The organism is Streptomyces sp. NPDC102274 (assembly GCF_044766385.1).
Lineage (GTDB): Bacteria > Actinomycetota > Actinomycetes > Streptomycetales > Streptomycetaceae > Streptomyces.
In genome coordinates this window covers 1-40,647 of record NZ_JBIWLW010000051.1, presented here as the reverse complement: position 1 = coordinate 40,647, position 40,647 = coordinate 1, and the positions used below count along the sequence as shown (strand labels likewise).

At 68.9% G+C, this 40,647-nt stretch carries 35 protein-coding genes; 19 read left to right on the top strand and 16 right to left on the bottom strand.

All coding sequences use genetic code 11. The features are described from left to right. The 4 genes from ACIRQP_RS38290 to ACIRQP_RS38275 all read left to right on the top strand — a co-directional run. Window positions 1–588, top strand: a 588-nt coding sequence (locus ACIRQP_RS38290) for a flavodoxin-dependent (E)-4-hydroxy-3-methylbut-2-enyl-diphosphate synthase (RefSeq protein ID WP_403899303.1), incomplete at its 5' end; no start/stop codon positions are given. Window positions 589–795: 207 nt separating this feature from the next. Then, complete coding sequence (locus ACIRQP_RS38285) at window positions 796–1,638, top strand: GNAT family N-acetyltransferase (RefSeq protein WP_403899307.1); 843 nt, start codon at window positions 796–798, stop codon at window positions 1,636–1,638. A 16-nt stretch (window positions 1,639–1,654) separates the two neighbouring features. After that, window positions 1,655–2,236 (top strand): GNAT family N-acetyltransferase, encoded by a 582-nt coding sequence (locus ACIRQP_RS38280; RefSeq protein WP_403899300.1) that lies wholly within the window; start codon window positions 1,655–1,657, stop codon window positions 2,234–2,236. Window positions 2,237–2,303: 67 nt separating this feature from the next. Then, complete coding sequence (locus ACIRQP_RS38275) at window positions 2,304–3,995, top strand: proline--tRNA ligase (RefSeq protein ID WP_403899297.1); 1,692 nt, start codon at window positions 2,304–2,306, stop codon at window positions 3,993–3,995. 91 nt (window positions 3,996–4,086) lie between these two features. Here the strand turns inward: ACIRQP_RS38275 and ACIRQP_RS38270 are convergent, their stop codons facing one another. The 3 genes from ACIRQP_RS38270 to ACIRQP_RS38260 are packed head-to-tail and all read right to left on the bottom strand — an operon-like array spanning window position 4,087 to window position 6,082. Then, window positions 4,087–5,013 carry an aminoglycoside phosphotransferase family protein gene (locus ACIRQP_RS38270; RefSeq protein ID WP_403899294.1) on the bottom strand — a complete coding sequence of 309 codons (927 nt, stop codon included), beginning with the start codon at window positions 5,011–5,013 and terminating at the stop codon, window positions 4,087–4,089. Between the two features lie 32 nt (window positions 5,014–5,045). Then, window positions 5,046–5,504, bottom strand: a complete 459-nt coding sequence (locus ACIRQP_RS38265) for a DUF4439 domain-containing protein (protein ID WP_403899291.1) — start codon at window positions 5,502–5,504, stop codon at window positions 5,046–5,048. Continuing rightward, window positions 5,501–6,082 (bottom strand): hypothetical protein, encoded by a 582-nt coding sequence (locus ACIRQP_RS38260; RefSeq protein WP_403899289.1) that lies wholly within the window; start codon window positions 6,080–6,082, stop codon window positions 5,501–5,503. Before ACIRQP_RS38260 ends, ACIRQP_RS38265 begins: the two co-directional genes overlap by 4 nt. A gap of 121 nt (window positions 6,083–6,203) precedes the next feature. Between ACIRQP_RS38260 and rimP the strand changes: the two genes are divergently transcribed. The 8 genes from rimP to ACIRQP_RS38220 all read left to right on the top strand — a co-directional run bounded on the left by rimP (window position 6,204) and on the right by ACIRQP_RS38220 (window position 14,507). Beyond that, on the top strand, window positions 6,204–6,701 hold the full coding sequence (rimP, locus tag ACIRQP_RS38255; protein ID WP_403899286.1) for a ribosome maturation factor RimP: 498 nt from the start codon (window positions 6,204–6,206) through the stop codon (window positions 6,699–6,701). A gap of 2 nt (window positions 6,702–6,703) precedes the next feature. Next, window positions 6,704–7,759, top strand: a complete 1,056-nt coding sequence (nusA, locus tag ACIRQP_RS38250; RefSeq protein WP_403899284.1) for a transcription termination factor NusA — start codon at window positions 6,704–6,706, stop codon at window positions 7,757–7,759. A gap of 157 nt (window positions 7,760–7,916) precedes the next feature. Then, window positions 7,917–8,207 carry a YlxR family protein gene (locus ACIRQP_RS38245; RefSeq protein WP_403899305.1) on the top strand — a complete coding sequence of 97 codons (291 nt, stop codon included), beginning with the start codon at window positions 7,917–7,919 and terminating at the stop codon, window positions 8,205–8,207. Between the two features lie 149 nt (window positions 8,208–8,356). After that, the gene (gene infB, locus ACIRQP_RS38240) at window positions 8,357–11,488 is read left to right on the top strand and encodes a translation initiation factor IF-2 (RefSeq protein WP_403899281.1); all 3,132 of its coding nucleotides are present in this window, start codon (window positions 8,357–8,359) and stop codon (window positions 11,486–11,488) included. A gap of 139 nt (window positions 11,489–11,627) precedes the next feature. After that, entirely contained in the window at window positions 11,628–11,921 is a 294-nt protein-coding gene (locus ACIRQP_RS38235; protein WP_403899278.1) for a DUF503 domain-containing protein, read from the top strand. Window positions 11,922–11,961: 40 nt separating this feature from the next. Next, window positions 11,962–12,411 carry a 30S ribosome-binding factor RbfA gene (gene rbfA / locus ACIRQP_RS38230; RefSeq protein ID WP_351393910.1) on the top strand — a complete coding sequence of 150 codons (450 nt, stop codon included), beginning with the start codon at window positions 11,962–11,964 and terminating at the stop codon, window positions 12,409–12,411. Further along, complete coding sequence (truB, locus tag ACIRQP_RS38225) at window positions 12,408–13,307, top strand: tRNA pseudouridine(55) synthase TruB (RefSeq protein WP_403899274.1); 900 nt, start codon at window positions 12,408–12,410, stop codon at window positions 13,305–13,307. Before rbfA ends, truB begins: the two co-directional genes overlap by 4 nt. 249 nt (window positions 13,308–13,556) lie before the next feature. Further along, the gene (locus ACIRQP_RS38220) at window positions 13,557–14,507 is read left to right on the top strand and encodes a bifunctional riboflavin kinase/FAD synthetase (protein ID WP_403899272.1); all 951 of its coding nucleotides are present in this window, start codon (window positions 13,557–13,559) and stop codon (window positions 14,505–14,507) included. A gap of 101 nt (window positions 14,508–14,608) precedes the next feature. Here ACIRQP_RS38220 and sigJ read toward each other — a convergent pair whose 3' ends face one another. Next, on the bottom strand, window positions 14,609–15,547 hold the full coding sequence (gene sigJ, locus ACIRQP_RS38215) for an RNA polymerase sigma factor SigJ (protein WP_403899269.1): 939 nt from the start codon (window positions 15,545–15,547) through the stop codon (window positions 14,609–14,611). A 100-nt stretch (window positions 15,548–15,647) separates the two neighbouring features. On the opposite strand from sigJ, the gene ACIRQP_RS38210 reads away from it, so the two are divergent. Beyond that, entirely contained in the window at window positions 15,648–16,022 is a 375-nt protein-coding gene (locus tag ACIRQP_RS38210) for a hypothetical protein (protein ID WP_403899266.1), read from the top strand. A 303-nt stretch (window positions 16,023–16,325) separates the two neighbouring features. Here the strand turns inward: ACIRQP_RS38210 and ACIRQP_RS38205 are convergent, their stop codons facing one another. The 9 genes from ACIRQP_RS38205 to eccE all read right to left on the bottom strand — a co-directional run bounded on the left by ACIRQP_RS38205 (window position 16,326) and on the right by eccE (window position 28,703). Then, window positions 16,326–17,303: an oligopeptide/dipeptide ABC transporter ATP-binding protein gene (locus ACIRQP_RS38205; RefSeq protein WP_403899263.1), complete on the bottom strand. Its 978-nt coding sequence runs from the start codon at window positions 17,301–17,303 to the stop codon at window positions 16,326–16,328. Between the two features lie 32 nt (window positions 17,304–17,335). Next, window positions 17,336–18,328 (bottom strand): ABC transporter ATP-binding protein, encoded by a 993-nt coding sequence (locus tag ACIRQP_RS38200; RefSeq protein ID WP_403899260.1) that lies wholly within the window; start codon window positions 18,326–18,328, stop codon window positions 17,336–17,338. Further along, window positions 18,325–19,269 carry an ABC transporter permease gene (locus tag ACIRQP_RS38195; protein WP_403899258.1) on the bottom strand — a complete coding sequence of 315 codons (945 nt, stop codon included), beginning with the start codon at window positions 19,267–19,269 and terminating at the stop codon, window positions 18,325–18,327. Before ACIRQP_RS38195 ends, ACIRQP_RS38200 begins: the two co-directional genes overlap by 4 nt. Continuing rightward, on the bottom strand, window positions 19,266–20,339 hold the full coding sequence (locus ACIRQP_RS38190) for an ABC transporter permease (protein WP_403899255.1): 1,074 nt from the start codon (window positions 20,337–20,339) through the stop codon (window positions 19,266–19,268). Before ACIRQP_RS38190 ends, ACIRQP_RS38195 begins: the two co-directional genes overlap by 4 nt. Before the next feature lie 3 nt (window positions 20,340–20,342). Continuing rightward, window positions 20,343–22,247, bottom strand: a complete 1,905-nt coding sequence (locus ACIRQP_RS38185; RefSeq protein ID WP_403899252.1) for an ABC transporter substrate-binding protein — start codon at window positions 22,245–22,247, stop codon at window positions 20,343–20,345. A gap of 197 nt (window positions 22,248–22,444) precedes the next feature. Beyond that, window positions 22,445–25,600 (bottom strand): SCO5717 family growth-regulating ATPase, encoded by a 3,156-nt coding sequence (locus tag ACIRQP_RS38180; protein WP_403899250.1) that lies wholly within the window; start codon window positions 25,598–25,600, stop codon window positions 22,445–22,447. A gap of 560 nt (window positions 25,601–26,160) precedes the next feature. Beyond that, the gene (locus tag ACIRQP_RS38175; protein WP_030351665.1) at window positions 26,161–26,394 is read right to left on the bottom strand and encodes a DUF397 domain-containing protein; all 234 of its coding nucleotides are present in this window, start codon (window positions 26,392–26,394) and stop codon (window positions 26,161–26,163) included. Window positions 26,395–26,640: 246 nt separating this feature from the next. After that, window positions 26,641–27,360, bottom strand: coding sequence for a hypothetical protein (locus ACIRQP_RS38170; protein WP_403899247.1), 720 nt, complete (start codon window positions 27,358–27,360; stop codon window positions 26,641–26,643). Beyond that, complete coding sequence (gene eccE / locus ACIRQP_RS38165; RefSeq protein ID WP_403899244.1) at window positions 27,357–28,703, bottom strand: type VII secretion protein EccE; 1,347 nt, start codon at window positions 28,701–28,703, stop codon at window positions 27,357–27,359. Before eccE ends, ACIRQP_RS38170 begins: the two co-directional genes overlap by 4 nt. 183 nt (window positions 28,704–28,886) lie before the next feature. Between eccE and eccB the strand changes: the two genes are divergently transcribed. The 6 genes from eccB (at window position 28,887) to ACIRQP_RS38135 (ending at window position 36,266) form a co-directional block, all read left to right on the top strand. Continuing rightward, on the top strand, window positions 28,887–30,416 hold the full coding sequence (eccB, locus tag ACIRQP_RS38160) for a type VII secretion protein EccB (RefSeq protein ID WP_403899241.1): 1,530 nt from the start codon (window positions 28,887–28,889) through the stop codon (window positions 30,414–30,416). 8 nt (window positions 30,417–30,424) lie between these two features. After that, window positions 30,425–31,699 carry a type VII secretion-associated serine protease mycosin gene (gene mycP, locus ACIRQP_RS38155; RefSeq protein WP_403899239.1) on the top strand — a complete coding sequence of 425 codons (1,275 nt, stop codon included), beginning with the start codon at window positions 30,425–30,427 and terminating at the stop codon, window positions 31,697–31,699. A 219-nt stretch (window positions 31,700–31,918) separates the two neighbouring features. Next, on the top strand, window positions 31,919–32,407 hold the full coding sequence (locus ACIRQP_RS38150) for a hypothetical protein (RefSeq protein WP_403899237.1): 489 nt from the start codon (window positions 31,919–31,921) through the stop codon (window positions 32,405–32,407). A gap of 1,820 nt (window positions 32,408–34,227) precedes the next feature. Next, entirely contained in the window at window positions 34,228–35,433 is a 1,206-nt protein-coding gene (locus ACIRQP_RS38145) for a S8 family serine peptidase (protein ID WP_403899234.1), read from the top strand. Window positions 35,434–35,543: 110 nt separating this feature from the next. Then, entirely contained in the window at window positions 35,544–35,903 is a 360-nt protein-coding gene (locus tag ACIRQP_RS38140) for a WXG100 family type VII secretion target (protein ID WP_403899231.1), read from the top strand. 63 nt (window positions 35,904–35,966) lie between these two features. Continuing rightward, window positions 35,967–36,266, top strand: a complete 300-nt coding sequence (locus ACIRQP_RS38135) for a WXG100 family type VII secretion target (RefSeq protein ID WP_403899228.1) — start codon at window positions 35,967–35,969, stop codon at window positions 36,264–36,266. Window positions 36,267–36,339: 73 nt separating this feature from the next. On the opposite strand, the gene ACIRQP_RS38130 is transcribed toward ACIRQP_RS38135, so the two are convergent. The 3 genes from ACIRQP_RS38130 to ACIRQP_RS38120 are packed head-to-tail and all read right to left on the bottom strand — an operon-like array spanning window position 36,340 to window position 39,613. Next, a complete protein-coding gene (locus ACIRQP_RS38130) occupies window positions 36,340–36,966 on the bottom strand; it encodes a hypothetical protein (RefSeq protein WP_403899225.1) in 627 nt (208 codons plus the stop codon). A 20-nt stretch (window positions 36,967–36,986) separates the two neighbouring features. Continuing rightward, window positions 36,987–39,161 carry a hypothetical protein gene (locus ACIRQP_RS38125; protein WP_403899223.1) on the bottom strand — a complete coding sequence of 725 codons (2,175 nt, stop codon included), beginning with the start codon at window positions 39,159–39,161 and terminating at the stop codon, window positions 36,987–36,989. Continuing rightward, the gene (locus ACIRQP_RS38120; protein WP_403899220.1) at window positions 39,161–39,613 is read right to left on the bottom strand and encodes a hypothetical protein; all 453 of its coding nucleotides are present in this window, start codon (window positions 39,611–39,613) and stop codon (window positions 39,161–39,163) included. Before ACIRQP_RS38120 ends, ACIRQP_RS38125 begins: the two co-directional genes overlap by 1 nt. Between the last annotated feature and the right edge of the window lie 1,034 nt (window positions 39,614–40,647).

Sequence of the window (40,647 nt, the reverse complement as noted above, 5' to 3'; positions counted from 1 at the left end):
GTGAAGCACAACGACCCGGTGATCATGGTCAACGCGTACCGGCAGCTGGCGGCGCGGTGCGACTACCCGCTGCACCTCGGGGTCACCGAGGCGGGACCCGCGTTCCAGGGCACCATCAAGTCCGCGGTGGCCTTCGGCGCGCTGTTGTCGGAGGGGATCGGCGACACGATCCGGGTCTCGCTCTCCGCCCCGCCGGCGGAGGAGGTCAAGGTCGGCATCCAGATCCTGGAGTCGCTCAATCTGCGCCAGCGTCGGCTGGAGATCGTCTCGTGTCCGTCCTGCGGCCGGGCGCAGGTCGATGTCTACAAGCTCGCCGATGAGGTGACGGCCGGTCTGGAGGGCATGGAGGTCCCGCTGCGCGTGGCCGTCATGGGGTGTGTCGTGAACGGTCCCGGCGAGGCCCGTGAGGCCGATCTCGGTGTCGCGTCCGGCAATGGCAAGGGCCAGATCTTCGTCAAGGGCGAGGTCATCAAGACCGTCCCGGAATCGAAGATCGTGGAGACCCTCATCGACGAGGCCATGAAGATCGCGGAGCAGATGGAGAAGGACGGCATCGCCTCGGGCGAGCCCGAGGTCTCCGTCAGCTGACCGCGCCCCTCGTGTCCGGCCACCGTGTCCGGCCATGGACATATGTTCGCGACGGGGCCCGCAGCCACCGCCCACCCGGGCATCGGCTGCGGGCCCCTTCACGCTCTGACCTGCGGCGATACCGGATCTCGCTCCGATGAGCGGCATACCGGGAAGGGGCCGGGTACAGTGCGGAGATCAGCAGACGTATGGTGAGGCCCCCTCGTGTTGACGCAGACCACCACCCGGGTCCTCGAACCCCGCGAACTTGACGCCGCGCTCGCCATCCTGGAGAGCGAGCCCGTCGAAAACACCTTCGTGACGTCCCGCGTACGGGTCGCGGGGCTCGACCCCTGGCGCCTCGGTGGCGAGATGTGGGGCTGGTACGCGGACGGGCGGCTGCGTTCGCTCTGCTACTCCGGCGCCAATCTCGTACCCATCTGCGCCACCCCCGAGGCCGTGAGCGCCTTCGCCGACCGGGCCCGCAGGGCGGGCCGGCGCTGTTCCTCGATAGTCGGCCCCGCCGAGCCCACCGCCCAGCTGTGGCGGCTGCTCGAGCCGAGCTGGGGGCCGGCCCGCGAGATCCGCGCCCACCAGCCGCTGATGGTCACCGAGCAGGTTCCCGCCACGGTCGCGCCCGACCCCCTCGTCCGCCGTATCCACAAGGCCGAGCTGGAAGTGATCATGCCCGCCTGCGTGGCGATGTTCACCGAGGAGGTCGGTGTCTCGCCGCTCGCCGGTGACGGCGGACTGCTCTACCAGGCGCGTGTCGCCGAACTCGTCGGCGCGGGACGGTCGTTCGCCCGTATCGACGACGGCAGGGTCACCTTCAAGGCCGAGATCGGCGCCGCCACCCCCCGGGCCTGCCAGATCCAGGGCGTCTGGGTCGACCCCGAATTCCGCGGCCGCGGCCTGTCCGAGGCGGGCATGGCGGCGGTCGTAAGGTACGCGCTGGCCGATGTGGCGCCCGTCGTGAGCCTGTACGTGAACGACTACAACACCCCCGCCAGAGCCGCGTACCGCCGGGTGGGTTTCCGTGAAGTGGGTGCCTTCATGAGCGTGCTGTTCTGAAAGTAGGGTTCGGCCCATGCTGAGCATTTCCGGGGGCAGCCCCCGCACCCCCGACGTACGGGTAGGGCCGGTAGATCTCGCCGCACGCGTCGATGAGGCGCTCGCCGTACAGGCCCTCGCCTTCGGGCTCAGCGACGACGAGATCGAGGTACGCCGCCACATCGTGCTCCGGCATCTGCTGCTGCGCGGCTCCCGCGCCCTCGGCGCGACCACCGCGGCCGGCCGGCTCGTCGGCTTCGTCTACGGCCTGCCCAATGACCGCGCCCACTGGTGGTCCACCATCGTCGAGCCGTATCTGCGCGCCACCGGCTCCGAGGGGTGGCTCGTCGACTCCTTCGTGATCACCGAGCTGCATGTCCACCCGGAGTTCCAGGCCCGGGGCATCGGCCGCGCCCTGATCACCGCGATCACCGACAGCGCCGGTGAACCCAAGTCGATCCTGTCCGCGATCGACATCGAGAGCCCGGCACGCCGTCTCTACCGCGCGCTCGGCTACACGGACCTGGCCCGCCAGGTCCACTTCCCCAGCGCCCCCAAGCCGTACGCCGTGATGGGCGCCCCGCTCCCGCTGCGCAGGGCGGGCGGCGCGGACAACTGATTTCCGCCCGCGGGCGTGCCCCGGTTAACCTCCTGGCATCAGCCGAGAGAACGCAGGAGTGCTCCCCATGTCCCAGGTCCAGCGCATGTCCCGTTTGATGGTCAAGACATTGCGCGACGACCCGGCGGACGCCGAGACGCTCAGCCACAAGCTGCTCGTCCGCGCGGGCTATGTCCGCCGTACGTCCGCCGGCATCTGGAGCTGGCTGCCGCTGGGCAAGAAGGTCCTCGACAACATCTCGCGCGTCGTCCGCGAGGAGATGGACGCCATCGGCGCGCAGGAGGTGCTGCTGCCCGCGCTGCTGCCCAGGGAGCCGTACGAGGCCAGCGGCCGGTGGGCGGAGTACGGCGACCTGCTGTTCCGCCTCAAGGACCGCAAGGGCGGCGACTATCTGCTGGGCCCCACGCACGAGGAGATCTTCACCCAGGTCGTGAAGGACCAGTGCACGTCCTACAAGGACCTGCCGGTGATGCTCTACCAGATCCAGACGAAGTACCGGGACGAGGCCCGGCCGCGCTCCGGTGTGCTGCGCGGCCGTGAGTTCCACATGAAGGACTCGTACTCCTTCGACACCACGGACGAGGGCCTGGCCGAGTCGTACGCGCTGCACCGCGAGGCGTACCAGAAGATCTTCGCGCGCCTCGGCCTCGACTTCCGTATCGTCTCAGCGGTCTCCGGCGCGATGGGCGGCTCCGCCTCCGAGGAGTTCCTGGCTCCCGCCGCGGCCGGCGAGGACACCTTCGTGGACTGCCCCGCCTGTGACTACGCCGCCAATACGGAGGCGGTCACCTTCGTCGCGCCCGTGCCCGTGGAGACCGAGCCCGGCCCGGTCGAGGAGCTGGACACCCCCGACACCCCGACCATCGAGACGCTCGCCGCGTTCCTCGGGGTGCCGGCCTCGGCGACCCTGAAGAACCTGCTCGTGAAGGTCGACGGCGAGATCACGGCTGTCGGCGTCCCCGGTGACCGCGAGGTGGATCTCGGCAAGCTCGGCGAACACCTCGCGCCCGCGGTGGTGGAGCTGGTGACGGCCGAGGACTTCGAGGACCGGCCCGAGCTCGTACGGGGCTATGTCGGCCCGCAGGGCCTCAAGATCCGCTACATCGCGGACCCCCGGGTCGCGCTCGGCACCGCCTGGATCACCGGCGCCAACAAGCCCGGCACCCACGCGCGCGATGTGGTCTGCGGACGGGACTTCGAGGTCGACGACTATCTGGACGTGGTCGTCGTCGAAGAGGGCGACCCCTGCCCGGTCTGCGGTACGGGTCTCAAGCTCGACCGCGCGATCGAGATCGGCCATATCTTCCAGCTCGGCCGCAAGTACGCCGACACCTTCCAGCTCGATGTCCTCGGCCAGCAGGGCAAGCCGGTCCGCGTGACCATGGGCTCGTACGGCATCGGCGTCTCGCGTGCGGTGGCGGCCCTGGCCGAGCAGAGCGCCGACGAGCAGGGACTGTGCTGGCCCCGCGAGATCGCCCCGGCGGACGTGCATGTCGTCGCGGCGGGCAAGGCGCTCCAGACGGAACTGGCGCTGGACGTCTCCGAGCAACTGTCGGCGGCCGGTCTGCGGGTGCTGGTGGACGAGCGCCCCGGGGTCTCGCCGGGCGTGAAGTTCACCGACGCCGAACTGATCGGTGTCCCCAAGATCCTGGTGGCGGGCCGCCGCTCGGCCGAAGGCGTCCTGGAGCTGAAGGACCGCCGTACGGGCGAGCGCGAGGAACTGACCGTCGCGGAGGCGATCGCGCGCCTGACTGCCTGACCGGCGCTCATCGCGGGACGGGCTCGCATGCCGAGCCCGTCCCGCGAGGTACCCAGCCCGTCCGGTGCGGAAATCGTCCAGAGACGGGGGCCTACAGCCAGCCCGCGAACTCCAGCAGCAGCTCCGCACTCTGCCGACGGCCCGCCCGAAGCGTGCGCACCCCCGACTCCACCGCCCGGAACAGCGTCCACCCACGCACCCGTTCCCGGTCCAGGTCCAGCGAATCGGCCAGCCTGTTGACCCGGCGACGGGCCGAGGACGCTCCCGACGAGGCCGCCACCAGGTCCTCGACCCGGTCGCGCACCAGCCGGGCCAGATCGTAGGCGCGCTCACCGACCAGCGGTTCCGGACCGACCGCGAGCCAGGGCGCGCGGTCACCGGCGAGCACCTTGCCCTGGCCGAAGGCGCCGTGCAGAAGCCGTACCTCGGCGGCGGAGGCGCAGAGTTCGTCGCGCGCCGCCAGCGCCGCCGACACCAGCGGCGCGAGCGTGTCGTCGGCCGTCGTCCGCAGCGCCGCCGCTTCCCGCGCGGTCCGCTCGGCCACCGTCTCGAAGCCATGGTCGCCGGGCGGGTCGACCCATAGCCGGCGCACCGTACCCGCCGCTTCGAGCAGCGACTTCGCCTCCGGCAGGGAGCGCAGCGACACCTCGGGATGCAGCCGCTCCAGGAGCAGCGCGCCACCGGCGGAGTCCGGGGCGTCGGTGCCGTCGTCGTCCCCGGTGTCGAGCAGCTCGGCCGCTCCCCAGCCCTTCCAGTGCGCCAGCGCCGCCCGTTCCAGCGAGGGAGCCGCGAACGGCGGGACGATCTTGAGTGTCGCCGGGGAGCCGTCGGACCGCCGTACGAGCAGCACCAGACCGCTCCGGCCGCCCGGCGCGATCACCCGCTCGACCTCCAGCTGCCGCCGGGCGACCGCCTCACCGGCGATGCCGGGCAGCCGCTCCAGCCACGCGGTGGCGGTGGTCTCCCCGTACCTCTCGCCGAGCGTGCACACCAGACGCCGCGGCGGTTCGAAACCCATACGTGCGTTGTTCCCTTTCCGAGCTCACGGGCTCACGCGCGCTCGGCGAGCCCAGGAAAGGCTACGCCGGTCCCGCGCCAGCGCACCGCGCGCACGGCGGCCTCGCGCAGCGCGCCCGCCGCCTCCCGCCGCAGGGGGCCCTCCGCGGCCCGTACGAGATCGGAGTAGACGCCCGCGACCCGGTCCTCCAGATCGGCGGCCAGCCGTACGGCGGCGGCGGAGTCCGGTACGGGGAAGGGCAGGGCGTACGCGGGGGCCGCGGCGGCGGGCGTGCCGCCCAGGTCCCGTACGGTCCGCGCCAGCGCGTCGCGCCGGGCCCGGTGCGACGCGTGCGCGCTGCCGGCCTCGCTCCGGCGTGCGCCGCCGACGCGACCGCCGACGACCCCGTACCCGTACACCGCGGCGTGCTCCGCGGCGAGCGCGGCCTGCGCGGCGTCCAGCGCACCACCGCTCGCTCCGGTTGCCGTGCCTGCCGTCCGCGCCGTGCTCATGAGCGGGATCCTTCCGTCAGCAGATAGGCGTGGGCCGCGCTCGCCGCCGCGAGCGAGGCCAGCAGCCGGGCCAGCTCGGGGGGCGCTTCCATGAGCGTCGCGGTGTGCGCGTCGCTGGTACGGCGCTCGGTCGCGGCCAGCGCCCTGAGAGCCGCCGCGGGTTCCGCCGGGACGGCCGGCGAGCCGGGCGCCGGGGCCGCGGCCGTGACGGACACGGACGGAGCGGTGGACGGCGACGCGGCCGGGCTCGCGGACTCGGACGGTTCCGGGGCCAGCGCCGCCAACTGCCGTACGACCGCCGCCCGTAGCGGAGCCAGCCGCTCACGCTGCCCGGGGTGCCGCGTCAGCACGGCGTCGTACTGCCTCAGCAACTCCCGGCTGGTACCGGCCGCGCGCACCCGCAGCGCGCGCTCGGCCTCGGCCGCGCGCGCGATTCCCGCCGGGCTGTCCTCGGCCGGGGAATCCTGGGTACAGCCGGTCAGGAGACCGGCCGTCGTGGCGCCCGCGGCCATCAGCGCATGCCTCCGTGTCGTCCCCGTGCGCCCCACGCGTCTCTCCTCGGGCTTCGCGATGATCACCGCAGGCGAGCGTACCCGCGGGTCACCCCCAGGTGGACGGCAACACCCCTTGGGACCGGATACCCTTTGATCTGACACGCGACGATCCCACAACAGCACACGCGGCCGAGGAGTCACCCGGATGAGCACCACCCAGAGCGAAAGGCTGCGCGGACTGCTGGAACCGCTCGTCAGCGCGAAGGACCTGGATCTGGAAGAGATCGAGGTGTCCCGGGCAGGCAGGCGTCGTGTGCTGAGGATCGTGGTGGATTCCGACGAGGGCGTGGACCTCGACGAGTGCGCCGAGCTGAGCCGCTCCATCTCCGACAAGCTCGACGAGACGGACGCGATGGGCGAGGACGAGTACCAGCTCGAAGTGACCTCCCCCGGGGCGGAGCGCCCGCTGACCGAGCACCGCCACTATGCGCGCGCCGTGGGCCGGCTGGCCAGGTTCCAGCTCCGCGAGGACGGCGAGCTGGTGGCACGCATTCTCACCGTCGACGACGAGGGGCTCGACCTCGAAGTCCCGGGCGTGAAGGGGCGTAAGCCCACCGCCCGCCGGATCGAGTTCGCGGGGATCGACAAGGCGCGCGTGGAGATCGAGTTCAGCCGCAAGGACAAGAAGGAAGAGGAGGCGTAGCCGTGGACATCGATGTGAAGCTCCTGAGGGGCTTGGCACAAGAGAAGGAGATTCCCTTCGACCTGCTGGTCGAGGCGATCGAATCGGCCCTCCTCATCGCCTACCACCGCACCGAGGGCAGCCACCGGCGCGCCCGGGTCGTACTGAGCCGGGACACCGGCCATGTCACGGTCTGGGCCAAGGAGGACCCGGCCGATCTGGAGGAGGGGCAGGAGCCCAAGGAGTTCGACGACACCCCGTCGGACTTCGGCCGGATCGCCGCGACCACCGCCCGCCAGGTCATCCAGCAGCGGCTGCGGGACGCCGAGAACGATGTCACCTTCGGCGAGTACGCGCGCCGGGAGGGCGATATCGTCGCCGGTCTTGTCCAGCAGGGCAAGGACCCGAAGAACGTCCTGGTCAAGCTGGACGACAAGCTTGAGGCCATCCTTCCGGTGCAGGAACAGGTGCCCGGCGAGGAGTACACCCACGGCCTTCGGCTGCGTACGTACGTGGTCAGGGTGGCCAGGGGAGTGCGCGGGCCGTCGGTGACGTTGTCCCGTACCCACCCCAATCTGGTGAAGAAGCTCTTCGCGCTGGAGGTCCCGGAGATCGCGGACGGTTCCGTCGAGATCACGGCGATCGCCCGCGAGGCCGGCCACCGCACCAAGATCGCCGTACGGTCGACACGTTCCGGTCTCAATGCCAAGGGCGCCTGCATCGGCCCGATGGGCGCGCGTGTGCGCAATGTGATGGCCGAGCTGCTGGGCGAGAAGATCGACATCGTCGACTGGTCGGACGACCCCGCCGAGATGGTGGCGAACGCGCTGTCGCCGGCCCGGGTCAGCAAGGTCGAGGTGGTCGATATGGCCGCCCGCTCCGCGCGCGTGACCGTGCCCGACTACCAGCTGTCGCTGGCGATCGGCAAGGAAGGGCAGAACGCCCGGCTCGCCGCCCGGCTGACCGGCTGGCGCATCGACATCCGGCCGGACACGGAGCCGGCGGACGACGACCGCGACCGCGGCGACGACCGGGACCGTGGGCGTGACGACCGGAACCGCGGTCGCGACCGCGGCTGACCATGCGGCTCGAATGATCAAGGAACGACCGGCGGTGGCGGCCCGTCGCGGTACGCCGTGACCGGGCCCCGCCGGGCATCCACGCGATCTTTCGGGCTGTAGGCGTTCGAACCTTGCCCCAGAGGGGTGAGGTCGGCGCGGGGAGGTAGACTTGAAGGTGTCTGGCCGGACGATCGACCGTGCATGCCCTGAGCGAACCTGCGTGGGCTGCCGGGAGCGAGCGGCCAAGAACGATCTGTTGCGCATCGTGGTGAGCGGAGAACAATGTGTTCCCGATCAACGCGGTACGCTGCCCGGCCGGGGTGCGTATATGCACCCCGCCTTGATCTGTCTCGATCTGGCGGTCCGCCGCCGGGCGTTCCCCCGGGCCTTCCGGGTCCAGGGACCGCTCGACAGCGCGGAGCTGCGCCGGGTGGTCGAGGCGATCACAGTGCAGGCAGCACTGTAGGAAGAAGTACGGCACGGAGCCCCGTGCGGTTCAGGTACCTCGCGAGTTGGAAGTAGGTCGAGATTGCGATGAGCACTCGATGAGTACGCGATGAGTACGCCCATGAAGTAGCGACGGTCCGGCGGTAACCCGGACCTAAAAGGAGCGAAGTGGCTAAGGTCCGGGTATACGAACTCGCCAAGGAGTTCGGCGTGGAGAGCAAGGTCGTCATGGCCAAGCTCCAAGAACTCGGTGAATTCGTCCGTTCGGCGTCGTCGACGATCGAGGCGCCGGTTGTACGCAAATTGACTGACGCTTTGCAGGGGCCCGGCGGCAACGCCGGCAAGCCCGCTGCCAAGCCCGGGGCGCCCCGCAAGGCGACCCCTGCCAGGCCCGCCGCGCCCTCCCCGGCGCAGGCGGCTCGTCCCGCTGCCCCCAAGCCCGGTGTCCCGGCCCCCAAGCCGGCCGTCGCCGAGGCTCCCAGGAGCACCCCCTCCGTCGCGCCGACGCCCGGTCCGCGTCCGGCTCCGCGGCCCGCGGCTGCCGCGCCGAAGCCGGCGCCCGTCGCACCGGCCGTCCCGGAGTTCACCGCGCCCCCGGCGGCCCCGGCCGCCAGTCCGCGACCCGGTGCCACCCCCGGCCCGCGTCCGTCCAACCGCCCCACGGGCGGCCAGGGCGACCAGCGCCAGGGTGAGCGCCAGAGCGATCAGCGTCAGGGAGACCAGCGCCAGGGCGACCAGCGCCAGGGCGGCCGCTCCGGCGGTGCGCGTCCCGGCCAGGCCCCGCGTCCCGGTGCCCGCCCCGCGGGCCCGCGTCCGGGCAACAACCCCTTCACCTCGGGTGGCTCCACCGGAATGGCGCGCCCGCAGGCGCCCCGTCCCGGCGGCGCCCCGCGTCCCGGCGGCCCCGGTGCCCCCGGTGGTCCGCGCCCGCAGGGCTCCGGTCAGGGCGGTCCCCGTCCGCAGGCCGGTCCCGGTGGACAGAGCGGGCGTCCCACCCCCGGCGGTATGCCGCGTCCGCAGGCGCCCCGCGCCGCGGGTCCCGGCGGTGGCCCCGGTGGTAACCGTCCGAACCCGGGCATGATGCCGCAGCGTCCCGCTGCCGGTCCGCGTCCCGGTGGTGGCCCCGGCGGTGGCCGTGGTCCCGGTGGCGGCGGTCGTCCCGGCGGTGCCGGTGGCGGCGGCGGTCGTCCCGGTGGTGGCGGCTTCGCCGGCCGTCCCGGTGGTGGCGGCGGCGGTGGCGGTTTCGCCGGTCGCCCGGGTGGCGGCGGCGGTGGCGGCGCTCCGGGTCGTCCCGGTGGCGGCGGTGGCTTCGGTGGCGGCGGTGGCCGTCCCGGCTTCGGCGGACGTCCGGGTGGTCCCGGCGGCCGTGGTGGCACACAGGGCGCGTTCGGCCGTCCCGGCGGGCCCGCCCGTCGTGGCCGTAAGTCGAAGCGGCAGAGGCGCCAGGAGTACGAGGCCATGCAGGCCCCGTCGGTAGGCGGCGTGATGCTGCCGCGCGGCCAGGGCCAGACGGTCCGGCTGTCGCGCGGTGCGTCGCTCACCGACTTCGCGGAGAAGATCAACGCCAACCCGGCGTCGCTCGTCGCCGTGATGATGAACCTCGGCGAGATGGTCACCGCCACGCAGTCCGTCTCCGACGAGACCCTCCAGGTCCTCGCCGGCGAGATGAACTACGTCGTCGAGATCGTCAGCCCCGAGGAGGAGGACCGCGAGCTGCTCGAGTCCTTCGACATCGAGTTCGGCGAGGACGAGGGCGGCGAGGAAGCCCTCGTGTCCCGTCCGCCGGTCGTGACCGTCATGGGTCACGTCGACCACGGTAAGACCAGGCTGCTGGACGCGATCCGCAAGACGAACGTCGTCGCGGGTGAGGCCGGCGGTATCACCCAGCACATCGGTGCGTACCAGGTCGCCACGGACGTCAACGGTGAAGAGCGCAAGATCACCTTCATCGACACCCCGGGTCACGAGGCGTTCACCGCCATGCGTGCCCGTGGTGCCAAGTCCACCGACATCGCGATCCTGGTGGTCGCGGCCAACGACGGTGTGATGCCCCAGACGATCGAGGCGCTGAACCACGCCAAGGCGGCCGACGTGCCGATCGTGGTCGCGGTCAACAAGATCGACGTCGAGGGCGCCGACCCGACCAAGGTGCGCGGCCAGCTCACCGAGTTCGGTCTGGTGGCCGAGGAGTACGGCGGCGACACCATGTTCGTCGACATCTCCGCCAAGCAGGGTCTGCACATCGACAGCCTGCTGGAGGCCGTGGTCCTCACCGCGGACGCCTCGCTCGACCTCCGGGCCAACCCGGAACAGGACGCGCAGGGTATCGCCATCGAGGCACACCTCGACCGCGGTCGCGGCGCCGTCGCCACCGTGCTCGTCCAGCGCGGCACGCTGCGCGTCGGTGACACGATGGTCGCCGGTGACGCGTACGGCCGGGTCCGGGCGATGCTCGACGACAACGGCAACAACGTTGAGGAAGCGGCGCCGTCGACGCCGGTCCTGGTCCTGGGTCTCACCAACGTCCCCGGCGCCGGCGACAACTTCCTCGTGGTCGACGAGGACCGCACCGCCCGGCAGATCGCCGAGAAGCGTGCCGCTCGTGAGCGGAACGCGGCCTTCGCCCGCAGGGGCGTCCGGTTCTCCCTGGAGAACCTGGACGAGGCCCTCAAGGCCGGTCTGGTGCAGGAACTCAACCTCATCATCAAGGGCGACGCGTCCGGTTCGGTGGAGGCTCTGGAGTCCTCGCTGCTCCAGCTCGACGTCGGCGACGAGGTCGACATCCGGGTCCTGCACCGCGGTGTGGGTGCGGTCACCGAGTCGGACATCGACCTGGCCATGGGCTCCGACGCCATCGTGATCGGCTTCAACGTGCGCGCCGCGGGGCGTGCCGCGCAGATGGCCGAGCGCGAAGGCGTGGACGTCCGGTACTACTCGGTCATCTACCAGGCGATCGAGGAGATCGAGTCCGCCCTCAAGGGCATGCTCAAGCCGGAGTACGAAGAGGTCGAGCTCGGTACGGCGGAGATCCGCGAGGTCTTCCGCTCGTCCAAGCTGGGCAACATCGCGGGTGTTCTCATCCGCTCCGGCGAGGTCAAGCGGAACACCAAGGCCCGGCTCGTCCGCGATGGCAAGGTCATCGCGGAGGACCTCAACATCCAGGGTCTGCGCCGCTTCAAGGACGATGTCACCGAGATCCGCGAAGGCTTCGAGGGTGGTATCAACCTCGGAAACTTCAACGACATCAAGATCGACGACGTCATCGCGACGTACGAGATGCGCGAGAAGCCGCGCGGCTGACGCACGGCAACCGGTCCGGGGCCGGTCGACGGGACGCATATTCCGTCGATCGGCCCCGGCCGTTCCGTGTACGGTTCTTGTGCCCCTGCCAAGCGCTGGCAGGGCATCTGAACCCGTACCGGCGGGGATCCGGAAACGCATGTATGTGGGGACGCTGTCCTTCGATCTGCTCCTCGGCGACGTACGGTCGTTGAAGGAGAAACGCTCTGTCGTCCGGCCCATCGTCGCCGAGCTCCAGCGGAAATTCGCGGTGAGCGTGGCGGAGACCGGCGGCCAGGAGCTCCATCGCAGGGCCGAGATCGGTCTCGCGGTGGTGTCCGGTGACTGGGCGCACCTCACGGATGTGCTGGACCGGTGCGAGCGCATGGTCGCCGGCCACCCCGAGGTGGAGCTGCTGTCGGTACGACGGCGTCTGCACGGCGATGAAGACTGACCAGTACACAAGAAAACCCAGAAGGAAGAGTGACGGACCGGTGACCGACAACGCGCGGGCCCGCAAGCTGGCCGATCGCATCCAGGTCGTGGTCGCGGAGACCCTGGACCGCCGTATCAAGGACCCGCGACTGGGCTTCGTGACCATCACGGACGCCCGTGTCACCGGCGACCTGCGGGAGGCCACGGTCTTCTACACGGTCTACGGCGACGACGAGGAGCGCGCGGCCTCGGCGGCGGCCCTGGAGAGCGCCAAGGGCGTCCTCCGCTCCGAGGTGGGCCGTCAGACCGGCGTCCGCTTCACCCCGACGCTGGCGTTCGTGCCCGACGCCCTGCCGGACAACGCCCGCACCATCGAGGACCTCCTCGACAAGGCGCGCGCCAAGGACGCGGAGGTACGGGAGGTGTCGACCGGCAAGACCTACGCGGCCGGGGCCGACCCGTACCGCAAGGACGACGAGGACGACACGGACGGCGCCGCCGCGGAATGACTCAGCAGAACACCACGCCCGACGGGCTTGTCATCGTGGACAAGCCGTCGGGCTTCACTTCGCACGATGTCGTCGCCAAGATGCGCGGGATCGCCAGAACCCGCCGCGTCGGCCACGCCGGCACCCTCGACCCCATGGCGACGGGCGTCCTCGTCCTCGGCGTGGAGCGGGCCACGAAGCTCCTCGGACATCTCGCGCTGACCGAGAAGGAGTACCTCGGCACGATAAGGCTGGGGCAGAGCACCGTCACCGACGACGCGGAAGGGGAGATCACCTCCTCGACCGACGCCTCCGCGGTGAAGCGCGATGCCGTCGACGCCGGGATCGCGGCGCTGACCGGCGCCCTCATGCAAGTGCCTTCCAAGGTCAGCGCCATCAAGATCGACGGCAAGCGGTCGTACGCGCGCGTGCGCGGCGGCGAGGAGTTCGAGATCCCGGCCCGCCCGGTGACCGTCTCCTCGTTCCGGCTCTACGACGTCCGCGAGGCGGTCGCGGAGGACGGCACTCCGGTCCTCGACCTGGTCGTCTCCGTCGTCTGCTCCTCCGGTACGTACATCCGCGCCCTCGCCCGCGACCTCGGCGCCGGCCTCGGGGTCGGGGGCCATCTCACCGCGCTGCGCAGGACCCGGGTGGGCCCCTACGCGCTCGACGCGGCGAAGACGCTCGACCAGCTCCAGGAGGAGCTGACCGTCATGCCCGTCGCCGAGGCCGCCGCCGCGGCGTTCGCACGCTGGGACGTGGACGAGAGGCGGGCCAAGCTGCTGCTCAACGGCGTGCGGCTGGACATGCCCTCGTACGCGACGGGCCCGGTGGCCGTGTTCGACCCCGAGGGGCGCTTCGTGGCGCTGGTCGAGGAGCAGAACGGCAAGGCCAAGAGCCTCGCTGTCTTCGGCTGACCCCTCCACCGTGGGGCGGACAGGCACGCCTGCCCGCCCCACGGTCCCCCTCCCAGGAGGGTCTGTCCACCCCACACCCGCCACTCACCCCACAGGCCGGGCGCTCGGAGCGCACCCCCGGTGCACAGGGGCGTGTTCGGCCGTGCCGGGTTCTCCGGTGCCGGTGAGGGCCGTGGGCGCCGGGCATGGCAGTCTTAGAGCTGCGTAATCGGCAATGACGTACACAGTTTCGGGCGAGGAGCGGTCACAGTGCAGCGCTGGCGTGGGTTGGAGGACATCCCCCAGGACTGGGGGCGCGGCGTCGTCACCATCGGCTCCTACGACGGGGTGCACCGCGGTCACCAGCTGATCATCGGACGGGCCGTGGAACGCGCGCGCGAGCTGGGGGTGCAGTCGGTCGTCGTGACCTTCGACCCGCACCCCAGCGAGGTCGTACGCCCCGGCAGCCACCCGCCCCTGCTCGCGCCCCACCACCGGCGCGCCGAGCTGATGGCGGACCTGGGGGTGGACGCGCTGCTGATCCTGCCTTTCACCGTCGAGTTCTCCAAGCTGTCGCCCGCCGACTTCATCGTGAAGGTCCTGGTCGACAAGTTGCACGCCCGCGCGGTCATCGAGGGCCCGAACTTCCGCTTCGGCCACAAGGCCGCCGGAAATGTCGCCGTCCTCGCCGATCTGGGGGTCACCTACGACTACGAGGTCGAGGTCGTCGACCTTTATGTGACCGGCGACGCGGGCGGCGGCGAGCCCTTCTCGTCCACCCTCACCCGCGGACTGGTCGCCGAGGGCGACGTCGCGGGCGCGGCGGAGATCCTGGGCCGGCCGCACCGGGTGGAGGGCGTGGTCGTACGCGGGGCGCAGCGCGGACGTGAGCTCGGCTTCCCGACGGCGAACGTGGAGACCCTGCCGCACACCGCGATCCCGGCGGACGGGGTGTACGCGGGGTGGCTCACGGCGGACGGGGAACGGATGCCGGCGGCGATCTCGGTGGGGACGAACCCGCAGTTCGAGGGCACGGAGCGGACGGTCGAGGCGTATGCGATCGACCGGGTGGGGCTGGATCTGTACGGGCTGCATGTGACCGTGGACTTCTTGTCGTATGTGCGGGGGCAGCGGAAGTTCGAGTCGATCGAGGCGCTGCTGGAAGCGATCACGGACGATGTGAAGAGGTCGCGGGCCCTCACAGAGGCGTACGACGCGTAGCGCCTTCCGGCGGGGGGCCGTGTACTCGGCGACCGGGGCTACGACCACGACGAGTACCGCCGCCTCGTCCGGGACATCGGCGTGAAGCCGCTGGACAGCCCTTAGTCGGCCACCCGCGCCCACGGCCGCAGCTTCTCCGGGTTGCGGACCGCCCAGATCCGGGTGACGCGCCCGTCGGAGACGTCGAACGAGGCTACGGTCATGACGACGCCGGCACGCTGGGCCACCAGGCCCGGCACACCGTTGACCGACCGCTCCAGGAGTTCGAGCCCCGGAGCCTTGTCGGCAACGGCGACCATGTACTGGGCGATGCGCGCGGCACCCTCGACCGGGTGCAGGACGGTACCGACCAGGCCGCCGCCGTCGGCGGTCATCACGGCGGCCGGGTTGAGGAGACCGACGAGGGCTGCGATGTCCTTGGTCTCCCAGGCCTCTTTGACGTGCCGCACCACGTCGGCCCGGCCGGTCGCCGTCACCGGAGCGCGCGCGACGCCCACCCGCCGCCGGGCGGAGGCGGCCAGTTGCTTGCAGGCCGCGGGGGTCCGGCCGAGAACGTCGGCGATCTCGGCGAACGGGTACCGGAAGACATCGTGCAGGACGAACGCCACCCGCTCGGCCGGCGTCATCGACTCCAGGACGACGAGGAAGGCCATGGCCACCGACTCGTCCAGGACGATCTGGTCGGCGGGGTCCGCGGGGCCGGTGGGGTCGGCGGGGCCGGTGGGGTCGGCGCCGCCCGCGTGGTCCCGGTCGGTGCGGTCGGGCAGTGGCTCGGGCAGCCACACGCCGACATAGCGTTCACGGCGGGCCCGCGCCGAGCCGAGCGAGTCCAGGCAGATGCGGCTGGTCACCGTCGTCAGCCAGGCGCCGGGGGACAGGATCTCCTCCTGCCGGCTTCGTGGCAGCGCGTACCAGCGTGCGTAGGCATCCTGTACGGCGTCCTCGGCCTCGGTCACCGAACCGAGCAACCGGTAAGCGACATTGATCAGTTGGCGTTGCTCGCCGACTATCTCATCTGTGCCGGTCCCGACAGTCCCCATGCTTCCGGCCGCCCCTCGCCTTACCTTTCGCAGGCCCGCGTCGTCGGGCTGGTGAGACCTTATCGATCTGCTGCCCGACAGCGGAAAAGGGGACTGTGACATGGCCACTCAGGTGACGGCGACGGCGAACGTACAGCGAGGCTCCTCGTTCCTGCGGATCGCGATCGCCCTGCAGACCCTGACCATCTTCCTTCAGGCGGTCTCCGCCGGACTGCTGCTGACCTCGTCCTACGGAGAGACGCTGCACAGTGTCGGAGCCCGTGTGATGTACGGGGCGACGATGCTGTATGTGCTCGCGGCGGTGTTGGCGTGGAAGCCGGGCGGCGGCTCGCCTCGACCTGTATGGCACGCGTCAGGTTTCCTCGTACTCGCCTCGGTCCAGGTCGTGCTCGGCATCGCGCACGTCCCGTCGGTCCATCTCCCCCTGGGCGTTTTGATGTTCGGTCTGAGTGTGCTGGCGCTGGCCCGGCGCTGAGGTCCGATACGGGGCCCGCCGGGATCAACCAGGCCGCTTCTCGCGCACCACTCCGACGGCCCCTGGCCCCCGGCCCACGACGACGCGCCCGCACCCCCGTGCCCGCGACCTAGGGCCTTTCGTTCGGATCAGGCAGGGCTCGCGAGCCCTGGTACCATGCCTCGCCACGTTGTCGTCAGTCGCCGACTCCCCCACAGCCTCAAGGGCGTGGGAGGTGCCCCTCCGCGTCGGCTCCCTCCTCCGCCTTGCGATCCACGGCACCAGCCCCCGCTCCCTGATCCGGCCTGATCCAAACGAAAGGCCCTAACCCGCCCCCACCCAATGGCACGCCACCTGCGTAGTCGCCCCACCCGTCAGCACCGGCAGCGCCGCCGTACGGCACCTCTCCGCCACCCCCGCCCTCTCCGCCTCCCCCGACGCCAACACCTGGCACCGCGCGTGGAAACGGCAGCCCGCCGGGATGCGCGACGGGTCCGGGGGTTCGCCCGTGAGGATGACCGGGGAGCCGTCCGACTCGGGGAGGACGGACAACAGCGCTCGCGTGTACGGATGCTGAGGATTCGTCAGTATGTCCTCGACCGGACCGGTCTCCACGATCCGGCCCAGATACATCACCGCCACCCGGTCCGCGATGTTCCACGCGAGGCCCAGGTCGTGCGTCACGACCAGCGCGGAGAGGCCGAGTTCGTCGCGCAGGGAGAGCAGGAGCGCCAGGATCTCGCCCCGTACGGACGCGTCCAGGGACGCCACCGGCTCGTCCGCGACGATCAGTTCCGGCTGCAGGACCAGCGCGCCCGCGATGACGACGCGTTGGCGCTGGCCCCCGGACAGTTCGTGCGGGTAGCGGAGGAAGAAACGCTCGGGCGGTCGCAGACCGGCGCGGGAGAGCGCCTCGGCGACGGCTTCGCGTTCGTCGCCCCGGTAGCCGTGGATCCGCAGACCCTCGGCCACCGCGTCGTACACCGTATGGCGCGGGTTGAGGGAGCCGCTCGGATCCTGGAGTACGAGCTGGACCCGCTTGCGGTACGCCTTGAGGGTGCGGGAGCCGTACCCCAGCGGTTCCCCGGCGAAGCTGACCCCGCCGCCCGTCGGCGGCACCAGGCCGAGCAGGGTCCGCGCCAGCGTGGTCTTCCCGCAGCCGGACTCGCCGACGAGCGCGACGATCTCGCCGCGGCCGATGTCGAGATCGACCCCGTCGACGGCGCGGGCGGGCGGCGCGCCGCGGCGGCCGGGGAAGGTGACGTTCAGCCCGATGGCCGAGAGCAGGGGGGCAGCGGGCATGGGTGGCTCCTGAGAGGTGGTCGCGGACGCCGTCATGGACGTACCTCCGCGGGTGCGGTCGAGCCCACCCGTACGCACGCCGCCCGGCGGTCCGGGCTCGCCTCGCGCAGCTCCTGGTCGTCGGTCGCGCAGGAGTCCAGTGCGACCGCGCAGCGCGGATGGAACGTACAGCCGGACGGCAGCGCCGACGGGTCCGGCGGGTCGCCGGGCAGTCCGCGTGGTGCGCGCCGTGACGCGAGGTCCCCGATGCGGGGGAAGGCGGCGGACAGCGCCCGGCCGTACGGATGCTCGGCCGCGTCGTACACCGTACGCGCCGGACCCTCCTCGACGATCCGGCCCGCGTACATCACGGCGAGCCGGTCGCAGGTGTCCGAGAGGACCGCCAGGTCGTGGCTGATCATCAGCAGGCTGATGCCCTGGTCCGCGACGAGCTGTTCGATCAGCCGCAGGATCTGCGCCTGGATCATCACATCGAGGGCGGTGGTCGGCTCGTCCGCGACGATCAGCCGCGGATCGCAGGCCAGCGCCATCGCGATCATCACGCGCTGGCGCTGTCCGCCGGAGAGTTCGTGCGGATAGGCGTCCGCGCGGGCGGCCGGCAAGCCGACCATTTCCAGCAGTTCGCCGGCGCGCGAGCGGGCCGCGGCGGGGGTGGTGCGCCGGTGCAGCAGCACCGGTTCGGCGATCTGGTCCCCGATCCGGTGCACCGCGTTGAGCGAGTGCATCGCGCCCTGGAAGACGATGGACGCCCCCGCCCACCGAACGGCGCGCAGCCGGCCCCACTTCATGGTGAGGACGTCCTCGCCGTCGAGCAGGATCTCCCCGGACAGCCGCGCGGAGGCGGGCAGCAGCCGGAGCAGCGCCAGCGCGAGCGTGGACTTGCCGCACCCCGACTCACCGGCGATGCCCAGCTTGCGGCCGGATTCGACGGTGAGGTCGACGCCTCGTACGGCGGGTACGGCGGAGGCACCGGAGCCGTACGTCACATGGAGGTCCTTGATCTCCAGCAGTGTCGTGTCGGTCAACGGGACACCCCCAGCTTCGGGTTGAGCACGGCCTCGATCGCCCGGCCGCAGAGTGTGAAGGCGAGCGCGACGAACGCGATCGCGATCCCGGGCGGTGCCAGATACCACCAGTGTCCCGAGGAGACCGCGCCCGCCTCGCGTGCGTCCTGGAGCATGCCGCCCCAGGAGATGATGAGGGGGTCGCCGAGGCCGAGGAAGGCGAGCGTCGCCTCGGTCAGGATGGCGCTGGAGATGCCGAGGGTGGTCTGGGCGAGCACCAGCGGCATCACGTTGGGCAGCACATGGCGCGTCATGATGTGGCCATGGCCGCCGCCGAGCGCACGGGCGCGCTCGATGTACGGACGGGACTCGACGGCGATGGTCTGGGCCCGTACCAGCCGTGCCGTGGTCGGCCAGCTCGTGACACCGATCGCGAGGATCACCGTCCAGATGGACCGTGACATCACCGTCGCGAGGACGATCGCCAGCACGAGCGTCGGCATCACCAGGAACCAGTCGGTGATCCGCATGACCACCGTCGCGAACCAGCCGCCGTAGTGCCCGGCGATGACCCCGACGAGCGTGCCGATGGCCACCGACAGCGCGGCGGCCAGCAGCCCCACGGTCAGCGAGATCCTGGCGCCCCAGATCAGCAGGCCGAGCAGCGAGCGCCCGAACTGGTCCGTACCGAGCGGGAATTCACCGCTCGGCTTCTCCAGGGCCGTACCGGGCGCGTTGGTCACACTCCGCACGTCGTCGCCCACGAGCAGCGGCGCGAAGAGGGCGATCAGAGCGATGAACGCGAGCCCGGCGAGCCCGAGAAGTCCGGCGCGGTGTGTCCGGTACTCCTTCCAGAAGCGGGTCACCGAGCCACGTCGGCGGGCCCAGGCGAGTGAGGAGGCCGACGGCGACGAGGGTCCCGCGGGCGGCGCGGAGGGCGGCGGGGTCTTCTCCAGGGTCATCGGCCCACCCGGGGATCGAGGAGCGGATAGAGCAGGTCGGCGAGGAGGTTCATCAGGATCATCGCCCCGGCGAAGACGACGAACAGCCCCTGGACAAGGGGCAGATCGGGCACGCTCAGCGCCTGGTAGAACAGTCCGCCGAGCCCCGGCCAGGAGAAGACCGTCTCGACGAGGATCGAACCGGCCGCCACATGGCCCAGATTGATGAAGACCATGGTGACGGTGGGCAGCAGGGCGTTCGGCACCGCGTGCCGGCGTCGTACGAGATCGTCCCGCAGGCCCTTGGCCCGCGCCGTCGTCAGATAGTCGCCGCCCATCTCGTCCAGCAGCGACGACCGCATGACGAGCAGCGTCTGCGCGTACCCGACCGCGACCAGGGTGGCCACCGGCAGCACCATGTGGTGCGCCACGTCGAGGACGTAACCGAACCCGGAGGAGTCGCCGGACTCCATACCGCCGGTGGGGAACATGCCCGGGATCGGGCCGATGCCCACCGAGAAGACGATGATCAGCAGCAGCCCGAGCCAGAACGACGGGACGGACCAGAGCGTCAGCGCCACACCGGTGTTGAGGCGATCGCTCAGGCTGCCGTTGCGCCAGGCGGAGCGGGTGCCGAGCCAGAGGCCGAGCGCCGAGTAGATCACCACGGCGACGCCCGTGAGCAGCAGTGTCGCGGGAAGTTTCGCCGCGATCAGCTCACCGACCGGCGCGTGGAACTGGTACGAGGTGCCGAGATCGCCGGTCAGCGCCCGGCCGCAGTAGTCGGTGAACTGCTGCCACAGCGGCAGATCGAGCCCGAACTGCTTGCGCAGCGTGGCCAGTTGCTCGGCGGAGGTCGGTACGCCGTGGGTCATGGCCTTGACCGGGTCGCCGGGGATGATCCGGAAGAGGAAGAAGCTGGTGACGAGGACGGCGAGCAGCGAGACGACGGCGCCGCCCAGCTTGCCCGCCACATAGAGCGGATACGCGGTCCTGGTGCCCGAGGTGGTGGGGGCGGAGCCGGACGGCCCGGTCTTCACCGGGCCGTCGACGGCGTCCCGCACCACACCCGGGGTGCTTGCGGTGCTCATCGGTTATTCACGGTCTTCCGCGGTGGAACGGCGACGCATCACGACGAAGAGACCGAGGGCGGCAGCGACCACGACAGCGGCCCCGATCCCGATCACCACACCGGTGGAGGAGGAGCCGCCGGAACCGCCGCCGTCATCGGCCGGCACCGCGGACCACCAACTCCAGTAGCCGTCCTGGCCCCAGAGATTGCCGGCGGCCTCCGGCATCGTCGTGATCGACTTGATCTGGTCGGTACGGTACGCCTCGACCGCGTTCGGGTAGGCCATGACATTCATATACCCGGTGTCGTACAGCCGCGATTCCATCTGCTTGACCAGTTCCGCGCGCTTGGCGGGGTCGTACTCCACCGACTGCTCGGCGTAGAGGTCGTCGTACTGCTTGTCGCAGATGAAGTTGTCCGTGGCGCCACTGTCCTTGGGCGTGGCGGGGAGCGAACCGCACGTGTGAATGGAGAGGACGTAGTCGGGATCGGGGTTGACCGACCAGCCGTCGAACGCCAGGTCGTAGTCGCCCGCGAGCCAGGGGTCGGAGACATTGTCCAGACATTCGACCTTCAGCCCGATACCGAGCTGTCCCCACCACTCCTGGAGATATTTGCCGATGGCCTTGTCGTTCGGGTCCGTGGCATGGCAGAGGATCCGGAAGGCGAGCGGTTTGCCGTCCTTGCCGAGGCGCTTGCCGGCGGCGTTCTTCGGGTAGCCGGCCGCGTCCAGGGTCCGGGCCGCCTCGGCGGGGTCGTACGCGATCGTCTGGTCGGCCGAGGGCTCCCAGAAGTACGCGCTGAAGCGCGGCGGGATATAGCCCTTGCCCTCGACGGCGTGGCCCTGGAAGACCTTGTCGATGACGGTCTTGCGGTCGACGGCCTGGAACAGCGCCTTGCGGACCGCCGGATCCAGCAGCGCGGCATGCCCGTTCCCGAACTTCTCGCCGTCCTGCGAGCGGGCACCGGGGTTGGTGGCGAGCGCGTAGAAACGGCGCCCAGGAGCGTCGTTGACCTTGATGTTGTCGACGTTCTTCAGCGCCGCGGCCTGCGCGGGGGTGAGGCCCGAGGCGAAGGACACCTCACCCTTCTGGAGCGCGGCGACGGCCGCGTCCCCGTCCTTGTAGTACTTGAGGACCAGCTCGTCGAACTTGGGCGCACCGCGCCAGAAGTCCTTGTTCGGCTTGAGCTTGATGTACTGGTCGACCTTGAAGTCCGTGATGATGAAAGGCCCGTTGCCGACGATCGGGAACTGCTTGTCGTTGTTGAACTTGGAGAAGTCGCCGACCTTCTCCCAGATGTGCTTGGGCACGATCGGCACATCGAGTGCCGTCATGGTGGCCTGAGGCTTGTTCAGCTCGACGACCAACGTCTCCGGGTCGGGTGCGGTGACCTTCTTGAAGTTGGAGGTGAAGTTGCCGTTGGCGGTGGCCGCGTTCTCGTCCGTCATCATCTTGTTGAACGTCCACGCGGCGTCCTCGGCGGTCGCCTGGACGCCGTCGGACCACTTCGAGTCCTCGCGGATGGTGAAGGTCCACGTCAGCTTGTCCGCGGAGGGCTTCCAGGTGGTGGCGAAGCCGGGGACCGTGTGCGCGTCCTTGGGGTCGTAGTTGGTCAGATACTCGTAGGTCAGCCGGTGGATGCTGGTACTGACCAATGACTGGGCCAGGAACGGGCTGAGGGAGTCGACGCTCTGGCTGACCGCGACGGTGAGCACCTTGTCGCCGTCGGCGGCCCTGGCCTCCTGGGGAGCGGGAAGCAGCGGGTTGAGGGGGATCACGGACCCGGCCACGAGCGCGGCGGAGGCGGCACCGGAGGCCAGGAGCAGACGGAGACGGGGGCGTTGCCGGACGGGCTGCCGGGCGGGCTGCCGGGCGGATTGCCGACTGGGCTGCCGGGGCGTGCGCGGGAAGACTCTTTCGACCATGGGACGGTGACCTCGTGTTATCACTCGCACGGAGAAGCCGGGTTACTGCTGATTCGCCAACTGGTGAAGCGAAGGTTTATCAGCGCCCGTCCGGCTGAGTCAACGGCCGCCCATACCCCGTGTGGTCTGCGGGAATACGGCGAGGGGCCGCACCATGAAGACGGTGCGGCCCCTCATTGGTCTCTACCTCTGATGCCTTACTGCTGAGGCGCTGGCGGTGCCGGTGGGGGCTGCTGCTGCGGCCAGCCACCGGGCGGGACGGGCCCTTGCAAGTCCGGCTGGCCCGGTTGGCTGGGGTGACCCGGCTGGTTGGGATGGCCGGGCTGGTTGGGGTGACCGGCTTGCTGGCCGGCGGGGGCGGGCTGCTGTTGCTGCCAGCCCTGCTGAGCACCGGGTCCCGAGGGCGGGCCCGCCTGCTGCTGGGGCGGGTAGGGGTGCGGCTGCTGCTGCGGATGGTGCGGCTGCGGCTGCTGCTGCGGGTAGTGGGGATGCTGCTGGGGCGCGTACGGCTGGCCCTGCACCGGCTGGCCGTACGGGGACTGCCCCGGCATCGGCTGCTGGCCCGGACCCGGCATCGGCGGGACGAGGTGCGGCGGCGGCTGGCCGTCCGCGGTCCACAGCCCCTGCGCCTGCTGGGCCCGTACGAAGTCCTCCGCCACCATCGCGGAGAGATTGAAGTACGCCTCACGCGTCTTGGGCCGCATCATGTCGAGGTCCACCTCGGCACCGGCCGCCAGGTGCTCGTCGAAGGGCACCACGATCACCCCGCGGCAGCGGGTCTCGAAGTGCTGCACGATGTCATCGACCTTGATCATCTTGCCGGTCTCGCGGACCCCGGAGATCACCGTGAGGGAGCGCTGCACCAGATCGGCGTAGCCGTGCGCGGACAGCCAGTCGAGCGTCGTGGACGCGCTGCTCGCGCCGTCGACGGACGGGGTCGAGATGATGATCAGCTGGTCGGCCAGGTCGAGCACCCCGCGCATCGCGCTGTAGAGCAGACCGGTACCCGAGTCCGTGAGGATGATCGGGTACTGCTTGCCCAGGACCTCGATCGCGCGCCGGTAGTCCTCGTCGTTGAACGCGGTGGAGACGGCCGGGTCCACGTCGTTGGCGATGATCTCCAGACCGGAGGACGCCTGCGAGGTGAACCTGCGGATGTCCATGTAGCTGTGCAGATGCGGGATCGCCTGGACCAGGTCACGGATGGTCGCGCCGGTCTCGCGCCGTACGCGGCGGCCGAGCGTGCCGGCGTCCGGGTTGGCGTCGATCGCCAGGATCTTGTCCTGCCGCTCGGTGGCCAGGGTGGAGCCCAGTGCCGTGGTCGTCGTGGTCTTGCCGACACCGCCCTTGAGGCTGATGACCGCGATCCGGTAGCAGGAGAGCACCGGTGTACGGATCAGTTCGAGCTTGCGCAGCCGCTCCGCCTCCGCGGCCTTCCCGCCGATCTTGAAGCGCGAACCGCCGGACGGATTGCGGCTGCTCTTGGCCTTCGGCTTGTTGTTGCGCAGCAGCCGGTCGGAGGAGAGCTCCACGGCGGCCGTATAGCCGAGCGGAGCGCCGGGCACGGACCGCTCGCGGTGGTCGTGCGAGACGGCGGAGGGCCAGGCGGCGCCGGTACGGGGATCCATCGGAGGTGTCCCGGGCGCGGGCTGCTGGTGCGGTAGTGGTTGCGGCTGGGCCTGATGGGGCTGAGGAGTGTGCGGGGGCTGCTGTGCCTGCTGTGCGGGGAGGTTCGGGTTGGCCGGTACGGGCAGATGGGACGTCTGCGGAGGCAGCGGCGCGGGAGCGCCGGCGCCCGGCTGATCGGTGTGTGCTTGCCGGCCGGGGAATCCCGGGTGGCCTGGCTGTCCCGGCTGGCCCTGTTGGGGGAATCCGTAGCCGCCCGGCGCTGCCTGCTGGCCCTGCTGGCCCTGTGGGCTCTCCTGGCTCTGCTGCGGGAAGCCGTAACCGCCTTGCGGAGCGGGCGAGTACGGACCCGGCTGCCCCTGCTGGTGCGGGAAGCCGTAACCCGCCGGTGGGACGGGGGCGTCGGGACCGGGTACGGCGGGCGGCAACGCGGCGGCGGGGTGTCCGGACTGGCCGGGGTGATCTTGCCAGCCGGGGTGCGCCTGCTGTCCGGTCTGCGCCTGCTGTCCGGGGTATGCCTGCTGTCCGGGCTGGGCCTGCTGGCCCGGCTGGGCCTGGTGTCCGGGCTGGGCCTGGTGGGGGAAGCCGTACCCGCTCTGCGGCGGCTGTCCGGGCCAGGCGTTCGGTGCCTGCGCGGGGCTCTGCGGCTGGGGCTCGGGCTGCGGTTGTGCGTGCGGTGCCTGCGGCTGGACCTGGGCCGGGGCCTGTACGGGCCACTGCGGCGCGGCCGTTGGCGCGGCAGGCTGGTACGCGGGCGGCAGCGGAGGCAGTCCGGGGCTCTGGGCGCCGCCCGGCTGAGGGGCCCAGGGCTGTACCTGAGCGGGAGCCGGGGGAGCGTCCTGGGGCTCGTCCGTAGGCGCGGGGGCCGGGGAAACAGCGTCCGTGACCGCGCCCACGGGTGCGGAGGCGGACGCTTCGTCGGTGTCGGCGGTCGCGTCGCCGTCGCGCTCGTCGTCCTCATGCTCCCGGGAACCCTCGGCCTCGTCCGCGACCTCGGGCTCTGCCGGAGCCTCGGCATCCGCGGCAGGGTCGGCGGCGGGCTCCGGTACGTCCGGCGCCTCGGCCTCCCCCGTGTCGTCGGCGACCACCGCGGGCGCGGGCTCGGTGTCGGGCTTGGCCTCGGGCTCGCTCACGCGTACGGCCTCGGCGCTGTCCGGTCCGTCGGGAGCACCGGATTCGGGGCTCTCCGCGGTCCTGGTCTGCGTCCCCTCCAACTCGGCGATCTCCCGCTTGAGAGACGCCGGGGAGAACCGCATGGTCGACCCGCTCTCGATGTCGCCGCCACCGAACGGCTCGGGCGCGGCGGGAGTGGGCTCCGACGCCTGAGCCGGAGTCGAAGCCGGGGCAGTGGCCGGGGCCGGGGCCGGTGCGGCAGCCGGAGCAGGTCCCGGAGTGGGCTCGGGCGGCGGCATGGGGATGGGCGACTGCGTCGGGGGTGCCGGCTGATGCGCCGGTGTCCAGTTGGGTTCGAAGCCACTGCCCGCGGGCAGCCCCGGTACGGCGACGGGCGCACCGTCCGGAGGCGGGGGAGGGGTCGTGAACGACGCGGGCGGCGGTGTACTCGCCGCGCCACCACCGGACGCGTCCCCCGGCGTGTTCTGCGTGTACCAGGCCGGCGGGGTGTAGTCGATGGTGAACTCACCCGTCATCTCGGGCTCCGCGTCGGACTGATCGTCCGCGGCAGGCCGGTTCCAGCCTCCGCGGATCTCGTCCCGATCGCCCTTCACTTTGCCTCCTGGTGTGGTCGAGCACCCTTGTGCCGTGGTGGGTGGGGGCGACCGAATCTGTACGTCCGGTCCGCCCGGCTCTTCCCTTTACGACGCGGTCGGCCTGTCCACAAGTTCAACGCTGCCGCGCCCCCACCCACCCTAATCGTCAACGGCGCCGACACGTCAGGCCGGACCCGGTCCGTCAACGGCCGTCCCGTACAACATGTACCGCCCTCCGTCTGCCCTCAAGTGAACAATGCGGGGCGGAGAGTGAACGGGACGAGCGGTCAAATCCGTATATCTCTGTACGAGATCCTGGCGAAATCCACACCGGCCGGGTGCACCTGCTGCCCATGGCCCGGCTCCGGCCCGTCAGGTGAGCGCTGCCCAACAATCCGGTCTCGGTGTCGTTACCGCGCGCCCCGGCGACAGCCGAATCCGGAACGCGTATCAGGAGCGCGCATCAGGAGCGCGCATCCGACACACGTAGGGGGCGCACTCCGTTCGAAGCGCGCCCCCTACAGAGACGTCCTGTGTCCCGGCCGCCTCAGTGCCTGGGCTCCGCGACTTCCGCTGCCTCAGCGCAGATCGAACTCGCCGTCACGCGCGCCGAGTACGAACGCCCGCCACTCCGCTTCGGTGTAGCGCAGCACGGTGTCCGGATCGATGGACGACCGCATCGCGACGGCACCTTCGGGCAGATAGGCGATCTCGACCCGCTCCTCGTCCGCGCTCGTGCCGGGGGCGCCGATCCACTCGACACCCGAGATGTCGAGGGCGTACAGCTCTTCCTTCTCCTGTGCGCTCCCCATCAGTCAAGCTTCCCTTCGGTAACGGTTGACGTCACTTCGGACATCTTAGGACAGCCCCCTCAAGCCGGCAGGGCGCTCGGGTAAGTTCGAGGTCTGTTCGCGCAGTGCGCGCACGACGTGAAGATCCGGTGCCGAATCCCGATCCGAGTCCCCATCCCCCATCCCGATTCGAGTCCGAATCCCGACCCGAATCCCGGCCCGAATCCCGGCCCGAGTCCGAATCTCGACCCGAATCCGGATACGAAATCAGTCCATCCGGCGGGCGACACCGAGCAGTCCGGTCTCGGCGTCCGTGGCGCCCGTCATCACCCAGTGGCGCTCACGCCCGGCGCACCAGAGCGTCACCCCGTCCGCGAGCGTGGGCAGTGCCTCGCACTCGACCTGGGACAGCCCCAGGATCTTGCCGATCTGCTCCGCCTCCTGCGGCGACACCCGCTGGACACCGACCAGCGTGGCCCCCCGCATCAACCGGGGCGCGACCGGGCTCAGATACGGCAGCAGGGTCAGCACCGACTGCCACGGCGAGGACACCACGCGCCCTCGCGGCGGCCGCATTCCGCAGTCCCGTACCACCACGACCGGGCTGCCCACCGTCGCACCCATCGGCGGGACGCGACCGACCTCGTGGAGCGTGATGCAGTCCAGTCCCGCGCCCGCGGCCTGCGCCAGCCGGGTCCACGCCTGGGCACGCCCGGTCTCGACCGCCACCCGCGCGCCCGTGCCCGCCGCGCGCAGCGCCAGCACCTGGGCCGTCCACAGCCCGCCTATCAGCAGCACGTCGTACGGCGTCGAACGGTGGAACCCCACCAACTGGGGGCGGCCCTCCGCGTCGTCACCGATCACCACCCCGTCGTCCCCGACGGGCAGCGACAGCGCGCCCAGATCCTCGATGGCCAGCGCGTGTCCCGCGTGGCGCGGGCCGCGCAGCCCCCGCAGTCCGCGTGCCGTCCCACTTCCGGCGGTCATCGCGCACCTCCCAGGGGCAGTGTCGCCAGCACGCCGGGCAGCTGTTCACGGTCCAGCCGTACGAGACCGACCTTCGCCGCCCGCGCCGCCTGCTCCAACGACCGCCGGACCCGTACCAGTCCGGTGTCGGTGCCGCCGGTGATCCGCACATGACCGGACATGGTCATCGAGCCCCGGTGCGAGCCGGGCCGCAGGGTGAGGCTGAAGGTCGTCGCGTACGCCGGCGCCGCCGTGAGCAGCGCGGCCAGCTTGGGGAGCGGGGTCGCGGCCCGTCCCAACTCGGGCCAGCGGGCCACCGCGTAGGTGGTGTGCCAGCGGTTGTCGCACCGCCACACGCGCGGCGTCTCGGCCGTACGCCGACGAGGCGCGGCCTCCGGCCGGCCCGTGCGGGCGGACAGCGCCGGACTCGCGCAGGCCGACGTCGCCACGGTGGAGTTCAGCTCGTCCTGGTCCAGTACCACGGCCCGGAAACCCGCTCCGGTGATACGGCTCGCCACATGGTCCGCCGTCCGCACCAGGCAGCGCTGTGCGCCCTCGATCCCGCCGCCACGTGCCTCGACGGCCTCCCGGCACAGCTCCGGGTCCAGCTTCACCGCCACCCAGGTGAGCCGCAGCGCGGGCGCTCCGGTCCGCTCCTGGAGCGGGGCGTACGAGAGCCGGGCCACGGACTGCTCGGGAAGATGCGGCGCGGGCGCGGCCCGCACCTGCTGCACCAACTGCACCGACTCCAGGACGATGTCGTCAACCTCAAGGGCATCGCCCAGGAGGGAGAGCGGGAGCGACCTCGCGCCGAACACGGGGCGCAGCGCGTCGCTGCTCGCCTCGACCCGTACCACCGCCGTCAGGAACGAGCCGTCACCGAGCATGCCGACCGTACGGCGGTCCCGGTCGACGTAGGTGAACGGACCGAATCCCGGCACGCTCTCCACGACCGGGACCAGCGACGGATCGACTTCCCAGGCGCAGGGCTCCGCGGCCCGCCTGCGGGAGCGGAGGGCGAGGGCGGTGGACACCCAGTCCTGTACGGCGTGACCGCGGCGGCGTATCACGGCGATCAGCACCAGCACGGCGGCGACGACGAGGGTGGGCACCAGCCAGAGCCCGCCGAGCGCCCCACCGATCAGAGCGAGGGCGACCGCCGCCTCGATCAGCACCAGTTGACGCAGCTGGAAGGGGCCGACGCGGCTGGTGCGCGACAGGGCGCGCGGAGTGGTGGCCGCGGGAACGGCCGGCGGCGGCGTCCCCGGCTGTGCGTTGCTGCGTTGCCGTCGGGAATTGCTCCGGGACTGGTCAGGGGGTTGTCCGGTGGTCCGCCCATTGCGCTCGCGCGTCGCCGTACCCATCGCCGCGTTGCCCCCTCGTGTCCGTAATTACCAAATTTCCCACGGGCGTTGACCGGCCGATCACCCTACCTGAGCAGTGCGACGGAAGCGCCAGCATGCATAGTAGGGGGCTGGTACGACAGCAGGCCCGCTCGGCGAGTGTGGGAGCCTGGTCGCCCGGTGGGGGAGAGGGACAGCGGACAGATGGCATCACGACGGGACGAACTCAACGCCTACACCTTCGCGAAGCGAAGGCTGATCGCGCAGTTCGTACAGCCGAGCCCGACCGGCTCGGAGGAGGGCGCGCCCCGACCGCTTCGCGCGGTGGTGCCCGGCGCGATCGTCGGTGTGGTGGTTCTCGCGGTGTTCGGCGCCTGGGGGATGTTCAAGCCGGTAGCGCCCAAGGACTGGGACAAGCCCGAGGAGAACGTCATCATCGCCAGCAAGTCCACCACTCGCTATGTGGTGTTGAAGACCGACGGCAAGACGCAGCTCCACCCCGTCCTGAACATGTCCTCCGCCAAGCTCCTCCTCGCCCCGGACAAGGGCAAGGTCATCAACGTCGACGAGTCGGCGCTCGACAACGGCAAGATCCCGCACGGCGCGACGCTCGGCATTCCCTACGCCCCCGACCGGCTGCCCGACGCGAAGGAGGCCGGGGCCACGAAGCGCTGGGCGGTCTGCGAGCGGCCCGGCGAGGGCGGCAGGGCCATCCAGAAGGCGTCCTTCGTCTTCGCCGAACGAGAGCAGAAGAAGACCGAGGGCGCGAACCAACTGCGAGGCGGTGAGCTGCTGTACGTGGAGGATTCGGCGACGAAGACCCGCTACGTCGTGGACGCCGAGGGCAAGGCGTACGAGGTGGAGAAGGACAACCTGCTGGTGAGCCTCCTGGTGGGCACGGGCACAACGCCGCAGCGGGTGTCCACCGGCTGGCTGGACACCCTGCACAAAGGGGACCGGATCACCTTCCCGGAGATCGACGGAACCCCTGGAGCCGACGCCGACGCCCCCGGTGAACTGGATTCCGAGGCCAACAAGGTGGGCACGGTCCTCACCGCCACCGACGGCACCAGGAACCAGCACTACCTGGTCCTGGAGGGCCGGGTCGCCCCCGTCTCGGACTTCACCGCGAAGCTGCTGCTCAACAGTAAGGACCTGATCGGCGTCGGCCAGGCGGGAAAGGCGAGGCCGGTCAGCCGGGGCGCCATTCAGTCGGGTGAGGCGTTCGGGCAGGACCGGGACTGGCCGGAGGACGCTCCGAAGTCCATCAACTCGGCGAGCACCGGCGAGGACAGCCGTAACACGGTGTGCAACGTGCTGCGCGAGGTGGACGAGGACAACGGCACCACCACGCTCAGTACTTGGGCGGGCACCGACTTCCCCGCGACGCTGCCGACCGGGTCGAGCAGCGGCTATGTCACCCCGGGATCCGGCCAGCTCTTCCGCCAGTTCAAGGGCTCAACGACGGAATCGGGCTTCGTCTTCCTGGTCACCGACACCGGACTGCGCTATGCGATGCAGTCGAACGGCGACAGCGCGACGGACGACTCCGGTATCGGTTCGTCCGGATCGGACGAAGAGCAGCAGGCGGCGCAACAGGAAGCACAGCAGGCCCAGAACCGGCTCGGGTACAAGGACGTCGATCCGGCGCCGATCCCCGCCGCGTGGTCGGCGTTCCTGCCGACCGGACCGCGTCTGTCGACGGGCGCCGCCCGCCAGCCGCAGGGCTCGTGAGGGTGACCATGCCACACACTCACACTCGCACGTGCCGACGCCTCTTCGCGGTCTCGGCCGCCACTGCGGTCACGCTGATCGGCCTGCCCGTATCACCTTCCGCCGCCGCGGATTCCGACCAGTGCACCTACCCCGGGAAGAAATACGAGGGCAGGCCCTGGTCGCTCCAGCGCGTTCAGCTCGACGAGTTGTGGACACAGTCCCGGGGCAAGGGGGTGCGGGTCGCGGTCATCGACACCGGTGTCGACATCAAGAACCCGCAGCTGAAGGACGCGGTGGACACCAAGAGCGGCAGAAACATGATGGACCCGGATCTCAAGGACGACAACGGCGACAAGCTCGAACGCGGCAAAGAGGACGGCACCACGGACACGGTGGGCCACGGCACCAAGATCGCGGGCATCATCGCGGCCCGTCCCACGACGGGCACCGGATTCGTCGGTCTCGCGCCTGAGGCGACGATCATCCCCATCCAGCAGAACGACGCCGACGGGAACGGCACTGCTCTGACCCTCGCCGATGCGATCAACTACGCCGTCCGCGAGGACGCCGACGTCATCAACATCTCTCAGGACACAGCCAACGCGGTGGAGCCCACACCCGTGCTGAAGCAGGCGGTGAACCACGCGCTGAACGCGGAAGTGGTGGTCGTCGCCTCGGCGGGCAACGACGGCCTGGGCGGCAACGTCAAAGAGACCTATCCGGCCTCGTACGACGGCGTGCTGGCCGTGGCCTCCTCCGACCGCAACAATGAGCGCGCCGCCTTCTCCCAGTCCGGCGAGTTCGTCGGCATAGCGGCCCCCGGCGTCGACATGGTCTCCACGGTCCCGGGCGGCGGCCACTGCGCCGACAACGGCACCAGCTTCTCCGCCCCCTACGTCGCGGGCGTCGCCGCTCTCATCAAGAGCAAGCACAAGGACTGGACGCAGCAGCAGATCGTCGCGCAGATCCAGCAGACCGCGGAACGATCGACAGCCGGTCGTGACCGGCTGGTGGGCTGGGGAGTCGTCGACCCGGTGCGAGCCCTGACGGAGGACGACAAGCCCATCGAGAAGCCGGTCGCCCACGAGGGCATAGACCAGGCGGAAGCGCCCACCCCGGCCCAACTCCACCTGGGAGAAACGGCGGAGGAACGCAACGCCCGTCTCGCCACCTATGTGGTCGTGGGCGGGGGCGTGCTGGTCGCGGCGATCGCGGGCGGCGCGGTGGCCCTTCGCGACGCGCGGAGGCGAACACGCCGGATGAGCAGGGCGAGCGGGGCGACGGGCGAGGCGCGCGGCTAGCAGATCGTCAACTGGCAGTGAATATGCCCCCGAAAGGCTTGCAGGCGGATTGCAACCGCCTGGAGTCAAGAGGATCCTCGTAGGAGGAAGTCACATGATGGATAAGGCACTTGGGGCTGTCAGAGCCAGTAGATAGAGTGGCTTTCATGTGATCAGTGATGTTCACGTCACCGCGATCGCGATGTGCGGGGGAGTGAGCAAACGGGGAGGTACGGCATCGTGCTCGATGCAGGTAGTGGTGGCGTGGGCGGAACCGGCGCGAGGAGCGACCTGGAGAAGGGCGTCGGCGCCCTGAAGCGTTTCCAGACGAGGGTGAACGCGCTGCTGACGGATCTTGAGAACGGGGCGGCCGGCAACAAGAAGGTGGCCGCACACCGGATTTCGAGGAGTTCCTTCAGCGGTGGCAACCTGCCGTTCGCGGAGGCGGACGGATTTTTCACTCAGTACAACCGTGTCCATTCGGAGATCGTCAAGCTCTCCAAGTCCCTCGGCGATCAGATCGAGATGCTGAGCATCGGGGTGCACGCGGCGGAGGTCGGCTTCAACAACGTGGAGGACGAGCTGCGGCAGCGCTTCCACACGATCCAGAGCCGTCTCTTCGAGGAACAAGAGGCTCAGGAGAAGCGGGACAGGGCGCACAGGGACAAGAATTCCGAGCCTGGGCAGCCGCGTAACGATGCCAAGACCGGCACGAAGGACCTGGGGTGATGAACTGATGAGTGGCGAGAAGCAGCCAGAACTGACCCCTGAGCAGCAGCAGTCGCAGGACTCGGCTCTGATTCAGGGCCAGTTCAGCGCGACTGACGCCTTCGAGCGTGTCGCGGCGATAATGGATGGCCTCGGGTTCGGCGGCAGCGGCCCTGGCGGGTTCTTCGGCAAGACTAACTTCGAAGGCGCCCAGCTCAACGCGATGATCGACTTGGTCGAGGCTTCGAACCCGTCGGATCTGGAGGACGCGGGCGAGGTCCTGATCGCAGCCAAGAACGCCCTCAACAAGGCCGCTGAAGAACTCAACGACTATGTCATGTCCGTTGAGTGGAAGGGCGAGTCCGGCACCGAGTTCCGCAGGTTCGGGGGAGATCTCGCGAAGCACGCCTGGGCCCTTGGCACGTTCGCCAACGCGGCAGGCACCCAGATGAAGGTCGCGAGCACGGGCCTTACCTCGGTACGCAACTCGGCGCCTCCGCGTGACGGCCGGGCGGTCCCGAAGAAGGTCGAGGACTTCCCTCCGCCGGAGCGCACGGAGAGCAACCCGGAGTACGTCAAGGCCGTGAAGGTCGAGAAGGACCGCCAAGAGGCCATCAACCAGATGAACCGGCTGGCGTCGTTCTACGCGGTCTCCGAGGAGTCTTTGGCCGGGCAGGAGCCGCCGAAGTTCCCCGGGATGCTGAAGGCGAGTGTGCCGCAGCCGATTAATGATGTTGCCCGCAGGCCGACCTCGGACGTGGCCAGGGCAGATGTCGAGTCCTCTGCCATCGCCTCGCCGCAGTCGGTCACGGGACGTCCCGACGCCGGAAACCCGGAGGGCCCGTCCCGGACTGAGGTCCTCGATGCCATTACGCCGGTTCCGGTTCTGGATACGTCGATGCGGATCGACAGCGTCACGGCACCTCCGGCTCCCACCACGGGCCCCAGCGTCACACCTCTTCCCTCTCCCACTGGGACGCCAAGCCCTAGCGGTGGTCCCCCTGTCGTCCCTCCAGTGGCGCCTGGATTGGTCAACCCGCGAAGCGGTACGTCACGAGCATCGGGTCCGACCGGAGGCCCCAGAGCGGGCGGTCCGCCTCCAGGGAGGGTGACACAGACAGGTGCCACAGGGGACCGCTCTCCGGCTGCCGGGCGTTCTGGAGTGACGGGGGGTGGTCCCCCGGCCGGGCGAGCCGGCGGCCCTGGCCAGACACCCACCGCCGGCAGACCGGGCACGACCGGCCAGCCCGCTGCGGGCCGAGCGGGTGCGGGTGGGGGGGTGAGCCCCCGCGCAGGCCGTACGAGCGGCATCGTGGGCGGTACGCCCCAGCGCTCCACCTCAGGTTCCTCGGGCTCACGCATTCCGCGTGGAACCGTCATCGGTAGTGGTGGGACGTCGGCGGGGCGCCCTCCCGCCGGGCGAGTGGGCCAACCGGGGGTCATCGGCGCGAACTCGAACGGCGCGCCCCGGCCCGGAGGCCGTGGCACCGCGAGTTCGAACGGCGTGGTGGGTACCCCGCGTGGGAGTGCTGCCGGTTCACGGCCCGGCGCAGGTGGCTTCACTCAGGGCGGCGCCGGACTTGTACGTGGTCCGGGCCGGAATCAGCCCAGGGACGAGGAGCAGGAGCGCACCGGATCAGAGCGTCCCGACTATCTGACAGAAGACGAAGAGACGTGGGCGGCTCGACGGCGTGGTGCCGTGCCGCCGGTCATCGAATAGGCACAGGGAAGGTGCGGAAGTCAGGATGACGGCAGGAATGAGCCGGGCCAGGAAGCGCGGAGCGCTTCATACGCTCCGACGCGGGTTGCTCTGCACGCTGGCTGCGGTCGGCGTAGGGACCTTGGGCATCACCAGCATGGCTCCGGCCGCCGTTGCCGCCGACGGTGTGCGGTCGAAGCAGTGGTACCTGGACGCGATGAACGCCACCGAGATTTGGGAGAAGACCACAGGTAGCGGGGTTTCAGTTGCTGTCATCGACGGCGGCGTAAACCCATCCACTCCCGCGCTTAAGGGGCAGGTCCTGCCTGGCGTTGATGTGAGTGGCATTGCTGGGGATGAGACGGACGATTACGACGGTCATGGAACTACCATTGCTGAACTGATCGCGGGAACGGGAAAGGGGGGCGGCCTCCAGGGGCTTGCCCCTGGAGCCAAAATCATTCCGATTCGCACACTCGTGGAGGAGATGCGGGCAAAGGAAGCGCCCGACAGACTCCACACCGTGGACAAGGCCATTCGTGCGGCGGTCGACAGCGAGGCGAAGATCATCAACATCTCGCTGGGGCAGGAGGGTTGGGATAATGACACTAAAGATGCGGTTGAGTATGCGGCGAGCAAGGGGAAGCTGATGTTCGCCGGCGTCGGCAACGATGCCAAGGATCTGAATAGCGTGGACTATCCAGCCGCATATCCGGACGTGGTCGGAGTCGCTGCAACTGACGCGGCAGGGAAAGTAGGGGACTTCTCGGAGCACGGGGATGAGGTTCACCTGGCGGCTCCGGGAGTGAGTATCCCGACCTGGTGTGACGAGACTTTCAAGCAGTACTGCGACGGTCAGGGCACGAGCCAGGCCACCGCGATCGCCTCCGCCTCCGCCGCCCTGATCTGGTCCGCCAACCCTGACTGGACTGCGAACCAGGTCCTCCGCGTCATGTTCGAGTCGGCCGGCCGGGGCGAGGACTGGAAGCCGGGCACGGTCAGCAACTATGTCGGTCACGGCGTCGTGCGTCCCGGTGCACACATAAACCGTGGAGTGGGCAAGCCTGGCGACCCGAACCTCAGCCCTCTGACCAACGAGAGGACGCCCGGTTCTCCCGGCGCGCCCGGCTCCTCCGAGCCTTCCGCCTCCTCCGCGCCTTCCGGGTCGGCTTCGGCGCCGGCCTCGGGAGCTTCGGAGGCCGCCGAAGGCGACCAGGCCGTCGCCGCAGGCACGAGCAAGAGTACAGAGGACGACGGCCAGTTGGGGCTGATCCTCGGCGGGGCCGCGGTCGTGGTGGTCCTCGCGGGCGGCGCGTTCTTCATCCTCCGCAGGCGCCGCACCGCCTGACCGTATGCCCCGTACCTACTGCACACCGCCCCGGCATCCACCAGCCGTCGAGGCTCACGCACGGCCCGGAGAGACACACACCCACCGGGATCTTCGAGAAAGGAAGACCAATGGCAGTCCAGAAGGTCAATGGCGTTGCCCTCAAGTCGCTGCAAGGCGAGCTCACCAACAGCTTTGACGACGTCAAGGGGCAGCTGCACGCGCTGCAGGCGACGATCGACAGCCTCGAAGGTGCCTGGCGTGGTATCGGCGCCGGCGCGTTCAACGCGAAGCAGACGCAGATCAACAACAACATGGTGGGCATCGGCAAGCTGCTGCTCAAGTTCCAGGAAGCGATCGAGGCCGCTCGTACGATTTCCGGCAACACCGAAGACGAGGTCGAGGCGGCGCTGCGGGGCATCGACGTGGCCGACGGCTACTCGGGCGACTCCGGCGCGGAGGCCCGGACCTCGAACCTCAGCAAGTTCTGATCCTGATGGCCGTTCCGCGAATTCGGCCATCGCACGACACCCAGCCAGTAGTTGGAGGACACCATGGCATATGACGACGGCACGATGATCGTCACTTACGCTTCACTTGAGGCCGCGGCCGGCGACATCAAGAAGCAGGCGGACAAGCTCGACCAGAGCCTCAAGGCCATCCAGGCGAAGATCCGTTCCGTGTCCGAGCTCTGGGAAGGCGAGGCCCGGGAGGCGTACAACGTCGCCCAGGCCGACTGGGACCGGAGGGCCACCGAGATCCACACCAGCCTGTTGAAGATCTCGTCGGCGGTCCGCGAGGCAGCCCCCGCCTACCAGAGCGGCGACAAGAGGTCCGCGGCGAACTTCCAGTAGCTAGCCGGAAGTCATCACAGGCCAGGGTGGGCACGCACGGGAGGTGCCCACCCTGGCCTGTGTCCGAGCACGATCAATTTGTCGGCAGGTGGGAAAGCTCGTCAGGGAATTCCTGAGCCTCCTGACACTTTCCTGCCTTATAGGCATGCTTGATCAACTGGTAAGCGAAGTCTGTGATTGCCTGACGCAGCGGAGCGCCCGTTGCGCGAGTGTCTCCGATGGTCCTCGCCTCCGCGATCAGCGCATGACTTTCGAGCGCCTTTTTCTTATTCTTTCCCGGCGGCGTACAAGGGACGTAAATCGTCACGCGGTCCGGCCACGTGATCGCCTCAACGTTTCCCGCTGACGCCTTGATCGCATTCTCGGGTCGACTCTCTGCGGCATCAGACCAATTTTCGACACTGGCGTCGTGCGTCTCGGCCTCGCCGGAGATGATTGAATCTTGACTATTGGTCTTCACATAACAGGAGAACATGAAGTCACCACCGGAAGTCGTGTGAAGCACCCCGCGCTCAAGAGCCTTGCGCGTGTCCGGAAGTGCACTGGCCGCTGTCTTCCGATCGATTGCCCCGTCGCACACTTTAGCCGGTAGTTTATCAAGTCCTTTAGTGAAGATCTCCAGATAACCAAATACTCCCGCACCGAGAAGTGTGCAGACCAAGGCAACGCCGATCGCCTTCTTCTTTGGGCTTATCTTCATGTCAGTTCTGGTACCTAAGGTTATGCGCTGGGGCGCTTGTGGGAATCTTCCAACATAGTGTCGCTCTGCGTCCATCCTTCTTTCAATGCTTCGCGAACCAGGTTCTTGGTTGCATCGTGTGGCAATTCCGATTCATGCTTGTCGATCGCGTCCTGTGCCGCGGATTGAGTCTGTCGTGTCGCCGAATCCAGAGATTCGTTGAGACCCTGCCCAGTGCGATACAGGGCGTCATCGAGTGCCCCGTCCATTTCTCGGCCAGACATGAGCCGATCGACAGCCATTCCAGCGATCCCTCCGAAGAATCCTCCGGCTCCCGCCCCGGCCATTGCGCCTGTTAGATTCTGAGGCGCTAGTGCTACAGCCCCCACCCCGAGCCCCGCAGAGAGTACGGACTTGTAGAAATCGCCCTGATTCTTCAATGCGTCGTTATTTTCCTTTTGACCTTCGAGGGCGGATGAAATATCGGCATCCGCATATGAGCGGCCGACGATTCCTTCGATCACGCCAGTATTCTCGGTGATCGTTCGAATCGCGTCCGTCGTGTCGCCGTCATAACGAGAGTCGTCCGCGATGTGAGCCTCCAAGAGACTACTCGTGTAGATACTCTCTCCGAAATGGATTGCGGCTCTCCCGTTGTCGTCTCTGGCAACCTCGTACAGAAATCTTGTGGTGTCTATTTTTTCGAGCAGGTCGTCGGGCGCCGTGCTATTGCTCAGGAAGATTGACTCCGCCCCGGGGCCGGCCATCACCCGGTTGATCTCAGGCATGTAGGCGGATGCCATATGCCCAAAGCTTTCGCCGATAGCCTTGTCCACAAGGTCCGCCCCACTGTCCGGCTGAGCAACAGCGTGCATCACGTTCTGCATGATCTCTGTCTGTACCCGGTTGTGCGGCACGGGCCCAGATGGTGTCTCTCCATACGCGACTCCCATGACCGCGGCCTCAAGTGCGTGGCCTACTGACTGTCCCCTGTCTGTGTACTTGGTGCTCTGTAGGACGTGGTCAAGTGTGGGCTTGGATTCGAAGGTGTTCGTGGAGGCTTCGGCGTTATGTGAGAGGGCGTCCATGAATCCGATCATGGGGTCACGGCCATCGTCTTTGCCGAATACAAGGTCTGTCATCTGACCCGCATTCCAGACTTCATTGGTGCCCATTCCTGGACTGCCATGAGGAGCCTTGTCCGCCTTGAGTAGCTTGTCACCGTAGGCCTCAAGAAACTCGGTGTCGTACTTGCCGTGACTCATGAGGCTGCTCATGACCTGGAACCCAAGAGCACCAACCGGTTTGGTTGGATTCGAAGCATCGGCCTTGAAGCTTGTATTCGACTCGTTGATTATGTCCTGCTTCCACTCCTTCATGGCGGAGGAATCGGAGTGGGTTGCAGTGGCCAAGGTCATGCTCAGGTTCTTTTGAAGATCCTTGAGTTCATTCAGTTCTGCTCCTCTGGCTCCGGCATGTGCATCAGCCGTGTTGTTCCAGTACGCGAGTGTTTCCTTGGCTCCCAGTTCTGTTGCAAACTTCTCGGCGAAGAGAGTGTCGTTCCGGTACTTGCCCAAGGTGCGGTTGAACCGTTCAAGTTCCTCCGAGGACAAATCCTTCGGGTCTTTCCTCGCGATCTTCAGCATCTCGTCGGCCTGCTTGAGAGCTTCGGCGGCCGAGTCGCGGTCCCTGTACTTGGCGTCTCCGAAGCCGAACTCGGTTTGGTTGGCGATGGAGCGTAATATCTCGGCTGCGGTTGCGTCGCTGGTGGTGGCGTTGTCGAGAATGCTTTGGAGTTCGTCCCGTAGTGCTTTGACTGCTTGTTCACTGTTGGGCGGTTCGGGGTGAATGTTCACGGAGACGGAGAAGCCGCCGCCCCTCGTACCTACGACGGTGAGGTGTTTGTCCCACCCTCGATCGATGGCCCTGTTGAGGTCGCCGCGGTATTTGATCAATTCACTGCGGGTGTCGCGCAGGATGTCCCGGATCGTAGTGGCCTGCGTGACGGCGTCGGTGAACTCACCTGCGGTCTTGCTGATGAACTCCCGGGAGACGGTGGCGTTGAAACCTGCCCAGTTGGCTTTATCGGCTTTGGCTCTGAGGTCTTCCCGAGCGTCCTTCTCCATGTCCGTGAGATTCTTGATGACTGTGGACCAGTCGTCGACCGCCACACCCAGCGACGCAAAGTTGCCGTGACGTAATGCCTCGATGTCCATCAGCGCTCAGCCCTCTCGTCGAAGCCCTTGTCCAGTTCGGCGATGCTACTGACGGTGGAGGCGATGAAGTATTCGTCGCCCTGGTGTGCTTTTTTGGTGAAGTCCATGTGGTTGGATATGTGTGCGCAGGCGTCCAGCAGTGACTGCAGTTGCTTTTCCCATCGTTCTTGCATGAGGTGGAGAGCCCCGCCGAGTTCGAATTCCTGTGTCGTGAGGTCCTTGGCAGCGGTCTGACTGCTGGACCAGGCGTCACGCCCTAACCGTCCCAGATCCTCGAACAGCTTGAACGCGCTGTTCCCGACGGCTGCCAGATCCTGCTGATTGGTCTTGAGATCCCCTTGTTGACCCGCGCTGCCCCCGCCCCCTTCGGCCGGAAGCTGATTGAGCCGTACCCGTGTCGAGTGCTTCTCCGCCGCATCTTCCTTCAACTGCTCCCACTCGTCCCATGCCATTTACGAACTCCTTCCCCTTCGTCCGGACCATCCTCGCGTCACGCCCGGGTTCAACGTATCAATGTTGCTTGCATGTGGTTGCAAGCTGTGATGGTCACAACGTGCCTGTGTCTAGAATGAGTTGGTCGTTGTTACGACGACAGCCCGTGCTCGTCCGACGCGGGTTGGTCTATAGGACGGCTGGATATCAGGGTCACGTACGTGTCCGTAGCGAGTTGGTTCTCGGGGGTTGCGGCGTCCGAACGCGGAGTGGGCGGCGAGCTTGATCACACAGCTGCCAGCGCATCGATCTCGACCAGGCCGGCAGGCCGCTCATACTTGGTGCGAAGCGGTGTGGCTTATTCCCACGTCGTCTTGAGGTGTCCGGCGACGGAATAAGCGTCGAGCGGGGATCCGTGGGATCAAGGTCGCCACCGTGAACAACTTCCTCTTCCCTGGAACTCGCGAGGCCGTCCGGATCTATCGCCCATCTTCAGAACCGCGGAGGGATCCACGGAGTCGCCGCTGACGCGTACCGTCGCGTAGAGGTCGCCGTCGACGTCTTCATCGATCGTGGACGAGTCATCGCACCGGATCGGCCCGGCCCCGCCCTTGCCCGAGTAGTTGTACCGCTTGTCGGCGGTGACCTTGTCACCGGGATCCGCACCGATCGTCTTCGAGGCGATCTCCGGTATCGGGGTCCCGGCCTCGTATCACTCGACGGACGTCGACAGCGCGACTTTGTCGTCCACCGATACATAGCAGCGCTTGACGCCACTGGCCGTCTTTGAGCGCTCAGAGACTTGCTCTCCCTCGGGCAGCAAGAGATCCGGCACGTCCGTCGGCAGGTCGACGCCGCAGAGCGCCCGGGGCGTCCCGTACTCCTGCGCTGGTTCCGAGCACGCGGAGATGAGCAGGACGAACGAGAGTGTCCCCAGGCCACAGCGAGCCGACGGATTGAGGCCCTAGGTCGTGTCTGATAATCGATCTTGTGACGGGTCGTGGTGAGTTGACGGATGGGGCGTGGGAGCGGATAGAGCCGCTGCTTCCTCGGG

Bases quoted from the DNA above. Each gene is read 5' to 3' on its own strand.
- ACIRQP_RS38280 (WP_403899300.1), top strand. From the start codon at position 1,655: ATGCTGAGCATTTCCGGGGGCAGCCCCCGCACCCCCGACGTACGGGTA.
- ACIRQP_RS38275 (WP_403899297.1), top strand. From the start codon at position 2,304: ATGTCCCAGGTCCAGCGCATGTCCCGTTTGATGGTCAAGACATTGCGC.
- ACIRQP_RS38270 (WP_403899294.1), bottom strand. From the start codon at position 5,013: ATGGGTTTCGAACCGCCGCGGCGTCTGGTGTGCACGCTCGGCGAGAGG.
- ACIRQP_RS38265 (WP_403899291.1), bottom strand. From the start codon at position 5,504: ATGAGCACGGCGCGGACGGCAGGCACGGCAACCGGAGCGAGCGGTGGT.
- rimP (WP_403899286.1), top strand. From the start codon at position 6,204: ATGAGCACCACCCAGAGCGAAAGGCTGCGCGGACTGCTGGAACCGCTC.
- ACIRQP_RS38235 (WP_403899278.1), top strand. From the start codon at position 11,628: ATGTATGTGGGGACGCTGTCCTTCGATCTGCTCCTCGGCGACGTACGG.
- truB (WP_403899274.1), top strand. From the start codon at position 12,408: ATGACTCAGCAGAACACCACGCCCGACGGGCTTGTCATCGTGGACAAG.
- sigJ (WP_403899269.1), bottom strand. From the start codon at position 15,547: ATGGGGACTGTCGGGACCGGCACAGATGAGATAGTCGGCGAGCAACGC.
- ACIRQP_RS38210 (WP_403899266.1), top strand. From the start codon at position 15,648: ATGGCCACTCAGGTGACGGCGACGGCGAACGTACAGCGAGGCTCCTCG.
- ACIRQP_RS38205 (WP_403899263.1), bottom strand. From the start codon at position 17,303: ATGCCCGCTGCCCCCCTGCTCTCGGCCATCGGGCTGAACGTCACCTTC.
- ACIRQP_RS38195 (WP_403899258.1), bottom strand. From the start codon at position 19,269: ATGACCCTGGAGAAGACCCCGCCGCCCTCCGCGCCGCCCGCGGGACCC.
- ACIRQP_RS38190 (WP_403899255.1), bottom strand. From the start codon at position 20,339: ATGAGCACCGCAAGCACCCCGGGTGTGGTGCGGGACGCCGTCGACGGC.
- ACIRQP_RS38185 (WP_403899252.1), bottom strand. From the start codon at position 22,247: ATGGTCGAAAGAGTCTTCCCGCGCACGCCCCGGCAGCCCAGTCGGCAA.
- ACIRQP_RS38175 (WP_030351665.1), bottom strand. From the start codon at position 26,394: ATGGGGAGCGCACAGGAGAAGGAAGAGCTGTACGCCCTCGACATCTCG.
- ACIRQP_RS38170 (WP_403899247.1), bottom strand. From the start codon at position 27,360: ATGACCGCCGGAAGTGGGACGGCACGCGGACTGCGGGGGCTGCGCGGC.
- eccE (WP_403899244.1), bottom strand. From the start codon at position 28,703: ATGGGTACGGCGACGCGCGAGCGCAATGGGCGGACCACCGGACAACCC.
- eccB (WP_403899241.1), top strand. From the start codon at position 28,887: ATGGCATCACGACGGGACGAACTCAACGCCTACACCTTCGCGAAGCGA.
- mycP (WP_403899239.1), top strand. From the start codon at position 30,425: ATGCCACACACTCACACTCGCACGTGCCGACGCCTCTTCGCGGTCTCG.
- ACIRQP_RS38140 (WP_403899231.1), top strand. From the start codon at position 35,544: ATGGCAGTCCAGAAGGTCAATGGCGTTGCCCTCAAGTCGCTGCAAGGC.
- ACIRQP_RS38135 (WP_403899228.1), top strand. From the start codon at position 35,967: ATGGCATATGACGACGGCACGATGATCGTCACTTACGCTTCACTTGAG.
- ACIRQP_RS38130 (WP_403899225.1), bottom strand. From the start codon at position 36,966: ATGAAGATAAGCCCAAAGAAGAAGGCGATCGGCGTTGCCTTGGTCTGC.
- ACIRQP_RS38125 (WP_403899223.1), bottom strand. From the start codon at position 39,161: ATGGACATCGAGGCATTACGTCACGGCAACTTTGCGTCGCTGGGTGTG.
- ACIRQP_RS38120 (WP_403899220.1), bottom strand. From the start codon at position 39,613: ATGGCATGGGACGAGTGGGAGCAGTTGAAGGAAGATGCGGCGGAGAAG.